Origin of the sequence: Rhodococcus sp. NPDC059234, from assembly GCF_042754225.1 — a bacterium.
In the GTDB taxonomy this organism is placed as follows: domain Bacteria; phylum Actinomycetota; class Actinomycetes; order Mycobacteriales; family Mycobacteriaceae; genus Rhodococcus_G.
Genome location: NZ_JBHZAH010000012.1, coordinates 1 through 57,194 on the forward strand (window position 1 = coordinate 1; position 57,194 = coordinate 57,194).

The window sequence follows — 57,194 nt, forward strand, 5'->3', positions numbered from 1 at the left end:
GCCACTGGCGGGGTGGGCGATTCCGGTCCCGGTGTGCGACCTAGAGCGGAACCGGCGCGCCGTAGGTCATCACGATGTCGCCGGCGTCGGTCTCGGCCCGGGCGTACGGCCGGATGGTCACCTGGCCGATCGCGCCGGACACGCTGCCGTGGATGCCCGCGATACGAAGCCTGGCCCCGGGCCCGTCGAAGGACTTGTCCTTGACGATGGGCACGTCGGTGATGCCTCCGGGCTGCAGGTCGAAGGTGAAGTTCTGCTGGGGGATGAAGTCGCCCAGCAGCTCTCCTCGGTTGTTCGCATTCAATGCCAGGGCGGGTGGGGTGCCGCCGCCCAGGCCGAGGAGGGCATTGTTGCTGTGTTCGAGCTCGAAGCCCAGGCCCGGGGTGTTGAGCTGGATGGTCGCGCCGGTGATGGCGATCGGGTAGCCCAGCTGGTATCCGAAGGAGAGTTTGGTGCCCTTCGCATCGGCCGCGTTGGGGCCGGTGATCTGGACCTCCGCGTAGCCGTTGTGGAAGAACTCGCGGCTCAGCGGCGAGCTGTCCAGCGGCGGTACCGCGTTGATCGAGGTGTCGCCCTGGGAGACCTCGACCCGGTCGCCGCTGAAGTCGACGAGGCTGTTGGCGTTGTCCACGCCCGCGGCGGCTGTTCCGGTGCCGAGCACCAGGCCGAGCACGGTAACCCCCGCCGCCGCGACTGCGCGCTTCGTGTTGACCTTGCGAATCCGACGATGCCTGCGAATCTCCGTCATGAAAATCCTCACTCGTTCGGTCGTTGTCCCGAGCGCGTTGTCGCGCCTGGTCACCAGCTCAACGGTGGACCCCCGATTCCATTCAGACGCTAGTCGATAGGTGCGACGTTCGCGCGCTATTCTGCGTTGCGTTCACGACCTGTTTCCGTTCGCGGATTCCCAGGCCCGGTCGTACCGGTTTCCCCCAGGTCGGCGGGGGTCCTTGCTGCGGTACACGACATACGGCCGACCGAGATATCCGACGGGTGCGCTGAATACGTGCACCAGGCGGGTGTACGGCCAGATCGCGAGCAACGCCAAAACGGCCAATCCGTGCAATTGGAAACTCCACGGCACCCCGACCATGAGATCCGGTTGCGGGCTCAGCGAGAAGAGGCTGCGGAACCACGGCGACACGGTGGACCGGTAGTCGTACTTGCCGAGGATCAGGTTCTCGCCCATGGTGTTGAACATCCCGCTGGCGATAACGACGACGAACAGTGCGTACATGACCTTGTCACTCGTGCTGCTCGCCTGGCGGACGGTGACCACCGTGATCCTCCGGTACAGCAGGATCGCCAGACCCACCACGGTCGCGATCCCCGCGGGCACGCCGAGACCGACCGCCATCAGGTGGTAGGAGTGGTCGGACAGGCCGACGGCCTCGGTCCACGCGGCCGGGATCAGCACGCCCCCGACGTGACCGGCGAGCACGGCCAGGATCCCGAAGTGGAACAGCGGGCTGCCCAGGCGCAGCAGCCGGCTCTCGTACATCTGCGAGGACCGCGTCGTCCAGCCGAACTGGTCCTTGCGGTAACGCCAGATGTGGCCCACCACGAAGGACGTCAGGGCGATGTACGGCAGCGTCAGCCAGAGCAGCGTGGTCACCGTCGTTCTCCGATCTCGGGGTAGTGATCGACGTGGGGGTGCAGGGCGGGATCGAGTGCGTAGGTGTCGAGGCCGACCGCCTCCTCCGGCGGTCCCTCGGCGGCGAGCTTCGCCACCTGCCGCCGATCGTCGGTGTCGAGGCCGGGCACGGTCGCGCAGACCGCGTCGAGCACCCCGGCGAAGGGGGACCCGCTGTCGTGCAGGGACAGTCGCAGCACCTCGACGACGGCGCGGTGCGTCACGAGCAGCCGGTATCCGCGCGCGGCGTCGGTGGTGGCGGCGAACTCGAGCACCACCGGCAGGTAGTCGGGCAGCTCGTGCTCGCCGAGTGCGACGCCGGCGTTTCGGTAGGCGTTCTTGAAGCGCAGCAACGCCATTCCGCGGTTGCGGGTGTCGCCGTAGGCGTAGTACGACAGGTGCAAGCTGCTGCGCCGCCGCAGGTCGAACGTCTCGACGTACAACGCGGACAGCTCGATCCGGGGCGTCGCCTGCATGAAAGCGATGCATCCGAGCAGGTGCTCGCTCGCCGGTCCCGACACCGTGGCGGCGGCGTCCCGGAGGTCGCGCAGCATGCCGAGCGTCTGTTCCGTCGGGTAGTCCAACAGCAGGGCGGCGATCCGCCACACCAGCCGCTGGTCCCGCTCGGACAGTGCGTCGGAGGTGCTGCGCAGCCTCCCCGTGGCCCGGCGGCGCAACCCGAGCGCGCCCATCAGGCGTCCTCGCGGCCGGCGGCGGTGCCGCCCACCCCGGTGGGGACGAGCCCCTCGGTGCTCCTGCCGTCCCAGTTGAGCAGGTTGATCCGCCCCGACTTGTTCTCCGGCGCCGCAGTCGAATTCGTGTCCTGCGCCTGTTCGGTCAGGTGGAACTTGTCGGCCATCACGTCGAAGGCCGTCATGCCTGGTCCGCCGTCCTCGTCGAGGCTGCAGCCGGTGGCGAGCGCGTCGAGACGGTGCGCGTCCGAGCCGGCTCCGGTGGGGATCACGTAGCGGTCCTCGTACTTGGCCAGCGCGAGCAACCGATACATCGCGGTCAGGTCCTGGGGTGACAGGCGCACCGCCTCGGCGACCTCCGGTCGGGTCGGCTCGCCCAGGTTCACCCGGCGCATGTGCGCGCGCATCGCCGCAAGCCGCTGCAGCGACGCCCGCACCGGACCGACCTCACCGGCGGTGAAGAGTGCCGCCAGGTATTCGATCGGGATCCGCAGCGCATCGATGGCGCCGAACAGGTTGTCCGCCTCCTCGCCGTCGTGACCGGTGTCCGAGAGCGCCTCGACCATCGGCGAGAGCGGCGGGATGTACCAGACCATCGGCATGGTGCGGTATTCCGGATGCAGCGGCAGCGCCACCTGGTAGTCGACGATCAGCTTGTAGACCGGTGAGTTCTGCGCCGCCTCGATGAACTCGGACGAGATGCCCGCCCGTTCGGCCTCGGCGACCACTCGCGGGTCGTGCGGGTTGAGGAACACCCCCAGCTGTGACGGGTACAGATCCTTGTCGTCGGTGACCGAGGCGGCATCGAGGACCGCGTCGGCGTCGTAGAGCATCACCCCGATGTACCGCAGTCGGCCGACGCAGGTCTCCGAGCAGATGGTCGGGATGCCCACCTCGATCCGCGGGTAGCAGAACGTGCACTTCTCGGCCTTGCCCGTCTTGTGGTTGAAGTAGATCTTCTTGTACGGGCAGCCGGTGACGCATTGCCGCCAGCCCCGGCACTTGTCCTGGTCGACGAGGACGATGCCGTCCTCGGAGCGCTTGTAGATCGCGCCGGACGGGCACGAGGCCGCGCACGCCGGGTTCAGGCAGTGCTCGCAGATCCGCGGCAGGTAGAACATGAACGTCTGCTCGAACTCGAGCTTGACCTTGTCGGACACCTTGGCCAGCATGGGGTCCCGCCCCACCTGCTCCGGTCCGCTACCCAGGTCGTCGTCCCAGTTCGCGCCCCAGGTGACCTTGGTGTCCTCGCCGGTGAGCAGCGACTTCGGCTTCGCCACCGGGACGGTGTCGATGGCCGGCGAGGCCAGCAGGTTGTCGTAGTCGTAGGTCCACGGCTCGTAGTAGTCCGACACGGTCGGCAGGTCCGGGTTCGCGAAAATGTTGAGCAGTCGCCTGATCCGAGAACCGCTCTTCAGGGTCAGCTTGCCGCGCTTGTTCAGCGTCCAGCCGCCCTTCCACTTCTCCTGGTCCTGGTACTGCCGCGGATATCCCTGTCCGGGGCGGGTTTCCACGTTGTTGAACCAGGCGTACTCGACACCGCCGCGGTTGGTCCATGCCTGCTTGCAGGTGACGCTGCAGGTGTGGCAGCCGATGCACTTGTCCAGGTTCATCACCATGGCCATCTGCGCCATAACTCTCATCAGTACGTCACTTCCTGGTCGCGGCGGCGAATCGTGGTGACCTCGTCGCGCTGATTGCCGGTCGGGCCGTGGTAGTTCATGGCGAAGGACTGCTGTGCGTAGCCGCCGATCAGGTGCGAGGGCTTGATCATCAGCCGGGTGAGGGCGTTGTGGATGCCGCCCCGCTTGCCGGTCCGCTCCGTCCTCGGCACCCCAACTGCCCGGTCCTGGGCGTGATACATGAACACCGTGCCCTCGGGCATCCGGTGGCTGACGATCGCGCGGGCCACCACGATGCCGTTGCGGTTGGTCGCCTCGATCCAGTCGTTGTCCGCCACACCGATCTTGGCGGCGTCCACGTCCGACATCCAGATGGACTGACCGCCGCGCGAGAGGGTGAGCATGTGCAGGTTGTCCTGGTAGGCCGAGTGGATCGACCACTTCGAGTGCGGGGTGAGGTACCGGACGGTGACGGCGGCGCCGACGCCGTTGCCGTGCGCCTCCCCGACCGCGGGCTCGCTGAACAGCGCGGTCATGTCCAGCGGCGGACGGTAGATCGGCAGTTGCTCACCGAGTTCCGACATCCAGTCGTGGTCGAGGTAGAAGTGCTGCCTTCCGGTGAGCGTGTGCCAGGGCTTGAGCCGTTCGGTGTTGATGGTGAAGGGCGAGTACCGCCTGCCGCCGGTCTCGCTGCCCGACCACTCCGGTGAGGTGATCACCGGGACCGGCCGGGCCTGGGTGTCCGCGAACCGGATTCGGGTGCCCTCGTTCTCGGCGGCCAGGTCCACGAGCTGCGTGCCGGTCCGCTCCTGCAGGTGCTCGAAGCCCTGGGTGGCGAGGCGGCCGTTGGTGGTGCCGGAGAGCGCGAGGATCGCCTCGCAGGCGTGCTTGTCCTTGGCCAGCGAGGGCCTGCCGGCCGCGACGCCGCTCGCGACGGTGCCGTTGACCCCGCGCAGGTACTCGACCTCCTCGGTCGGGTGGGTGGTCACACCCTTGGTGGTGAGCCCGAGTTCCTCGACCAGCGGGCCGAGAGCACCGAGCTTCTCCGCGATCGCCGAGTAGTCGCGCTCGACGACCACGAGCTTGGGCATCGTCTTGCCCGGGATCGGTTTGCACTCACCGCGCTTCCAGTCCAGCACCCGCCCGCCGGGCTGGGCGGTGGCATCCGCGGTGTCGTGGGTGAGCGGCATCGCGACGATGTCGCGCCGGGTGCCGAGGTGTTTCTCGGCCAGCCAGCTGAACCCGCGGGCGATGCGATGGAACGCCTCGAAGTCGGTCTTCGTCTCCCACGGCGGGGAGATGGCGGGTGAGAAGGCGTGCACGAACGGGTGCATGTCGGTGCTGGACAGGTCGTGCTTCTCGTACCAGGTGGCGGCGGGCAGCACGACGTCCGAAAACAAGGTGGTGCTCGTCATCCGGAAGTCCAGCGTGGTGAGCAGGTCGAGCTTGCCCGCCGGGGCCTCGTCCCGCCAGATCAGTTCCTCGGGCCGGATGCCCTCGGAGTCACGGGCGTTGAGATTCGAGTCGGCGCCCAGCAGGTGTTTGAGGAAGTACTCGTTGCCCTTGGCGGACGAGCCGAGCAGGTTCGACCGCCACACCGTCAGGCATCGTGGAAAGTTCTCCGGCGCGTCCGGATCCTCGACCGCGAACTGCAGGTGACCGGTCTCGAGGCCGTCGACGACGTGCGTGGCGGCGTCCTTGCCGAGCCGGTCGGCCTCGTCCGCCAGGTCCAGCGGATTGCGGTTGAACGTCGGGTAACTCGGCATCCAGCCGAGGCGGGTGGCGAGGGCGATGTTGTCCGCGGCTGTGCGGCCGGCGAACTTTCCGTCCGCGAGCGGCGAGGACATCACCTCCGCGGTGAACGGGTCGTAGCGCCACTGGTCGGTGGCCAGGTACCAGAAGATGGTGCCCTGCATCTGACGGGCGGGCCTGGACCAGTCGGAGCCGAAAGCCAGTGTGGCCCAGCCGGTCACCGGACGGCACTTCTCCTGGCCGACGTAGTGCGCCCAGCCGCCGCCGTTGACGCCCTGGCAGCCCGTGAGCATGGTGAGGGTCAGGAACGACCGGTAGATCTGGTCGGAGTGGAACCAGTGATTGGTGCCGGCGCCCATCAGGATCATCGAGCGGCCGCCGGAACGGTCGGCGTTGTCGGCGAACTCGCGGGCGACCCGGGCCGCGGCGGCCGCGGGCACGCCGGTGACGGCCTCCTGCCAGGCCGGGGTGTAGGGCTCGTCGGGGTCGTCGTATCCGGTCGGCCACGTGCCGGGCAGGTCGGGACGTCCGACACCGTACTGGGCGAGCATGAGGTCGAACACGGTGGTGACGGGCCGGCCGCCCACCGTGCGGGTGGGCACGCCGCGACGCAGCACGCCGGGCACGGAGGTGTCGTAACGAGGGAAGTCCACCGGCACGGCGTTCGCCGCCATGTCGGGGTCGTCGTACATGGTCAGCAGCGGATCGACGCCGTGCAGGTCGAGATTCCAGTTGCCCTTGCCGGACTCGGTGAAGCGATGCCCGAGGGAGCCGCCCGGTACCACGGTCTCGCCGGTGTCCGCGTTCAGGAGCACGGTCTTGTGCTCGGCGCCCTCGGTGGTGTCGCCGAGATCGGCTGCGGTGAGGAACTTTCCGGGCACGTACCCGTCGGCCCGCTCGTCGAGCGTGATCAGGTACGGGAGGTCGGTGTACTTCTTGACGTAGTCGGTGAACCGCTCGGTGTTCTTCTCGACGAAGAACTCCTGCAGGATCACGTGCCCCATCGCCATCGCGAGTGCGCCGTCGGTGCCCGGCCGCGCGGGCAGCCACTGGTCGGCGAACTTCGTGTTGTCGGCGTAGTCGGGGGAGACCACGACCACCTTCTGTCCGCGGTAGCGGGCCTCGGTCATGTAGTGCGCGTCCGGGGTTCGGGTGACCGGGACGTTCGAGCCCCACATGATCAGGTAGCCGGCGTCGAACCAGTCGGCGGATTCGGGCACGTCCGTCTGGTCGCCGAACACCTGCGGCGAGGCCTCGGGCAGGTCGGCGTACCAGTCGTAGAAGGACAGCATGGCGCCGCCGATCAGCGAGATGAACCGGGTGCCGACCGCGTGACTGACCATCGACATGGCCGGGATCGGCGAGAACCCGGCGACGCGGTCGGGGCCGTACCTCTTGATGGTGTGCACGTGGGCCGCGGCGACGATCTCGGCGGCCTCCCACCATTCGGCGCGGACGAATCCGCCCTTGCCGCGGGCGGACTTGTAGCGCCGGGACTTCTCCGGGTCGGACGCGACGTCCTCCCACGCGAGTACCGGATCCTTGAGTCGGTCCTTCGCCTCCCGGTACATCTCGAGCAGCACCCCGCGCACGTACGGGTAGCGGACCCGGGCCGGCGAGTAGGTGTACCAGGAGAACGAGGCCCCGCGCGGGCAGCCGCGTGGCTCGTACTCGGGCTTGTCGGGTCCGATCGACGGGTAGTCGGTCTGCTGCGCCTCCCAGGTGATGATCCCGTCCTTGACGTAGATCTTCCAGGAGCAGGAACCGGTGCAGTTCACGCCGTGGGTGGAGCGCACCACCTTGTCGTAGGACATCCGGTCCCGGTAGAAGTCGTCGGAGGTGCGCCCGCCGATCTGGTGCAGTGTGCGCAGATCGGTGGACGCCTCGCCGCGCTGGAAGTGCTTGCCGAAGCGCAGCAGCGCGTCGGCGTCCAGCTTGCCGGTGGTCTGGGACATGAAAGCCTCTCGAAGGGTGAAGTGCGACAGTGCAAGTGGTGGTGGGCCGTCAGATCCGGACGACCACCGCCCCGTCGTGCACGTCGGCCGGGTACACGCGGACCGGTGCGACGGACTCCGTGGTGCACGCCCCGGTGTCGAACCGGAAGGCGTACTGGTGCAGCGGGCAGGTCACGACGGTGCCGTCGATCTGGCCGTCGGCGAGGGGGCCTGCCCGGTGCGGGCACACCGCGTCCATCGCGCGCACCGTGCCGTCGGCCAGCAGGAACACCGCCACCTGCCTGCCGTCGACGACGTAGGTGCGGCCCTCGCCCGGTGTGAGATCGCCGATCGTGCCCACCGTCACCTGGCGGTCCGTCACCGCGGTCATCGGACCGGTACCTGCGGCAGCGGGAGCAGGGGCAGCGCCGGCGCGAACTGCGCCGGCGACCTCGGTGCACTGCGCTCCCGCCACGGGTCGCGGTACCCGGCGACCGCGGTCGCCATCCTCTCGTCCAGCCCGGCCACGATGCCCTCCTCGTCTCGAACCAACAACGCCTGCAGTCGTTCCAGGCCGACCCTCGGCACCCAGTCGTAGGTGCGCTCGAGCCATTTCGCGTCCTCGCGGTAGTGCTGGACGAACCGGCCCGCCAGCTCGACCACGGCGGCGGGCGAGTCGACGGTGGCGAGCAGGTCGCCCTTGCGGATGTGTGCGCCGGCGGCGCCGCCGACGTAGACGTCCCAGCGGCCGTCGCCGACCGCGACGACACCGAGGTCCTTGCACAGTGCCTCCGAGCAGTTGCGGGGGCAGCCGGCGACCGCGAGCTTGAGCTTCGCCGGGGTCTCGAGGCCCTGGAACCGTTCCTCGAGCGCGATCCCGAGGTTCGTCGAGTCGCCGAGTCCGTAACGGCAGAAGTCGCTGCCGACACAGGTCTTCACCGTCCGCATGCTCTTGCCGTAGGCGTACCCGGACGGCATGTCCAGATCGCCCCACACCTTTGGCAGGTCCTCCTTCCTGATGCCGAGCAGGTCGATGCGCTGGCCGCCGGTCACCTTCACCAGCGGCACCGCGTACTTGTCGGCGACGTCGGCGATGCGGCGTAACTGGTCCGGTGTGGTGACGCCGCCCTTCATCTGCGGGACCACCGAGAACGTGCCGTCGCGCTGGATGTTCGCGTGTACCCGGTCGTTGATGAACAGCGCGCCGCGCTCGTCCACCCAGTCCGGACCCCAGATCACCCGCAGCAGTGACGCCAGGGGCATCTTCGCGGTCGACTCCTCGCGGCCGCCCTCGGCGAGTTCGGCGAACACCCGAGACACCGCGCGCAGGTCCCGCTCTCGGATCGCGGCGATGAGCTCCGCCTTGGTCATCGGGATGCACGGCACGTACCAGTCGGCCGCGGGATCGGCGGCGAGGGCCCCGCCGGCCGCGCACGCAACGATGTCGGCGACGAGGCCTTTGCACGAGCCGCAGCCCTTGCCGGCGCGGGTCTTCGCGCAGACCTCGGTCAGCGTCTGTGCGCCGGAGTGCACGCACGCCACCAGGTCCGCCTTCGTGACGCCGTTGCAGTTGCAGACCTGGGTGTCGTCGGGCAGGTCCGCCGCCGACGCCGCCTCGGTGGCGCCCGCGAGGTCGAACAGCAGCGAGAGCCGGTCCTCCGGCAGTTCGACCTTCCCGTCGAACACCTGGGTCAGCAGGGCAGCCTTCCCGGTCTCGCCCATCAGCGTCGCGCCGACCAGCTTGCCGTCGCGGACCACAACGTTCTTGTAGACGCCCGTCCGCGAGTCGTAGAACTGGACGAACTCGTCGCCGTCGAGTTCGGGCCCCTTGACGCCCATCGCGGCGACGTCCAGGCCCGCCACCTTCAGCTTCGTCGTCGAGCTCGAACCCTGGTATGCCGCTGCGGGATTCGCTCCGGTGAGGTGCTCGGCGAGGACGACGGCCTGCTCCCACACCGGTGCGACGAGACCGTAGAGCTCGCCGCGGTGCTGGGCACACTCGCCGACCGCGTACACCGAACCCTCGTCCTCGCAGCGCATCTGGTCGTCGACGACGATGCCGCGTTCGACAACCAGCCCGCCGGCGCGAGCCAGCTCGGTGTTCGGCCGGATGCCCGCGGTGACCACCACCATGTCGGCGGGCAGGCTGCTGCCGTCGGTGAACCCGACCCCGGTCACCGCCCCGAACGGGTCGCGCAGCACGGCGGTGGTGCGCATCGCAGTGTGCACGCCCACGCCGAGCGCCTCGATCTTCGCGCGCAGCACCTCGCCGCCGCGCTCGTCGAGCTGCTGGTTCATCAGGTGACCGGGGGAGTGCACGACATCGACAGCCAGGCCCTGGGTGCGCAGCCCGTACGCGGCCTCGAGTCCGAGCAGCCCGCCGCCGATGACGACCGCGGTCACCCGGTCCCGGGACTGCGCGAGCTGCAGCATCCCGTTGGTGTCCGCGATGGTCCGGAAGCCGAACACCCCGCTCCCGAGCCGTCCGTCCGGTTCGCGCAGGCCGTCCATGTTCGGGAAGAAGGTGTTCGACCCGGTCGCGACGATCAGGATGTCGTACTCGACCACTCGGTCGCTCTCGCAGGTGACGGCCTTGGCGAAGCGGTCAAGGCGCACAGCCCGGTCGCCGGAGAACAGTGTGACGCCGTTCTCCCGGTACCAGCTCATCGGGTTGAGAACGATCTCGTCGCCGTCCGCGGCCGCCTCGCCGGCGAGCACGTGCGAGAGCATGATGCGGTTGTAGTTGCCGTACGGCTCGTCACCGATCATCGTGATGTCGAACTGGTCGCGGCCGCCGCGGGCGAGGATCTCCTCGACCGTCCGCGCCCCCGCCATGCCGTTGCCGATCACCAGCAGTCGCCGCTTCACCTCACCTGTGCTCGCCATGCGCCAAGGGTGCGGCGCCGCGGTGACGAGGTCGCTGCCGGGACGTTACGCCCGAATCAGGAAGTACTCACGCGTCGGCGGTCGTCGCTGTCAGGCTTCGTACACATGTGGAGTCGGCCCGCCGCCACGTTGACACCGAGCTGGCCGAGCGTCGACGGCGACCTGATGGTGGCGGACATCCTTCACGTGCTCGATGGTGATCCTCAATTTCTGATTCGGTTATTGCCGCTATTCGTGTTCGGGTTTCCTGAGATATCTATTTCGGATCTCGAATCGGATCCGTGCGAAGTTCATGTCCGATTAATCCGGGCATTTCGTTCGATATCGGTCAGGAAATGGCTCCCCATTTGACGTGGTCGGGTCGACGGGTTCAGCATGGGTAGTGCAGCACCTCGCTAGGTGAGGCGTCTGCACGGACACAGGCCGCTGACCCCGAACGTCGAAAGACGCCCCGGGTCAGGACAGCTCCTCCCGGATTAAGGGTTGAGCCCAAGCGGCTTCCGCGGCTGGAAGGGCGGCGGATACGCCGTGCAGTGCCGAAGCTCTGACGAGAGGGGTGCACACCCAGGCCTTGACGGGTTCGGGTGTCCTCCCGCGTGCAGTGACGACTAGGCACCCGCGCGTGCCACGGCTGTGAGGAGGTGAGGAACTCGGTGAGTCCCAGTGGCAATCAACATCTGGATCGACGGCCATTTCAGTTCCTGACCGGTCGCGGTCTCGATTCCGTCGGCATTCACTGACTGCCCACCCGGCGAAGCGACTCGGATCGTTTGCCTGGGGTGGCTCGTGGCGAGTGAGTGTTTTGTGGGAACTTGCCCCGCGGCCAATGAGAGAAGAATTCCGTGACGTTCCAACCATCTCGTTTTTCCGCACGTGGTCTGTCGGCGCGCCGTTTCAGCGCCCTCCCGTAGGTGTCGCGATCGCCGCCGCAGGACCGTCCTGCGTCAGCCCTCGCCACACCTTGGTCATTTCCACCTGCGAGACAGCCAGCGGTCAGCCCTGCCGGCCCAACAGGAATCTCGGTAAGAAAGTGAAATCCCATGAGCATCAACGTCCCCCGTCCTGGCTCGAATGATGCGGACGCCCCGGGTGTCGGCCGTCCAGTGATGCACCTGTCCGGGCTGCTGGGCCGCCCGATCATTGCGCGTGACGGTGACGAGGTCGGTCGAGTCGAGGATGTGATCGTCCGATTGAGCGGGCCCGAAAGCTATCCCGCCGTCACCGGTCTCGTCGCCGGGGTCGGCGGCCGTCGGGTGTTCGTCTCGACCGGCCAGATAGCGTCGCTCACTCAGCAGCGCGTCGACCTGTTGCAGAACAAGGTCGACCTGCGAGGGTTCGAGCGCCGTGACGGTGAGGTACTGCTGCGCGCCGATCTACTCGATCACCGGCTGATCGACGTTCCCGCCGCCGAGTTGATTCACGCCTACGACGTCGAACTCGAGGACACCGGATCGGGGTGGGTGCTCGCTCGCCTCGACACCCGCCGGCCTGCCCGGCTGTTCGGTCTACTCAAGTCACACGACGGGCACGCGAGCAGGGACTGGAAGGCCTTCGAGCCGCTGATCGGTCACAACCAGTCCATCGAGGTACGCCGAGTGGGCGGCCGGGTGAGCACACTCAAGCCGGCCCAGATCGCCGACCTACTCGAGGATGCCGACAAACGCGAGGGCGGCGAGATTCTCGATCGGGTCCACACCGACCCGGAACTCGAGGCCGACGTGTTCGAGGAACTCGACCCTGACAAGGCCAACAAACTGCTCGGCGACATGACTGACACGGAGGTCGCCGCGGTACTCGGCCGGATGCGCGCCGACGACGCCGCCGACGCGGTAGCCGAACTGCGGCAGTCCCGCCGTCGGCGAGTGCTGGATCTCATGCCTGCCGGCCAGCGAACCAAGGTCATCACGCTGATGGGCTTCAACCCGTCGAGTGCAGGTGGGCTGATGAGCGTCGACGTCGTGGAGTGTCCTGCCGGCACCACCGCCGCACAGGCGTTGGCCCGCATCGCGGCGGCCCGATCGTTGCAGCCGGAGGCCCTGCTCAAGATGCACGTGCTCGGCGAGTCCCGGGAGCTGATCGGGGTCGTCTCGGTTATCGCGCTGGTTCAGGCCGAGCCGCAGCTTCCGGTCGAGAAGCTGATGGACACCGATCCGGTGCGCGTGGCCCCGGACGCGGATCTGACGGACGTGGCGCTCCTGATGGCCGACTTCAATCTCGCGACCATCCCGGTCGTCGACGACTCGGACCGCGTACTGGGTGTGGTCACCGTCGACGACGTCCTCGAGGCCACCATCCCCGACGATTGGCGACGGCGAGAACCCGCACCGCGGCCCACTCGCGAACCGACCTACACCGCGACCGTCGAATCGACGACACGTGGGACGATGCCGCAGGCAGGTGATCGGCCATGACCGACAACGATCCCTCGTTCCGTGGCGCGGGCGCTCCTGTTGTCGCACCGATCGCGCCTTCGCCCGCTGCACCGGTGTCGGCTCGCGAACTGGTGGAATCCGCCGCTTCGTCCCAGCGGTCGGCCGCGCTCGACTCTGCTCACCTCGGCGACATCGAGGGCGCGCTCGGCAGCATCAGCATCACCGACACCGACAGCGCCCGCACACTCAAGACCCGGCTGCTGACACTGCTGGCAATCGTCGGGCCCGGCCTGATCGTGATGATCGGTGACAACGACGCGGGCGGGGTTGCCACCTACGCCCAGGCGGGACAGAACTACGGGTACTCGCTGCTGTGGGTACTGCTGTTGCTGATTCCGGTGTTGATCGTCAACCAGGAGATGGTCGTTCGCCTCGGTGCAGTGACCGGAGTCGGGCACGCCCGGTTGATCAACGAACGATTCGGCCGTGGTTGGGGCTGGTTCAGCGTGGGTGATCTGTTCGTGCTGAACTTCCTCACCATCGTCACCGAGTTCATCGGTATCTCGTTGGCCGCCAGCTATTTCGGCATATCCAAGTGGATCGTGGTGCCCTCGGCAGCGGTGGCTCTCGTCGCGATCATGGCGACCGGGAGTTTCCGGCGCTGGGAACGGGCGATGTTCGTGTTCATCGCCATCACGTTGTTGCAGATCCCGATGCTGCTGATGTCTCATCCGGACTGGGGTCGGGCGGCTCACGACTTCGTGGTGCCGGGCATTGCGGGCGGCATGAGCTCGGATGCAGTGTTGTTGATCATCGCGATCGTCGGCACCACCGTGGCTCCGTGGCAGCTGTTCTTCCAGCAGTCCAACATCATCGACAAGCGGATCACGCCGCGGTTCATCAGCTACGAGCGGGCCGACACGGTGCTCGGCGCGATCGTCGTCGTCGTCGGTGCTGCCGCGTTGATGATGACCGCCGACTTTGCCGCCCGCTCGACTGACAGCGTGGGGAACTTCATCGACGCCGGCGACATCGCTCGCCTCCTGGGGATGGACAGCGGCACACTGGGCACCATCTTCGCGATCGTTCTGCTCGACGCGTCGATCGTCGGCGCAGCCGCGGTCACCCTCTCCACAAGCTATGCCTTCGGCGACGTCTTCGGCCTCAAACACTCCCTGCACCGCGGCTTCAAGGACGCGAAGCAGTTCTACCTCTCCTACAGCGCAATGATCGTCGTCGCCGCAGCGATCGTGCTGATCCCCAATGCGCCACTCGGGCTCATCACCACCGCGGTGCAGGCACTCGCCGGACTGCTGCTGCCGAGCGCGAGCGTGTTCCTACTGCTGCTGTGCAACGACCGGGAAGTGCTCGGGCCGTGGGTGAACAAGCGTTGGCTCAACATCGTGGCCGGCCTGATCGTCGGAGTACTGCTCCTGCTGTCCGGGATCCTGATGGCGACCACGATGTTCCCCGACCTCGACGTGGTAACGGCCGGGGAGTACCTCGCAGTTGCGATCGTCGTCCTCGTCGTCGCTGCCGTCGGCGCCCTGCGGTGGCTCGAGCGCCGAAATCCCGCTGCTTCGCTGCCCCAGTCAACGCCGGGTGATGCGGACAAGATGCAGTGGCGGATGCCGCCGCTGGCACTGCTTCAGCCCGTCAAGTGGTCCGCGGGAACCAAACTGGGCATGCTGGCACTGCGGACCTACCTGGTTGTCGGCGCGATCCTGCTCGTGGTGAAGGCCGTCCAGCTCGGCGGCGGATAGGAGATCCCGATGACGGGCATCCGGTGGCGGCATAGGCCGGAATCGCCTCCACCGCAAGATCGACCCCGCCACCGCGCATCGCTCCTCGTGAAGTCGCACCGTGCAGCATGGGTCCGGTCGGTCGCAATTGGGTGCCGTGCGGCCGCCTACACGTCGATCCTCGAACCGATGATCACGGTCCGGTCACCTGGCAGACCGAAGAACTCGGCGGCATCGGCAGTGATGTGCGATGTCGCGATGAACAGACGTTTGCGCCACGGCGCCATCGTCGGCGCCGTCCCCTTCTTCAGTTCGATCTTCGACAGGAAGTAGGAGGCGTCGTCGATGGCGATCGGGCCCTCGGTCTGCGCGGGGTCGAGCAGGCGCAGCGCATCCGGCACGTTCGGCTTCTCCATGTACCCGAAGTGCGCGGTCACGTGGATGATCCCGTCCTCGGCATGGCCGAGATCGTCGACCTCGGTCCGCTCCTCGTCCGGCACCCGAGGGACCGGCAGCGTATCGATCGACATGATCACCACGTGGTCGTGCAGTACTCGGTTGTGTTCGACATTGGCCCGCATCGCCAGCGGCGCGGTCTGGTTGCCTCGGTTGAGGAACACCGCGGTGCCGGGGACCCGCAGCAGCGGCGGCCGGTGCTCGTCGAGCTGGTCGACGAACTCGCGCAGCGGCCCCTCCGCACGCTCCCGCGCGAGGGTGACGATGCCGCGCCCGCGCTGCCAGGTGAGCATCACGGTGAACGCCGCGACGCCGATCAGCAGCGGCAGCCACGCCCCGTGGACCAACTTGGTCAGGTTCGCCGCCAGGAACATCAGGTCAACCGTCAACAAGAACCCGGCGCCGATCAGCACCAGCCACAGCGGGGTGTGCCATCGGGTCCGGGCGATGTAGAAGAACAGCAGCGTGGTGATCGAGATCGTGGCCGTCACCGCCATGCCGAACGCGTACGCCAACGCCGCCGAGCTGCGGAAGGCGAACACCAGCGTGAGTACCGACACCATCAGGACCCAGTTGATCCAGGGCACGTAGATCTGACCGATCGTCGACTCCGAGGTGTGCGCCACCCGCAGTCTCGGCAGGTAGCCGAGCTGGGCGGCCTGCGACGCCACCGAGTAGGCGCCGGTGATCACGGCCTGGGAGGCGATCACCGTGGCCGCGGTGGCCAGCAGCACCATCGGTAGGCGCGCCCAATCGGGAGGGAGCAGGAAGAACGGACTGCTCACCTTGGTCTCGTCGCCGAGCACGAGCGCACCCTGCCCGAAGTAGCTGAGAACGCAGGCAGGCAGGACGAGCATCAGCCAGCCGCGGGTGATCACCCTTCGACCGAAGTGGCCCATGTCGGCGTAGAGCGCTTCGGCGCCGGTGACCGCCAGTACGACCGCGGCCAGCGCGAAGAAGGCAATCCCGAAGTGCCCGACCACGAAACTCACCGCGTAGGTCGGCGACAGTGCCCTCAGGATCTCCGGGTGCCGGGCGATTCCGGCCGCACCGCAGGCGCCGATCGAGACGAACCAGACGATCATCACCGGCCCGAAGAACCGCCCGACCACGGCCGTGCCCCGGCGTTGGACGACGAAGAGCAGCACGATGATCAACGCGGTGAGCGGGACGATGAAGTCTCCCATCCGCGGCTCGACGACCTTCACGCCTTCGACGGCGGAGAGCACCGAGATCGCGGGGGTGATCATGCTGTCGCCGAAGAACAGCGCGGCGCCGAAGATGCCGAGCCCGGACAGCACCGCGGCGACGCGACGGTGCCGTGCCCCGCCCAGCCGCCGCAGGAGCGTGATCAGTGCCATGATGCCGCCCTCGCCGTCGTTGTCGGCACGCATGACGAGCGAGACGTAGGTCAGGGTGACGATGATCATCACCGACCAGAAAACGAGGGACACGACGCCGTACACGTTGTCCGTGCTGATCGGAACGGGGTGCGGGTCGTCCGGGTTGAACACCGTCTGAATGGTGTAGATCGGGCTGGTGCCGATGTCGCCGAAGACGACGCCGAGCGCGCCGACCACGACGGCCGCACGAACCGCGTCGCGGCCGTCGACCGCTCCAGTTTGCGACGGAGTCTCGGGGTTGATGCGCACGGCGTGCTCCTCGCTCGCGGATCGCCTCCCATCCTGCCGCGTCTCGGCCCAGTTCGGCGGGAAACAGACCTACACGCCCTCGTGATCACGGTGTCGGCCGCGTCGTCCCGGGTAGGCGGGGGCTGCGTGTCGAGAATCGTCAGCAGCCGCGTCGGATGTGGCGCCTGACAGCGGCCGCCCACCAACCCAGCTCCACCGGCGCTGCCGTGTGCAACTCGATCCAGTTCGACGCAGGCATCTCAGTGGTGATCACCCAACTGCGACCGTGCATCGATGTTGTTCCCGCAGCACAACTTCGACCATCGGCTGGCGCCGTCCACGTCGACCACGCGCTCGTGTCGTGACCCGGTGGAAGCCGGCACCGTCAATCGTGGCACCCCGATCGAGCCCTTCGTCGCGTCGCGGTACGCCGGTCGGACCGGAATCGTCGAGCGTCTCGCGCGGCGTCGGGAAGGGGCACGCGCCTGACCATCGAGGCATACTCGAACCGGAGGCTCAGTGGCGCTCCGGATGGGAGAGGGATGGCACAGCCCGCAATTCTCAGCGTCGACGACGATCCGAGCGTCTCCCGCGCCATCGTCAGGGACCTGCGCCGACGGTACGGCGAGAAGTACCGGATCATCCGGGCGCAGTCCGGCGACGAGGCCCTGGCCGCGCTCAAGGAGATGAAGCTGCGCGGTGACCCCGTCGCTGTGCTCCTCGCCGACTACCGGATGCCGGCCATGAGCGGTATCGAGTTCCTCGAGCAGGGCATGGACCTGTACCCCGCCGCGAAGCGGGTGCTGCTCACCGCGTACGCCGACACCGACGCCGCGATCGACGCGATCAACGTCGTGGACCTCGACCACTACCTGCTCAAGCCGTGGGATCCGCCCGAGGAGAAGCTCTACCCGGTGGTCGACGCCCTGCTCGAGGCGTGGCTGACCTCCGACCGGAGGCCGGTGACGGAGACCAAGGTGGTCGGGCACCGGTGGTCGGCACGGTCCGCGGAAGTGCGCGAGTTCCTGGCCCGCAACCAGCTCCCGTACCGGTGGTACATGTCCGACGAACCGGAAGGGCAGCGGTTGCTCGAGGCCGCGGGCTCCGACGGCATGCGGCTGCCGGTGGTGATCACGTCCGACGGCACGCCGCTCGTCGAGCCGACCGATGCGGAACTGGCGGACCACGTCGGACTGGCCACCACCCCGTCGTCGGACTTCTACGACCTCGTCGTGATCGGCGGCGGCCCGGCAGGACTGGGCGCGGCGGTCTACGGCGCGTCGGAGGGCCTGCGCACCGTGCTGATCGAGCGCACCGCCACCGGCGGCCAGGCCGGGCAGAGTTCCCGAATCGAGAATTACCTGGGCTTTCCGGACGGATTGTCGGGGGCGCAGCTCGCCGACCGGGCCCGTCGGCAGGCGGCCAAGTTCGGCGCCGAGGTGATCACCACGCGTGACGTCGTCGCCCTGGAGGTGAACGGGTCCGCGCGGACCGTCCGGTTCGCCGACGGGGCGTCGCTGGACGCGCACACCGTGATCCTGGCGACCGGGGTGTCCTATCGGCAGTTGTCGGCACCCGGGTTGGACGAGTTCACCGGGCGCGGTGTGTATTACGGCTCCGCGGTGACGGAGGCCGCGCGGTGCAGTGGGCAGGACGTGTACATCGTCGGCGGGGCGAACTCGGCGGGCCAGGCGGCGGTCTACCTCGCCAGGGGCGCCCGCTCGGTGACCGTCGTGGTGCGCGCCCGTTCGCTGGACGACTCCATGTCGCACTACCTGATCCAGCAGATCCGGCAGGACCCGAGGATCTCGGTTCGGGCGTGCTCGGAGGTGGTGGGAGTCGAAGGCGACGACCATCTGGATCGGATCATCTTGCGCGACAACACCACTGGTCGAACCGAGACCGTCGACGCGCAGTGGCTCTTCCTGTTCATCGGGGCCGCGCCGCGCACCGACTGGCTCGACGGCGTCGTGGTGCGCGACGACCACGGGTACGTCGTCTCGGGCCCCGATCTCGTGGTCGACGGTAAACGGCCGCGGGGCTGGGAACTCGACCGCCTGCCGCAACACCTCGAGACCAGCGTGCCCGGGGTCTTCGCGGCCGGGGACGTGCGCTCCGACTCGGCGAAGCGGGTGGCGTCGGCGGTGGGAGAGGGAGCGATGGCCGTGATGCTCGTGCACCGATACCTGGCCAAGTCGTGAACGCCCGGCCCGTGTGCACGGTAGAGGAACTGCGGACGCTGTTCCTCTTCGAGAAGCTCGACGACGATCAGCTCGCGCAACTGTGCCGTGCGGGACGGGTCGAGGTGATCGAGCCGGGGCCGGTGTACCGCGAGGGGGACCAGGCGACCTGCTTCTACGTGCTCATCGAGGGGTCGGTGGTGCTCACCAAGCTCTCGGGTGGACGGGACGTGGAGATGGTTCGTACCTCCCACCGAGGCGCGTACGCCGGTGCGTGGAACGCGTACATGGGCGACCGTATCCCGCAGATCTACAACGGCTCGATGGCCGTGCCCGAGCGCTCCACCTTCTTCGTCCTGGACGCGAGCGACTTCGCCCGCTTCATGGCGGAATGGTTCCCGATGGCGCTGCACCTTCTCGAAGGGCTGTTCTTCGGTAATCAGAACTCCCGCGAGATCCTCGACCAGCGGGAACGGTTGCTCGCGCTCGGTTCCCTGTCCGCCGGGCTGACACACGAGCTGAACAATCCGGCCGCGGCGGCGGTCCGGGCGACGTCCTCCCTGCGGGACCGCGTCGCGGGGATGCGCCACAAGCTGGGGATGATCGCCTCGGGCACCTACGAACCCGCGACCCTCCAGGCGCTGATCGGGATCCAGGAGGAGGCCGTCGAGCTGATCGCGAAGGCGCCCACGCTGAGCCCGATGGAAGAAGCGGACCGGGAGGACGCACTCGGCGGGTGGCTCGAGGGCCACGGCATCGCGGACGGATGGAACCTCGCGCCGAACTTCGTGCAGGCCGGCCTCGACGTCGACTGGCTCGAGGGGGTCGCTGCCGCGGTCGAGCCACCGATCCTCGCCGGCGCCGTCGCCTGGCTCAACTACACCATCGAGACCGAGTTGCTGATGAACGAGATCTCGGACTCCACAGCCCGGATCACCGCGCTCGTCGGCGCCGCAAAGCAGTACTCCCAGTTGGACCGTGCGCCGTTCCAGGTCTCGGACGTGCACGAACTGCTCGACAGCACGCTGGTGATGCTGGCCGGCAAGATCGGCGGCGTCGAGGTCGTCAGGAACTACGACCGCGCCCTGCCCCGCGTGCCGGTGTATGCGGCCGAACTCAACCAGGTCTGGACCAACCTCATCGACAACGCGGTGGGCGCCATGGCCGGCGGCGGCACGCTCACCGTCCGCACCTACCGGGACGGCGACCGCCTGGCCGTGTCGATCGCAGACACGGGTACGGGCATTCCCGAGGAGATCCGCAGTCGCATCTTCGAGCCGTTCTTCACCACCAAGGCGGTCGGGGAGGGTACGGGGCTCGGACTCGACATCTCGTGGCGGATCGTCGACAAGCACCACGGCGACATCCGTGTGGAGTCGCAGCCGGGGCACACCGAGTTCGTCGTCCGCATCCCGTTGACCGTGCCGGAAGGAGACAACGATGCCTGAGATCGACGGAATCGATCCGGAGGTGGCGCCGAGCGGGCCGGGGTGCGCCGAGTGCGACTCGGCCGGGGGCTGGTGGGTGCACCTGCGCCGATGCGCGCAGTGCGGTCACATCGGGTGCTGCGACACCTCGCCCGCGCAGCACGCGAGCGCGCACGCGGCGGCGACCGGGCACCCGTTCATCCAGAGCTTCGAGCCCGGCGAGGACTGGTTCTTCGACTACCGGACCGAGCAGATGTACGAGGGTCCCGCCCTGGCTCCGCCGCGGCACCACCCGGTCGAGCAGCCGGTGCCGGGCCCCGCCGGCCGGGTGCCGTCCGACTGGCAGGACCACGTCCATTAGCGCCGACCGCCCCACCCCGGACCGAGCGGGCTCGCCGGGTGCGGCGGGTGCGGCGGGTGCGGTGCACTGGGATCCGGCGCAGTACTCACTGTTCGGGGCGGAGCGACGGCGGCCGTTCTTCGATCTGGTCGGTCAGGTCGGGGCCGTCAACCCTCGCCGGGTGGTCGACCTCGGCTGCGGGCCGGGCACGTTGACCGCGACGCTGGCCGAGCGGTGGCCCACCGCCGCGGTGCTCGGTGTCGACTCGTCGCGGGAAATGATCGCCGAGGCTGTCGGCCACGCCGGTGGCCGCGTCGAGTTCGCACTCGGCGACGCCGAGGACTTCTCGGCCGTGGGCGTCGACGTTCTGGTCGGCAACGCACTGCTGCAATGGGTGCCGACGCACCGCGAATTGCTGGTGAGGTGGGCGGGCGAGCTCGAGCCCGGCGGCTGGATCGCCTTCCAGGTGCCCGCGAACTTCGGCTCGCCCTCGCACCGGCTGATGCGCGAGGTCGCCGAGTCGCCGCGATGGCACGACCGGCTCGGCGGGGTGCTGCGCCACGACAGCACTGTGGCCGAACCGGCGGAGTACCTCGAGTTGCTGCTGGGCGCGGGACTGCGGGTCGCGGCGTGGCGGACCGAGTATCAGCAGCTGCTGCCGGGGCCGGATCCCGTCCTCGAGTGGGTTCGCGGCACCGGACTGCGGCCGGTCCTCGATCGGCTGTCCGCCGCCGAGGCGGCGGACTTCGAGGCCGAGTACGGCGCCCTCCTGCGGCGGGCCTATCCACGCGGTGCGTTCGGGACCGTCTTCCCGTTCCTCCGCACCTTCGTGGTGGCGGAGAAGCCGGGGGAGTGAGGCGTCCGACGGCAGCCCATTCCCTGCGGCTGTCAGGTTGGTTTCGGCTCTGCGCGAACGGCGGTATCGGCCACCTCGCCGGATGGGTTGATCAGTGCATGAGCGAGGATTTGGGGCCTCTGGACGCGTTCTCCGAAGCCGTGATCCGGGTCGCGGAGCGCGTGCTCCCGAGCGTCGTCAGCGTGCAGGTCCAGACCCGACGGGGAACAGGGGGCGGCAGCGGGTCGGTGCTCACCCCTGACGGCTTCATCCTGACCAGTGCCCACGTCGTCGACGGCGCGAAGCGGGTCGACGTGACCTTCTCCGACGGCGGCGAGGTGGTCGCGGACGTCACCGGCCGGGACACCCTGTCGGATCTTGCGGTGTTGAGGGCCAGGGGTGACGTGCCGCCGGCGCTGGCCCGAGGCGACGCGGCCCAGCTGCAGGTCGGTCAGCTGGTCGTTGCAGTCGGCAGTCCGCTCGGCCTCGCAGGCAGCGTCACCGCCGGTGTCGTCTCCGCGCTGGGTCGGTCGCTGCCGACCCGGTCCGGCCGGGTCATCGACGAGGTCATCCAGACCGATGCGGCCCTGAACCCCGGCAACAGTGGCGGCGCTCTCGCCGACAGCGCCGGTCGCCTGGTCGGTGTGAACACTGCCGTCGCCGGTGTCGGCGTCGGTCTGGCGGTCCCGATCAACGCGACAACCGAACGGATCATCGCCTCGCTGATGCGTACCGGACGCGTACGTCGCGGGTGGCTCGGGATCGCCGGGACGCAGGTTCCCCTGCGGCCGGAACTCGCCGCCAAGCTGGGCCGCAAGCGCGGCGTCCAGGTGGCGCAGGTCGTGCCCGGAAGTGCCGCCGCGACGGCTGGACTTCGCGCCGGGGACATCCTCGTCGCGATCGGCGGAGACCCCGTCGCCACCGCAACCGACATCCAAGCCCTCATGGTCGAGGGCACGATAGGCAGGCGTATCGAGGTCACCGTGTGGCGCAACGGGGCCCTGGTCGACGCCGTTGCCGTTCCACGGGAACTCACCGACGAGGCGTAGCCGAAGTAGTGGGACGGGTGACGGCAGCGGTGGCCGGACGTGTCGGTTGGCGGTGCCGTTCAGGTGACGGTGAGGACGACCTTGCCGAATGTTCTTCCCCCGTACAGCAGTTCGTGTGCTTCGGCGGCCAACGGCATGGGCAGCGCGGTGTCGATGACGGGCGCGATCACCCCGCGCGCGATGAGGGGCCATATGTGCTTGCGGACCGCCGCGACGACGGCGGCCTTCTGGTCGGGCGGGCGGGACCGAAGTGAGGTCATCGCGATGCTGGCGCGCTTGTTGAACAGCAGGCCGAGATCGACCTCGGTGGGTCCGAGGGTTCCGCCGATGACGACGAGATGTCCGTCGTGTCCGAGACATTCGATGTTCTCGTGCAGATACGGCCCGCCTACGACGTCGAGGATGGCGTCGACGCCACGGCCACCGGTGACGCCGAGCGTCCGCGCGACGAAGTCGTCGGTGCGGTAGTCGACGGCCACGTCGGCGCCGAGCCGCAGGACCGGATCGAGCTTGGCGTGGCCGCCGACCGTGGTGATCACGTGGGCTCCGGAGGCCTTGGCCCATTGGACGGCCATGGTCCCGACACCGCTGCCGCCGCCGTGCACGAGGACCCACTGTCCCGAGCGCAGGTGGGCCTTCAGCGTCAGGTTCGCGTACGCGGTGCACGCTGCGTCGGGCAGCGCCGCGGCCTCGGAAAAGTCGAGGCGGTCCGGGACTGGAAGCAGCTGTCGTGCGGGCGCCACGGCCAGTTCCGCGTACCCACCGCCGCCGAGCAGCGCGCACACCCGGTCGCCTTTCGACCAGCCGGTCACTCGCTCACCGACCCGCCGGATCGTGCCCGCGCATTCGAGGCCGAGGACATGGGGCCCGCCACCGTGGACCGGGTAGTGGCCTTCGCGTTCGAGAAGGTCGATGTTGGTGATCCCGGCGGCTCGGACATCGATCACGACGTCGGTCGGCGAGGGCTCCGCGAGGGTCAGCTCCCGCCACGTCAGCACCCCGGGAGGCCCCGGCTCGTCGAAGGCGATTCCCCGCATGTATCCACTGTCGACCAATCCGACTCGGAGGTCGAGGGGCAGTCTGCGTGGAATCGCTCTCCAGGTCTGTCACTTGCTCGGCGACCTCGTTCGCGTCGAATCCGACGACACGGACGGCGGTCCCGACGCGTCACCGAGAGTCAGACACCGCGGCCATCCGTCACAGCTGTGTCAGCGCCGTCGATGGCGACCTGTGGCGCCTCGAGTTCGCGGGTCGGCAAGCTCGGGAACTTCAGTGTTCGCATTCGTGATGGCAGCGCCGACCGCGGCGTCAGGTGTACCGGTGCGGCTCAGCTCAGCTTCCGCTTTGCGCTCGACGAGTAGCGGGACGAAGTCGCGAACGCGGCGGCCGGCGAAGTGAGCGTGTGCCGCGGCGACGATTGCGCGGACTGTTGGCGTCGGTACCTCGGGGTGTTTGCGCGCGAGACGTTCGATCACGAACTCGATGTGACGCTGTTCGTCGTCCGAGGGCATAGGGCAGTGTGGAACGAGGCCGATCCTGCGTCAATTAGTCGACCGTCCAGTTCCAGATGGGGAGCGCCGTGGTGCCGTGTCCCGTCCACGGGCGGCTGGCCCGGGCGCCCGCTCCCGCTGTTCCCCACCTTCGCGGGAGCGGAGATGGGGAACAGCGACGCGGACGGATTCACGCACCGTACTCAGCTGGTCGCGCGACGGATCCATGGCGGCCCGCCACATGCTGCGGGGTCGGGGGAGTCGTGCGAGGTCAGACGGTCTGGGTGGAGGATCCGGTGATCCACTGGACGGATTGGACGATGGCGTCGAGCAGGCTGGTGGTGGGCGTCTTCACCACGAAGTGCAGGGCGTCGAGCGACATGGGTTCTCCTAGATGGTGACTGGGGGTCCGTAGGCGGCGAAGGAATCGTCGGTTTCCTTGGTCGAGGCGGTCCACTGCGAGTACGTGCGCAGTGACACCGGCCCCGCGGCGCCGTTGAGCTGGAGGTGGATGTTGTCGAGGTTGACGTTGCCGTTGCCGCTGGTCATCGTCTTCTTGTCCAGCGAGATGGCCACGATCTGGCCCGGGCGGATCGGTACGACCCAGTTGCCCTCGAGCGGGGTCTGCACCGACATGGTCAGCGTCGGCAGGCCGCCGACCGGGATACCGAGCGCCTGCTGGGGCGTGATGCCGATCTTGCCGCCGAGGGACACGCCGTTGGAGACATCGAGCAGGTAGCCGACCTCGACGCCGACGTCGAGGGTGCCGGCGGTGATCGGGGCGCCGCCCGCGGAAGTGACGGCGGTGTTACCGCCGAAGAAGACGTCCTTGTCGAAGGGGGTGCCGTTGAGCGGGATCACGTCGTTGAGCCATTGGCCGGACTGCACGATCTTCAGGTTCGTGCCGAGAACGGTGGTCTTGGCGGCCGAGTTGTCGGCGATGTGGATCACCTCGGCATCGGCGGTGCCCGTGCCGAGGCCGAATGTGACGGCGACCAGGGTGAGGAGCGTTGCGGTTCGGGTCCGGGAAATAGTCCGGCGCAGTGGAGGTTTCGTGTCCAGGGCCATGTCGTGCCTCTCGTGAGGACGGTTACGGTGCGCGTGTGCGCATCGGAGTCGAACGTCGGGAGGTGGATCGATCCGGGCCTTCGGTAGGTCCAGAGACAGCGTCGGCGCCGTCGGGTAACAGCCGCCGAACCGAGAGTGTCGGGCAGGCGACGGTTGTCAACACAGTCCATCCGGGGTCGGTATGAAAACGGATGTGGGACAGACTGTTTGGTTTGTGACATGCCGGTGGCGGAAACCGGTACCCAGCCGGGAGTCGACGGTGACGGTTCGGTCGCCGGGCGCCGAAGCGCTCGCCGGCGCCCCAGGTCGTCTGTGGTTCACCTCACACTGCTTCCTGACTATATTAAGGCATAGTCAGGGTGTGGGCGGTGTTACGTCCTTCGAAGGCCTGATCCAGATGGGAGCATCCGATGCAGATCGAAGGAAGCGTGGCCCTGGTCACCGGCGCCAACGGCGGCCTGGGGCGAGAGTTCGTGCGGCAGTTCCTCGAGCGCGGCGCGAGGAAGGTGTACGCCGCCGCCCGCAGGGACCTGGACTGGTCCGACGGCCGCGTCGTTCCGCTCCGCCTCGATGTGACCGACTCGGATTCGATCGGCGCGGCGGCCGAGTCGGCGGCGGACGTGACGGTGCTCGTCAACAACGCGGGCGTGATCGGCGCCGGGTCGTTGTTGTTCGCGCCGATCACGGAGATCCGGGACACGTTCGAGACAAACGTGTTCGGCCCGTTGCAGGTCGCTCGTGCGCTCGCGCCGACGCTGGCCGCAGCAGGTGGTGGCGCGATCGTGAACGTGCACTCGGTGCTGAGCTGGCTGGCAGTCCCCGGCGCGTACAGCCCGTCCAAGGCGGCGCTGTGGGGACTGACCAACGCGTTACGGCTCGAGCTCGCCGGCCAGGGGACGCACGTGCTCGGAGCCCACCTGGGCTACGCCGACACGCCGATGACAACCGGCCTCGACGTCCCGAAATCGGATCCACGCGACATCGTCGAGCGCATCCTCGACGCCCTGGACGCGGGCGCCGACGAGGCCCTCACCGACGAAGTGACACGGCGAGTGCGTTCGAACCTGTCCACCCACACCACCGGTGCGATCAGGGCCAACTGAAAGGGAGAACTGTCATGAACTCAGCAGTCATCGTGGATGCCGTTCGCACCCCACTCGCCAAGGGCAAGCCCGGCGGTGCGTATGCCGAGATCCATCCGGTGGATCTGCACGCGGCGTCGCTACGGGCGGTCGTCGACCGCACCGGTATCGACGCCGCTCGGATCGACGACGTCATCAGCGGCGCCGTGGGCCAGATCGGCGAGCAGTCCGGCAACACCGCACGGTGGGCGCTCCTGGCCGCCGGGTACCCGGAGACGGTGCCCGGCGTGACCGTGGACCGGCAATGCGGAAGCAGTCAGCAGGCGCTGCACTTCGCCGCCCAGGGTGTGATCGCGGGGGCGTACGACGTCGCGGTCGCGTCGGGCGTCGAGTCGATGAGCCGGATCCCGATCGGCAGCCAGACCGTCGGAAAGGACTTCCGCGGCTCGCAGGTCAAGGCCCGGTACGGCGATGCTCTGGTGCCGCAGGGAATCAGTGCCGAACTCATCGCGCGCAAGTGGAACCTCACGCGCACCCAACTCGACGAGTACTCCGCGATGTCGCACGAACGCGCCGCGCACGCCTGGAAGGACGGCCTGCTCGACAGTCAACTCACCTACGTGAACGACCTGCGAACAGACGAGACGATCCGGCCCGGCACGACGACCGACGTGCTCGCTGGGCTTCGCCCCGCGTTCTACAGCGACGAGTGGGCGGCGCGCTACCCGGACCTCGACTGGAAGGTGACCGCGGGCAACAGCTCACCGGTCAACGACGGCTCCGCCGCGGTGCTCGTCACGAGCGAGCAGGCGGCGGCCCGGCTGGGGTTGCGGCCGCGGGCCCGCGTGCACTCGTTCGCCGTGGCCGGGGACGACCCGATCCTGATGCTGACCGGAATCATCCCGGCAACCCGCAAGGTGCTCGATCGCGCCGGGCTCACCCTTGCCGACATCGACGCGTTCGAGGTGAACGAGGCCTTCGCCTCGGTGGTGCTCGCCTGGCAGGCCGAGACCGGCGCCGACCTGAGCAAGGTCAACATCAACGGCGGCGCCATCTCCATCGGCCACCCGCTCGGGGCCTCCGGCGCCCGGCTCACCACCAGCCTGGTCAACGTGCTCGACCAGGTCGACGGCCGGTACGGCCTGCAGGTGATGTGCGAGGCGGGCGGACTGGCAAACGCCACCATCGTCGAGAGGCTCTGAATCACTTTCTCCCCCAACCCGAGGCGGGCGTGCAGCATGCGGGGAGCCCGTCGCGTAGACGGTGTCCGGGACGGTGGTCGCCGCTTGCCGAGGCGCGGTATGCGGTCGGCTGTTCGTGGGGGAGGTTCTCGATCAGGTGCCGGAACCGGTTTGTCTCGGCCTGCACCCCGTTCGGCGTTCAGGTCGTCGGCGCCGACCGGACCGACCGGGTCTGCCTAGGCGGTAACCAGACTGTTTCGGGTGAGTGGAGTCCCGAAGTATCCAACGTCGGGGTCGACGACAACGGTCTTGGCCTCGCCTTGTCGGGCCAGGGCGTCACGGGCCATCTGCTCGAACGAGATCTTCTCCGGCCCCCCGATGTTCTCGATGCCACCCAGTGGTTCGCCTTCTGCCACAGCGGCGACGTTGGCCGCGAGTTCGTCCACGGCGATGGGCTGGATCAGCGCGTCCGGTACGTGCACTTCGTCGCCGACAGTCATCGACGCCGTGATCCTGTCGGTGAACTCGGCGAACTGGGTGGAGCGCACGATCGAGTAGGGAATCTCGGCCTCCTCGATGAGCTTCTCCTGCGCGACCTTCGCCCTCAGGTATCCACTCAGGGGTAGCTGGTCCGCACCGACGATCGACACCGCGACGTAGTGCCCAACGCCCGCCGCCGCCGCGGCGGCCTCCAAGTTGGTGGTCGACGTCGTGAAGAACTCCATCACCGGACCGTCCTCGAACGATGGCGAGTTGGACACGTCAACGACGACGTCGGCACCGGCCAGAGCCTCGGCGAGGCCTTCCCCGGTCAGCGTGTTGACGCCGGTATTGGGCGACGCTGCCACCGCTACGTCGCCGTGGTCCCTCAGTTTGTCAACCACTTTCGACCCCAGCATCCCGGTGCCACCGATCACGACGATCTTCATGGCCTTCCTTCCAGAGTCTCTGCCGGCGCGTAGACGGCCAGGCCCGTCGCAACGGACGACCCGCATGCGCGCCCCGGATTTGCATGGTGATCCGCAATGTTGGCGCAGAACAAGACTAAGCCGTCCGTGGTGGTTTTCACAGCGGGAGGACCGTACCGGAGGATTCACGGGCAGCTCGCCGAGGCGTTCGTCGCCGCTCACATCGACTTCGACCGCGACCGAGACTACTGAACAACTCCGAGCAACTCGAAGTTACTGGCCCACAGCCTTTCTGAAGACGAGGAGTTTGGACGTGGCGTGCTGTCGGACATCGCCGAACTGGTTGATCGTGTCTTGTTCGGCGGTGACGATGCCGCGGTTCGGATCACGGCCGGAGACCTTGATGTCGGTGATGGTCACAACGACGTGCAACAGGTCGCCGGGTCGGGTGGGCGACGGCCACGTCAGATCGACGCCGGCCCCGATGATTCCGTTCGCGAAGGGCAGCCCGCTGGTGACGAGCAGGCGCATCGTGACGGCGGCGGTGTGCCATCCACTGGCGGCCAGTGCGCCGAAGAATGTCGACGCAGCCGTCTCTTCGCCCAGATGAAACGGTTGCGGATCGAACTGTCGGGCGAAGGCGATGATGTCCGCGGCAGTCATTTCCTGGGTATCGGTGCGGTAGGTGGTGCCGACCACGAGGTCGTCGAGCCACAGACGCGCCGTCACAGTGCTTCCGATCGCATGTGCCGATAGTGCCATCCTCGGTGTTCGGTCGGCGGCAAACCACCGAGGACGGCGACGGTCAGTGGATTTCGCCGGGCGATCCACGTCACCCCACAGCGTCGGCCAGACCCAGCCCCGCAACTCGCGCCGGGCCGGTCCGCGGGGCGTTGGCGGACCGGGCGTGTGCGATGAACCGCCCGTGTTCGGTGTCCGGGAACCGGTCGAGCGCAGCGCGCACCTCGGGTGCGGGCAGGTTGGCGCCGAACAACTCGGCCCCGGGCTCGAGGCGAACCCCTTCCGCGAGTGGGCCGGCGACGACCGGATCGAAACCGAGGTCGTCGACGATGCCGGCGACGACGGCGAGGTCCGCGGGACTGTCGCCGGCGATCGCGATGGCTTTGCGGCCGGGAGATCCGGGTGCCCGGGCCTCGTCCTCCAGGTCGTGATAGCCGATGTGGTTCAACGCCTTCACCACACGCGATCCGGCCAGGTACGCCTGGACGGTCTCGCTCGAGGACGACTCCGGGTCGGTGAGGTCGTCGCGGTCGCCGTCGATCTCCCACCAGTAGTTCATCGCGTCGACGACGATCTTGCCGTCGAGTTCCGCGACGGGGAGGGAGCGGAATTTGCCGAGCGGCAGCGCCAGGACGACCACGTCGGCGTCGGCCGCGGCGTCGGCGGCGGTCGTCGCGGTGGCGCCGGGGGTCAGGACCTCGACGGTCAGTGCGATGGCGGCCGGGTCGCCGGAGCCCGCGATGAGCACGCGGTATCCGGCGGCCAGTGCGAGCCGGGCGACAACGGTGCCGAGCTTGCCGGCGCCGAGGATGCCGAGGGTGCGTGATGTGGTGACGGCGTGCATGGCAGCTCCGTTCTCGGATGAGTCGGCGGGTGTGGTGTCAGCCGGCGAGGATGTCGCGGACCAGGGGGATCACCTTGCGGCCGTAGAGGTCCACGGCCCGCAGCCGGTCGCCGGTTGTCAGGGCACCGACGGTGTAGACGAGGTCGAATCGGGCCACGTCGAGGTCCGTGATGGTGCGGGCGATCCGTGGTGCGACGGTCTCGGGTGAGCCGACGTACATCGATCCGTGCTCGATCTCGGCGTCGAACTCCTCGCGACGGATCGGGGGCCAGCCGCGCAGGGCGCCGATCCGGTCGCGCATCGTCCGGTAGTGCGGCCAGAACAGCTCCCGGGCCTGCTCGTCGGTGTCGGCGAGGAAGCCGGGGGAGTGCATCCCCACCGGGTGCGCCATGGTGCCGAACTCGGCGGCGGCGCGGCGGTAGAGCTCGACGTGACCGGCGAACCGCTGTGGGGCTCCGCCGATGATCGCGAGCATGAGCGGCAGTCCGTGGCGGGCGGTGCGGATGATCGACTGCGGGGACCCGCCCACGCCGACCCACGTGGTCAGCCGGCCGGAGTCGGTCTTGGGGAAGACGTCGGCGTCGTCGAGCGGGGCGCGGAACTCGCCGCTCCACGTGATCGGCTTCTCGTCGAGGAGCTTGACGAACAGGTCCAGTTTCTCCTCGAAGAGCCGGTCGTAGTCGCGCAGGTCGTATCCGAAGAGCGGGAACGACTCGGTGAAGGAGCCGCGACCGAGGATCACCTCGGCTCGTCCGTTCGAGAGTCCGTCGACGGTGGCGAAACGCTGGAAGACTCGGACGGGGTCGTCGGAGCTGAGCACGGTGACGCCGGAGCCGAGCCGGATGCGGGAGGTGCGGGTGGCGATCCCGGCGAGCACGGTCTCCGGTGAGGAGATCGCGTACTCGGGTCGGTGGTGCTCGCCGACGGTGAAGACGTCGACGCCGAGTTCGTCGGCGAGGACCGCCTCGTCGACGACGGCACGAAGCGCCGTGCCGAAGGACTCGGGCCGGCCCGACTTGTCGGCGGGGAGGTCACCGAAGGTGTCGAGGCCGAATTCGATCGTGGACATGGTTGTCTCCCTGCGAGGGTCAGGCCGCGGTGTCCGCGGCGAGGAGTTGGCGTACTCGAGGTGCGACCTCGGTGCCGAAGAGTTCGATGGTGCGGGCGCGGGCGTTGCGCGGAAGGTGCATGATGTCGTACTCGAGGTCGAATCGACTCAGTCGCAAGTCTCGTGCCGTCGCGGCGATCTTGTGGGCGACCGTCTCGGGTGAGCCGATGTAGAGGGCGCCCGTATGAAGTTCGGCCTCGTAGCGGTCCCTGGTGGGTGCGTAGAAGCCGCTTTCGGCGGCGACGCTCTCGACGAGCGGCTGTCGGTACCGCCACCAGATCTCGCTGGCCTCCTCGTCGGTATCGGCGACGAGGCCGAGGGAGTGCTGACCGATTCTCTTCACTCTCCGTTGTGCTTCCGGGAGGGTCAGTTGATCGAGAACAGCGGGCCGGTGAGGGTCAGCCCGAGATCGCCGGTGTGGGCGAAGAACGCGAACAGCATCAGTGCCGCGCCGGCCAGCGCGATGTCCTTGTTGAACTGGATCATCTCCATCTGCCGGGCCCGCGGATCGGTCTCGGCCCAGAAGTTGTGCATCAGTGCCGCCGTCGGCACCAGGAACGCGACCAGCAGTAGCGAGCCGAGATCGGCCCACACGCCGAGCAGCACGCTCAGCCCGCCGACGACGAGGATCGCCCCCGACGCCAGGACCGACAGCTGCGGAACCGGCAGCCCCTTGGCGCCCGCGTACTGCGCCATCGCCTTCGACTGCGTCAGGTGGCCTGTCGCGGAGGACAGGAACAGGGCGGAGAAGAGAATGCGGCCGATCAGGATGACGATGTCCATTGTTTCCTCCAGTGAGCGGTATGGGGCGGGGAAGTGTGAGGGCGGCTGGCGATACACCGCGTGGCCGCCGCCTTCGGCTGCGGCCTGTGACCTCATGACTTCAACAATGAAGTGAAAGTTACTCCGCATGACTTCAAGATGCAAGTGATTCTGGGTTCCGTTGACTTCAATCGTGAAGCTATGATGTGTCCATGGATGTCACTGAGGAGCCCCGTTGGCTCGACGATGAGGAGAACGACGCCTGGATCGCGCTCGAGAGCGTGTTGATGCGGCTGCCGTCTGCGCTGGACGCACAGTTGCAGCGTGATTCCGGGATCAGCCATTTCGAGTATCAGGTGCTGTCGGGGTTGTCTATGGTCGACGACCGGACGCTGCGGATGAGTGACCTGGCCGCGTTTGCGGGCGGCTCGCTCTCGCGCCTGTCTCAGGTGGTCGGCCGGCTCGAGAAGCGCGGCTGGGTCGGCCGTTGCCCGGACCCGAGCGACGGCCGCTTCACGATCGCGACGCTGACGGAGGAGGGCTGGGATGTGGTGGTCGCTGCGGCACCCGGCCATGTCGAGGCGGTGCGCCGCTATGTGTTCGACAACCTGACCCGCGCGCAGGTCCGGCAGCTCTCCACCGTGGGCCGCCGGATCGTGCACGCGGTAGACCCGCAGCATCCCGCGCTGGTCGGATTGCCGAAGGCGAACACCTGGGCATGAGCAGGTCCGGCTGTCGGAGACAGCGCACCTGGCGTCGGGCTTTCGCACTGACTGACCGAAGCCCTTGTCGTGAACGAAGAAAGGTGCCCTGAAATGCACGAATAGGGGAGCATTCAGGGCCAAGCCCGTACCAGTTCGAGGAGCATCTTTCAGATGAACAAGTCTGGGAACGTCCACCGCGGTGTTCTCGACGACTCGACTGACTGTTGAGAGAGAACACCCTTCGACGTGGAGACATCGAAGCCGAAACAACGATCCTGAACTACTCCACAGGGCGTAGCGGACGTGTCATGACCGAACCCGTGAAGGACGCCAGTAGAGCCAGAGGTGGTCGAGTACGCCCGCTGTGATCGAGGCGGATGTAGCGCGTGCCTGCGCGAATGATGTGCTCGCCGCGTTGACCGCTCTGGATCTGGTGCGGACGGGCGGAATCTTGTTCGAGCTGACGGGGACCGTGCTTTCCTGCGCCGGGGAGCGGGCGGACGCTGCGGCTCCGACACGGCCGGACGGAACGGTGGTGTGGGAGCAGTTGCTCAGTCAGGCGTGTGAGGGGGCCCGACTCACTCCCACGTTCCTGACGTTTCTGGCGATCGCGTTCCTGCTGTCGGCGGTAGCCGTGGCGACGGCCTCGCCGATGACCCTGGTCGGCGCGATGGTGGTTGGGCCCGAATTCCGGCCGCTGTCAGCACCTTCGGTGGGTCTGGTCCGCCGGGACATCGGGCTCGTGCGGAATTCGGCACGTACCCTGGCCATCTCGTTTCCGGCGGCGATGGTGGTCACCGCGCTGGCCACAGTGCTGTGGACTCGCCTCGGCTGGATCGGGGTCGGTGATGTCGAGAACGCTCGCGCCTTCGATTTCATCTACGAGGTGGGGCCATTCTCGCTGGTGGTGGCGCTGCTGGCGGGGGCGGCAGGCATGTTGGCGCTGGTCACCTACTCCTCCACGGTCCTGGTGGGTGTGTTCATTTCGGGGACGACGGTGCCAGCCGCCGGTTTGGCCGTCGTCGCGGTCTTTGCGGGAAAGTGGAATGTGGTGCTGAGCTCGCTTGCACAACTCGGCGTCAATCTGATCGGCATTGTGCTCGCCGGGGTGGCTGTGCTGCTGTTGTTGCTGCTGCGGGACGGTCGCCAGGGCGGGTCGGTCATGCGCCGGGAGCCCCGTTCCGGACCGTCTCGGAGGCGCGGAGTTCCCCCGGCCACCGCGGGGCCGCGCAGCCCGACGTTGCGGCCAGATCGTCCCATCCCGGGCGAGCGGGAGTGCCAGGACTAGCCGCACGCTTGCCCGCTGACTGCGGAGGGAGTGGTTCCTCGTCGGGCCCGGCGCCTACTCTTCAGGCGGAGAAGTCTCCTGAGCATCCGGCCGCCTGTCATTGGTCCCCAGTTCCACCGACACGAACGGTCAGTGGAGAGCGAGGCCTGTCACAGTGGCGCAAGTGTGGCCGGGCGATGGAACGGCACTCCCGCCTACGGGCTGACAGACGGGGTGGTCCGTGCCAACTCCTCGGCAGCGTGCCGCTCGACCAAGAGGGGTATGAAGTCCCGGATTCGGCCGCCCGCGAAGCCTCCGTATGCACGATTCACTGCGTCGGTCACCGCGGCGGGGGTCATCTCCGGATGCTTGATCGCAAGGCGATCGACCACGAGCTTGATCTGACGTTGCTCTTCGTCGGGTGACATTCCGGCAGTGTTCTCGCAGAGTGCGAATCTCGTCAAGGTCGGGTTGGACACTGCGCATGATCAGCGGAGTGAGCATCCCGGCGGGACCGGTCGATCTCCGCAATCAGCCGTTGCGCGGGTTGACGGCGGACTACTGTCGGGACAGGACCACTCCTCATCTCGAGTCGAGTCGACGCCGGTCCTGGTTCCGCGGTGATGGCCGCCGCATCCGCTGTGGCCGGATGGATTCGCACTCGCCCGGGAGGGTGGCGATGGACCTGCACCTCGATGGGAAAACGGCGGTGGTGACCGGCGCGAGCAGGGGAATCGGGCTTGCGATCACCAGCGCTCTGGTCGATGCCGGCGCGCACGTGGTCGCCGGGGCACGCAGCCGGACGGCGCAACTGGAAGAGCTCGAATCCCGCGGACAGGTCACGTTCGTTTCCGTGGACCTGGCGACCGCGGACGGGCCGATTGCGCTCGTCGCGGCCGCTGAACAACGGGGCGGCATCGACATTCTCGTCAACAACGCGGGCGCGGTGACCCCTCGGCCCGGTGGCTTCGTCTCGGTCACCGACGAGGACTGGGACGCCTCGTGGTCGCTCGGGGTGATGGCGACGGTCCGAGCGACCCGCGCCGCCATTCCTGCGATGGTCCGGGCCGGTAGTGGGTCGATCGTGACGATCGGCTCGGTCAACGCGTTCTATCCGGACCCCGGCATACCCGATTACTGTGCGGTCAAGGCGGCGGTCACCAATATCACCAAAGCGCTGTCGAAAGAACTCGGCCCCAAAGGTATTCGCGCGAACTCGATCAGCCCGGGCCCCGTCATGACGGATCTGTGGGTCGGTCGGGGTGGTGTCGCCGAGGTGGTCGGAAGGGCGAGCGGCGTCAGTCCGCAGGAAGTCGCGGACAGCGCCGTCGCCGGCACCGCGACGGGACGGTTCACCACGTCCGACGAGGTCGCCGACCTGGTCGTGTTCCTGGCGTCCGACCGGGCGGCGAACATCACCGGTTCCGACGTGAGAATCGACGGCGGATTCATCACCACTGTGTAGCCCATGTCCCTGTGCCAACCAACGGGAGCTCGGCACGTCCATCACCGCAACGAGAAAGTCAACGAGATCGAATCGGCCGACAGCCAGGGAAGGACACGTCATGAGAATCATCCGGTTCGCCAGGGCCGCCGTTGTCGTGCTGGCACTGGCCACCGTTGCGGCGATGGTGACGGCCGGCCCGGCGGTCGCGAGACCGTTGCCGACGGTCGTGCTGGTCCACGGCGCGTTCGCCGACGCCACGAGTTGGGACGGCGTCGCTGCCGACCTGCGGGTGCGGGGCTACCCGGTGGTGGTGCCGGACAATCCGTTGCGCGGTCCGTCCTACGACGCCGCTGCCGTCGAGAAGACGCTCGCCGGAATCTCCGGGCCCGTCTCGTGGTCGGGGACGCCGAGTTGGTACCTGGTCTCCGCGAACGACACCGTGATTCCGCCTGCCGCGCAACGGTTCATGGCCGGTCGGATCGGGGCCCACACCAGCGAGGTCCAGGCCTCGCACGTGGCGCTGGTCTCGCAGCCCGGGGTGGTGGCCGACGTCATCGCGGCGGCAGCCGGATGACCCGTCACGACAGACCAGGGTCGAACCCTGGTGCGACCGGCCCGCCGCGAGACGAGGGTTCTTACCGAAGCAGCGATCCCGCTGTGGAACGAAGGAGAGTCATGAACGCCAAGAAGGTGGACCTCGAGCTCGAGGCCCTGACGATCCCGGTCTCCGACGTCGACAAGTCCAAGAGGTTCTACGAGGACCTGGGGTGGCGTCTGGACGCCGACTTCGGCGCGGACGACGGGAGCTTCCGGATCGTGCAGTTCACGCCGCCGGGTTCGCCCGCGTCGATCCAGTTCGGCACCAACGTCAACTCGCAGACACCGGGTACCGCCGAAGGAATCTACCTGGTGGTTTCCGACGTGGAGGCCGCGCACGACGCACTCGTCGCACTGGGCGGTGAGGTCAGTGACGTGTTCCACCCGGGCGTCCCCGGAGCGCAGTTCGGCCACCTGGGCACGGACGGACAGCTGCGCGGGCCGGCCGACGCCCGTGCCAGCTACGGCTCGTTCGCCACGTTCCGTGACCCGGACGGCAACCGGTACCTACTCCAGGAGGTCACCGACCGGTTCGCCGGACGCGTCGAGGCGACCGCGACCGAGTACCCGTCGGTGACGGACCTGACCGGTGCGCTCGTCCGGGCGTCCATCGCCCACGGCGAGCACGAGGCCCGCAACGGCGGCGCGTACGACGAGAAATGGCCGGAGTGGTACGCGGGGTACATGGTCGCCGAGGCTCACGGTGAGCCGCTTCCCGAGTGATCGAACCAGGCCCGTCGCGCACGGCGAGGTCGGCATCCACGTCCGGGGCGTCCTGCCACGTGAAATGGCCGGCGTCGGTGCCGGCGTCCTGCTGGGCGCCCACGCCGTTCGCCGACGTCACCGGCCGACCGACGAGTCGAAGCCCATCGGCGAATGATCGGTCCTGGACCGACGGGCGCTCTCGTGCAGCTTCTCCTCAGGAATGGGGGGTCAGCACGAACATTCCTTTCGCGCGTCGCAGCTCGATCTGCTCGTGTGCGTGTCCAGCGTCGTCGAAGCCGATCACCGAGTCGATGATCGGGGTGATGGCGCCGTTGGCTGCCAGTTCGAGGACCGCCGATCGCACGGAGGTAACCCTCGCGAGCCAGGCGGGGCCGCTGCAACCGGTCAGCGAGAGCCCTCGGGCGAGCAGGTCCGAGGACGTGACGGCGGCGGGCGCGCCGCTGAGCATGCCGTAGTAGAGCATTCGCCCGCTCAGGGGCGTCATCGCGTCGAGGACGGCGAGCGAGCTGCCACCGCCGACCGACTCGAATGCGATGTCGATGGTGTCACCCCGCAACGCCTCGGGCAGGCGGTCGGCCCAGTCCGGTTCGGTGTGGTCGATGACGATGTCTGCCCCGAAACCGCGGGCGCGTTCCCGGTTCTCGGGGCTGCCGGCGGTCGCGATGATCCTGCCGGCGCCCCGCGAGCGGGCAAGCTGGGTCAGGTAGCCGCCGACGCCGGTGCCCGCGGCTTCGATCAGGACCGTGTCGTCACCGGACAGGCGTGCCGTCTCGAGGAGTGAAAGCGCGACGGATCCGCCCATGACAACCGCGGCGGCATCGACCGAGGAGAGCCCGCCGGGGATCGAGACGGCGGATTCCGCGGGCGCGCACACCGACTCGGCGTGAGCCCCGATCCCCATGCCCGTGACCACCACGTGGGTGCCGACGAGCGCGCGGTCGACGTCGGGGCCGACCTCGGTGACGACGCCCGCCGACTGCGTACCGAATACCGCAGGGAGCCCGGTCGGCAAGGGAAAGACACCCGATCTGATCTGCGTCTCGACGAACAGCACCGGGGTGGCCTCGGTGCGAACGAGCAGCTCCCCGTGTGCCGGTGACGGCACGGGGACCTCTCGCGTGACGAGGACGTCGGGGCCGCCGGTAGCCGTCATCACGATTGCTCTCATATGATCTCCCCTAATCTGACCGTCGGTCCGGTTACTGGTGGGCTCGACGATATGGACCGCCGGTCAAGTTGTCAACGGAGGTGTGGTGTCGTCCGAGATCCAGAGATCAGAGCGAGCGGATGCGGCGCGGAACCGGCGCGCGATCCTCGACGCGGCAGCACGGCTGCTGGCCGAGCGAGGCCCGGGCGATGTGTCGATGGAGCAGATCGCGGCGGCCGCCGGCGTCGGCAAGGGGACTCTGTTCCACCGGTTCGGCAGCCGCGCCGGCCTGATGCGCGCACTGGTTCTCGAGCGAGCCGAGGACCTGCGCCGGGCCGTGGTCAGCGGCGCCCCACCGCTGGGCCCGGGCGCCCCGGCAGGTGATCGACTGCTGGCCTACTTCGACGCCATGACCGACCTCGTCGTCGCCAACATAGGTCTGGTGGTGGCCTACGACACCGCCACCGAGGATCCGCACACCGACGAGATTCACGCTTTCTGGTACCGGCACATCGCGGAACTGCTGGCGGAGGCCCGCCCGGACGTCGATGCCGACATGCTCGCCCGACTGCTGCTCGGCACTCTGGGCGGCGAGCTCGTGCTGCATCTCATCCAATCGGGGCAGACCGCCCGGCTGAAGGCTGGCATCCACCAACTCGTCGAGTCCGTTCTGCGCAACTGATGTTCGTCGTTCCCGCCACGGTCACATGGTGAGCACCATGCGGTAGCGCGCGAGCCCCTGCTCCGTCGCGGCGTACGCGTCCGCGGCGGCGGAGAGGGGGCGCTCCTCGATGAGTGCGCGCACTCCCGAAACGACGGCGAACTGCATCGTCTCTTCGACGTCGCGGGCGGTGCCGGCGGGGTGGCCGGTCACGCTGATCCCGGGCAGGATCAACTGCATCGGACTGATCGGCAGCGGGTCGGGGGTGGCGCCGATGACGACGAGTTCGCCCTGCGGGAGCAGTCCGCCGACCGTGGCGGCCATCGCGTTCGAGTTCGCGGCGGTGGCGAGGACCACCGAGACGCCGCCGAGCTTGCGGAGGGATTCGCCGACGTCCCCGTCGGACGAGTCGATGTAGTGCTGGGCGCCCAGCTCGAGGGCGTCGTCGCGCTTGCCCGTGCCGCGGGCGATGGCGATCGTGTCGAAGCCCATGGCCCGCGCGAACTGCAGGCCGAGGTGCCCGAGCCCGCCGACTCCCAGGACCGCGACCCGGTCACCGGGAAGCGCTCGGGTCTTGCGGAGCGCGTCGAAGGTGGTGACCCCGGCGCAGCTCAACGGCGCGGCCTCGGCGAAGGACAGTTCGCGAGGTATCCGGGCGAGCGCGTTCGCCGGGGCGGTCACGGATTCGGCGTACCCGCCGGGATAGTGCCAGCTCGGTACCTGCAGTTTCTCGCAGTGGATGAAACAGCCTCGGCGGCAGGGGACGCACTCGTTGCAGTGGCCGCCGAACCATCCGACGGCGACACGGTCGCCGATGTTGAAGCTGTCGACGTCGGCGCCGAGTTCGGCGATGGTCCCGGCGATCTCGTGGCCTGGTGTCAGCGGCCAGGACATGCCCGGGAATCCGCCGTTGACGAATCCGTGGTCGGTGCCGCAGATTCCGCATGCGGCGACCTGGATTCGGACGTGATCGGGTCCAGGTGAGGTGGTTTCGACGTCGACGAGGGTCAACTTCTCCCCGGCCGACTGGACGTGCACTGCTCGATGTGTCGACATCTGCATCCTCGCTGTCCGTGTCGCACGGTGATGGGATCCAGCGCTTTTGCGTGCGCCCCGGCCCGGGTCGGTCGCCGACGTGGTCCGGCGATGTCAGGGCGTCCGGGCCCACGGTCCAGTCAAGACCTTCAGCGGAGCCCCTGGCAAGACCCGGGCCGGGGGCGGAGCCCCTCGCAAGACCCGGGCCGGCTCCGTGTCGGCGTCGGAAGCGCCCGATACCGAGGTGTCGACGTGAACGGAGAATAGAGTCTGGAGGGTGGACCGAGCATCGACCTCGCCCCAGTCCGGTCGTCCGGCACGGCAGGGTCCACGCCGGAGGCCACGACTGCGGCCGGCCGCGCCGCGCTGAGCGGGAGGTGACCGCATGTCGGAGGTGTTGGTACCGGAGAGCGGACGCGACGGTACGGATCTCGAACGAATACTCCTCGAACACGCCTATCGCGGTGTGCATTTGCAGCTCGCCCTGCGCGGGGTAATCGTGCTGTTCCTCGGGTTGACACTCTTCGTCGTCCCGCCGGCGAACGGCTTCGGGGTGTGCGCGGCAATCCTGACGTGCTACGCGATCTGGGCGAGTGCGGTGGCGCTGTGGGCACGGCGCGGTGGCAGGGGGCCGGTGACCACGATCTGGCTCGCCCTGTTCGTCGACCTCGCCGTGATCGCCGGCCTCGCCTTGCTGACCGGCGTTGAAGCACAACAGAGTTGGACCGCGAACATCCTGACCAACGGGTTGTTCGTCATTCCCCTGCTGGCGTGCACGCAGCTCCGCCCGCTGGTCTGTGTCGGCGTGGTGGTGCCGACGGTGGGCGCGTTCCTCGCCGCGAGCTGGGCAACCATGGCCTCGAACGAGGAACCGTGGTCCTCCGTCCTGCTCAGCACGATGGCGCTCGCATGTCTGGGTGCCGGCGCCGTGGTTCTCAGTCGCATCCAACGCTCGAGGGTGCTGACCATCGGCCGCCTCGTCAGCGATCGCACCGCGCTACTGGCCGAGTTGGTGAGCCTCGAACAACGTGAACGGCGCGCGATGTCCGAGCAGCTCCACGACGGAGCGCTGCAGTACATCCTGGCGGCCAAGATGGACCTCGACGACCTGACCGGCGCTGATCCCGGAGCCCTCGAACGCATCACGCACGCACTCGGCGAGAGCTCCACCCTGCTGCGTGCCACCGTGTCGGAACTGCATCCGACGGTGCTCGATCACATCGGGCTCGCCCGCGCGCTCGGCGACCTCGCTCGATCCGCGCGGTCCCGAGGGGGGTTCACGGTGGACCTCGAGACCTCTCGGTGGGCAGACGACCTCCGCACTCCCGTCGACGACGTGTTGTTCAGTGCGGCACGGGAACTGCTCAGCAACGTCGTCAAGCACGCTCACGCGCGCACCGTGCGCATCGAGCTCGCCGACACGGATCGGGGCGCGGTGCTCGAGGTGGCCGACGACGGGGACGGAATCTCCGCCGACGCGATCGACCGCAGCCGCCGCCTCGGCCATATCGGGCTGACCTCGCACGAGCTGCGCGTCGTCGCCGCCGGAGGGAGCTTCACCGTCAGTCCCGGACCTCGCGCGGGAACGGTGGCGCGGATAGAGATTCCCCTCGAGGACGCCGAATCCGTGCCGGGTCTGTCCGCGGCGCGGCGCAGCGGAGCGGGGTGAGCCTCAATCGGCGGGTCGGTGTGCCGAGCGGGGCATGAGCAGCGGCGCGGCGATCGCGAGCATCGCGGTCGGCAGCACGAATGCCGCGACCGGGCTGGCCGCGTACAGCGGGGTCAATGCCAGCGGAGCCAGGGCCGACCCGGTGAATCGCAGCGCCTGCACCACCGAGACCGCGCCGCCCCGGTTCGCGCCCTCCGAGGTGAGGATCGCCGAGTTGACGCCGACGAGCACGAACTGGCCGGCCACTCCCGCGAGCGCCCAGCTGACCGCGACCGCCCCGACCGATCCGAGCAGCCCGGTCGCGGCCACCATCACCGCACCGCCGATCGCCCCGGTGATGACGGCGGCGCGGGCCCCGAACCGGTCGATCGCCGCGCCGACCGGGCGGGCCGCCAGCATCCCGGCCAGACCGAACACGGTCAGCAGCAGGCCGCGATGCGCGGAATCGAGCCCGAGGGTGTCCTCGGCCCGGAACGCGACCAGGAAGTTCAGCCCGCCGAGCGCACCCCAGCCGAGCAACGCGACCAGGCCCACCCGGAGCACCGTCGGTTGCAGGGCGTCCCGCAGCCGCGGCGGAGCGCCGGGGGTCGCGGGCGCGTCGGCGGGAGGCAGGCCGATCGCGCCGAGCCCGAGAGCCACCACCGCGATCACCGCGAACGCGATCCGCCAGTTCACCTCCGCCGCGAGCCCGCCGACCAGCGGTGCGGTGGTCTGTCCGGCCGCCTGCAGCGCCCCGAACAGGCCGAGCGCCCGGCCGAGGCGGGCCTGCGGGGTGACCGCGGCGAGCGCCGCGAGCAGCAGCGGTGTGGTGAACGAGTTCGCGCAGCCCTGCAGCACCCGGCTCGCCTGGAACACCGCGAACGTGGGCGCGACGACGGCCAACAGGGCGGCCGCCGCGTACACGCCGTACGCGACCCGCACGGTCCGCAGCCCGCCCCAACGGGCGCCGTACGTCCCGGAGACGAGCATGAGGGCGGCGAACGGCAGCAGGTAGGCGGTCAGCGACGACGCCGCCTGCGAGGTGCTCACCCCCAGGGACGCGCCCAGTTCGGGGAACATCGACGCGACGACGCCGCCACCGAACGGGCCGAGGAAACCGCCCGCGTACAGCGCACCGCGCTGCAGCCGTCCGCGCGTGCCGTACGAGCTCACAGACCGCCGAAGCTGCCGGGACCGCGCCGGCGCAGGTAGCGCTCGAACTCTGCGGCGATCGCGTCTCCGTCGATCTTGGAGATCACCTCGGAGATGTCGACCTCCGCGTCACCGCGCTCCTCGAGCGACCGGACGTACTCGGCGATCTCCTCGTCCTCGACGGTCATCTCCGTCACCGACTGCTCCCAGTCCTCCGCCTGCGACGGCAACTCGCCGAGCGGGACCTCCACGTCGAGAACGTCCTCGACCCGCTGCAGCAGCGCGACGGTGGCCTTCGGGTTCGGCGGCTGCGAGACGTAGTGCGGGACCGCGGCCCAGAAGGAGATGGCGGGCACCCCCGCCTTGACGCACTCGTCCTGCAGCACGCCGGTGATGCCGGTCGGGCCCTCGTAGCGGGTCTGCTCGAGGTTGAACCGTTCCGCCGATTCCGTGCTGTAAGCGGTGCCGGTGACCGGAACCGGCCGGGTGTGCGGGGTGTCGGCGAGCAGCGCGCCGAGGATGACCACGGTGGTCACCCCGAGGTCCTCGATGATCTCGAGCAGGTCGTCGCAGAAGCTGCGCCAGCGCATGTTCGGCTCGATCCCGCGCAGCAGCAGCACGTCGCGTTCGCTGCCGGGCGGTGAGCACACCGAGATCCGGGTCGCGGGCCACTGGATCTCACGGGTGACCCCGTCGACCTGCCGGACCTGCGGGCGGTTGACCTGGTAGTCGTAGTAGTCCTCGGAGTCCAGCTCGGCGAGCGGGCGTGCGTCCCAGGTCAACTCCAGGTGTTCGACGGCGCCGCTGGCGGCGTCGCCGGCGTCGTTCCACCCCTCGAACGCGGCAACCAGGATGGGGTTGCGCAGCGTGGGGACGTCGCCGTCGGGCGGGAGCAGGGGTTCGGTTGGACTCACCTGCCTAGCCTACGACCAGGGTGCTTCGCGTCGCCCACTACTCTGGACGGCATGTCTGCCCCATTCCACTCCGCCCTGCTGGATGCGCTCTCACAGCGCGTTGTGATCGGCGACGGTGCCATGGGAACCATGTTGCAGGCCGCGGATCTCACTCTCGACGACTTCCTCGGCCTCGAAGGCTGCAACGAGATCCTCAACGAAACCCGCCCCGACGTGCTGCGCGAGATCCACGCCGCGTACTTCGAGGCCGGTGCCGACGCCGTCGAGACCAACACCTTCGGCTGCAACCTGCCGAACCTCGCCGACTACGACATCGCCCACCGGATCCGTGACCTGTCCGAGCGTGGAACCCGCATCGCCCGCGACGTCGCCGACGAGATGGGACCCGGTCGCGACGGCATGGCCCGCTTCGTCCTCGGGTCGATGGGCCCCGGCACGAAGCTGCCGACCCTCGGCCACGCGCCGTTCGCGGTGCTGCGCGACGCCTACACCGAGTCGGCGCTCGGCATGATCGACGGCGGCGCGGACGCGATCCTCGTCGAGACGTGCCAGGACCTGCTCCAGGTCAAGGCGGCGATCATCGGCAGCCAGCACGCGATGGACCAGCTCGGCCGGCGCATCCCGATCATCACCCACGTCACCGTGGAGACCACCGGCACCATGCTGCTCGGCAGTGAGATCGGCGCCGCGCTGACCGCGCTCGAGCCGCTCGGCATCGACATGATCGGCCTCAACTGCGCCACCGGTCCGGACGAGATGAGCGAGCACCTGCGCCACCTCTCCAAGCACTCGCGGCTGCCGGTGTCCGTGATGCCCAACGCGGGACTCCCGGTGCTCGGCGTCAACGGCGCCGAGTACCCGCTCACCGCAGCGGAGCTCGCGGTCGCGCTCAGCGGTTTCGTCACCGAGTTCGGACTGGCGATGGTCGGTGGCTGCTGCGGCACCACCCCCGAGCACATCACCCGCGTCGCCGAGGCCGTGCGGTTGGTCGAGCAGGGCCTGCGCACTCCCGCGCCCGAACCGGGCACCTCGTCGCTGTACTCGGCGGTCCCCTTCGAGCAGGACGCCAGCATCCTGATGATCGGGGAGCGCACCAACTCCAACGGCTCGAAGGCCTTCCGCGAGGCCATGATTGCCGAGGACTACCAGAAGTGCATCGACATCGCGAAGGACCAGACCCGCGACGGCGCGCACATGCTCGACCTCAACGTCGACTACGTCGGTCGTGACGGTGCGGTCGACATGGCCGCGCTCGCAAGCCGATTCGCGACCGCCTCCACCCTGCCGGTGATGCTGGACTCCACCGAGCCCGACGTGCTGCGCGCCGGTCTCGAGCACCTCGGCGGCCGCTGCGCGGTGAACTCGGTCAACTACGAGGACGGTGACGGCCCGGACTCCCGGTTCCAGCGGATCATGCGACTGGTCAAGGAGCACGGCGCCGCCGTGGTCGCGCTGACCATCGACGAGGAGGGTCAGGCCCGCACCGCCGAGCACAAGGTGCGGATCGCCGAGCGGCTGCTCGAGGACATCACCACCAACTGGGGGCTCGACGAGTCCGACGTCATCATCGACGCGCTGACCTTCCCCATCTCCACCGGTCAGGAGGAGGTGCGCCGCGACGGCATCGAGACCATCGAGGCGATACGGGAGCTCAAGCGGCTGCACCCGCGCGTGCACTTCACCCTCGGCATCTCGAACATCTCCTTCGGCCTCAACGCGGCCGCGCGCCAGGTGCTCAACTCGGTGTTCCTGCACGAGTGCACCGAGGCCGGCCTCGACACGGCGATCGTGCACGCGTCGAAGATCCTGCCGATGGCCCGGATCCCCGAGGAACAGCGGCTGGTCGCACTCGACCTGGTCTACGACCGCCGCAGCGAGGGCTACGACCCGCTGCAGAAGTTGATGGAACTGTTCGAGGGCGTCTCCGCGGCCTCGGCGCGCGAAACCCGCGCCCAGGAACTCGCCGGCCTGCCGCTGTTCGACCGGCTCGAGCGGCGGATCGTCGACGGCGAACGCGACGGCCTCGAGGCGGATCTGGACGAGGCGATGACGCAGCGGCCGCCGCTGGCGATCATCAACGAGACGCTGCTGGCGGGCATGAAGACGGTCGGCGAACTCTTCGGCTCGGGCCAGATGCAGCTCCCGTTCGTGCTGCAGTCCGCCGAGGTGATGAAGGCGGCGGTGGCCTACCTCGAGCCGCACATGGAGGCCACCGACGAGGACGGCAAGGGCCGCATCGTCATCGCGACGGTCAAGGGCGACGTCCACGACATCGGCAAGAACCTCGTCGACATCATCCTGAGCAACAACGGCTACGAGGTGGTCAACCTCGGCATCAAGCAGCCGATCGCGACCATCCTCGACGCGGCCGTCGACAAGAAGGCCGACGTGATCGGCATGTCCGGCCTGCTGGTGAAGTCGACCGTGGTGATGAAGGAGAACCTGCTCGAGCTCAACGCCAAGGGCGTGGCCGAGCAGTTCCCCGTCCTCCTCGGCGGCGCCGCGCTGACCCGGTCGTACGTGGAGAACGACCTGGCCGACGTGTACGACGGCGAGGTCAGCTACGCGCGCGACGCGTTCGAGGGCCTGCACCTGATGGACTCGATCATGGCGGTCAAGCGCGGCGGCGGCCCCGACCCGGACAGCCCGGAGGCGCTGGCCGCAAAGGAGAAGGCGGCCGAACGCAAGGCCCGCCACGAACGCTCCAAGCGAATCGCGGAGGCGCGCAAGGCCGCCGAGGTGCCCGTCGTGGTGCCGGAACGGTCCGACGTGGCCGCCGACATCGCGGTTCCGACGCCGCCGTTCTGGGGCACCCGGATCGTCAAGGGCATTGCCCTCGCCGACTACTCGGGCCTGCTCGACGAGCGCGCGCTGTTCCTCGGCCAGTGGGGACTGCGCGGTCAGCGCGCCGGCGACGGTCCGACCTACGAGGAGCTGGTGGAGACCGAGGGCAAGCCGCGGCTGCGGCACTGGCTGGACCGGCTCGCCTCCGAGGGGATCCTCGCGCACGCGGCGGTGGTCTACGGCTACTTCCCGGCCGTCTCCGAGGGCGACGACGTCGTCGTGCTCACCGAGCCGACACCGGATGCGCCCGAACGGATGCGGTTCAGCTACCCGCGCCAGCAGCGCGACCGGTTCCTGTGCATCGCCGACTTCGTGCGCTCGCGCGCGGACGCCCGGCGGACCGGGCAGGTGGACGTGCTGCCGTTCCAGCTGGTGACCATGGGGCAGCCAATCGCGGACTTCGCCAACGAGCTGTTCGCGGCCAACAACTACCGCGACTACCTCGAGGTGCACGGCATCGGCGTGCAGCTGACCGAGGCACTCGCGGAGTTCTGGCACCGGCGGGTGCGCGAGGAGCTCACCCTGCCGGGCGGACACGCGCTCGCGGAGCAGGATCCCGCGGACGTGGAGGAGTACTTCAAGCTCGGATACCGAGGTGCGCGTTACTCGTTCGGCTACGGCGCCTGTCCGGAGCTCGAGGACCGCGCCAAGATGGTGACCCTGCTCGAGCCCGAGCGGATCGGGGTCAAACTGTCGGAGGAACTGCAGCTGCACCCGGAGCAGTCGACCGATGCGTTCGTGCTGCACCATCCCGAGGCCAAGTACTTCAATGTGTGATCTCACGCTGGGCGGGGCCGGCCGATGACCGACCTCAAGGCGGTCCTGTTCGACATGGACGGGACCCTGCTCGACTCCGAGAAGCTCTGGGACGTCGCCATGCACGAGCTGGCGGCCGAACTGGGCGGGGTGATGACGCCGCAGACGCGGCACGCGATCATCGGTGCGTCCGGTCCGGACGCGCTCGCGACGATCTTCTCGGCACTCGAGCTCGACCCCAACGAGCGGGCGCTCGCGGACGCGACCGCCTGGATGAACGCGCGGGTGACCGAGCTGTTCGCGCTCGGCATCCCGTGGCGTCCGGGCGCGCAGGCCCTGCTCGCGGCGGTCCGTGACAGTGGTCTGCGGACCGCGCTGGTCACCAACACCGAGCGGGAGCTGGCCGAGCAGGCTCTGAACACGCTGGGGCGAGAGCACTTCCACGTCACAGTGTGCGGCGACGAGGTTCCCCGCGGGAAGCCGCGGCCGGACCCCTACCTGCGCGCGGCCGAACTGCTCGGCATCGCACCGGAGCACTGTCTCGCCGTCGAGGACTCGCCGACCGGTGCGGCAGCCGCCGAGGCCGCAGGCGCGGTGGTCCTCGTCGTGCCGTGCGAAGTGCCCGTGCCGACCGGACCGCGTCGGGTGCACCGGGAGTCGTTGGACGGACTGGGCGAGGACGACCTGATGTCGGTGTGGCGGTCGGTGCAACCGTAGGTGCCGCGGTGGTCGTGGCAGGATCACTGCCATGACACGACGGTGGCGCGCCCGGCTGGTCCGGGCGGCCGCCGTCGCGACCGTCACGGCCGCGACCGTGAGCGGGTGCTCGGCCGGAGCGGGCCTGTCCGGGCCGGGTGGCCCGGACACCCTGACCGTGGCACTCACCGCCAAACCGGACAACCTCGACTTCACCCGCACCGCGGGCGCGGCGATCCCGCAGGCGTTGCTGGACAACGTCTACGAGGGGCTGGTGCGGCTCGACGACACCGGCTCGATCGTCCCGCTGCTGGCCTCCTCGTGGACGGTCAGCGCCGACCGCACCGTCTACGACTTCACGCTGCGCGAGAACGCCACGTTCAGCAACGGCGCGCCCTTCACCTCCGACGACGTGAAGTTCAGCATCGAGCGGGTCAAATCCGACTGGACCGCGAACTCGCCCGCCGCGATGGCCGTGGTGGACCGGGTGGAGACCCCGGCATCGAACCTGGCACGGGTGGTGCTGCATCGGCCGAGCAACGAGTGGCTGTTCGCGATGACCGGACCGGTGGGGGCCGTGTTCACCCCGAGCGGCGTCGGCCAGCTCGCGACCACGGCGGTCGGCACCGGACCGTTCACCGTGGCGCGCTGGAACCCCGGATCGGAACTGCAACTGTCGGCGAACCCGCGGTACTGGGGACAGGCGCCGGCGATGAAGAACGTTCGGCTGCGGTACTTCTCGGATGCGACCGCTCAGGCGAACGCGTTGCGGAGCGGCGGGGTCGACGTGATCTTCGGACTCGGTGCGCCGCAGTTGCTCGGGCAGTTCGCGACGGACCCCCAGTTCCGTGTCACCCAGGGCACCACCAACGGAGAGGTCACCCTGTCGATGAACGGGGCGGTGGCCCCGTTCGACGACATCCGGGTCCGGCGCGCCGTGATGTACGCGGTGGACCGGAAGGCGGTGCGGGACACCGCCTATGCCGGTTACGGAGAACTCGTCGGGTCGATGGTTCCGCCGACCGACCCCTGGTTCGAGGACCTCACCGGTGTCTACCCCTTCGACCCGGAGCGGGCGCGGGCGCTGCTCGCCGAGGCCGGAAACCCGCACCCGGCGGTCCGTTTCGACGTACCCAACCTCCCGTACGCGACCGCGGCCGCGCAGGTGGTCAGCTCGCAACTGCAGCAGGTGGGTTTCGCGGTGCGCACCAATCCGGTCGAGTTCCCGGCGGTCTGGCTCGACTCGGTGTTCACTCGGCACGACTACCAGATGTCGGTGATCCAGCACTCCGAACCGCACGACATCGCGACGTTCGGGAACCCGAAGTTCTACTGGGGCTACGACAACCCGACGGTGACCCGGTTGCTCGCCGAGGCCGACACTGCCGACGAGGCCGGATACGTCGCCGCGATGCGCGAGGTGGCGAGGACCGTGACCGACGACGCCGCCGCGGACTGGTTGTTCCTGTTCCCGCTGCTGGTGGTGGCGGACGCGGATCTGAGCGGACTGCCGCGCAACGCGACCTCGCTGGCGATGGACCTGTCCCGGGTACGGCGGGGGTAGCGGCCGTGGCGTTGGCGCTCGCACGTCGCCTCGGGATCTTCGTGCTCACCGCGCTCGTCGCGTCGGTGCTGGTGTTCGCGCTCCTGTCGGTGCTGCCCGGCGACCCGGCACGGATCGCGCTCGGCGTGCAGGCCTCGGCCGAGGAGGTCGCCCGCGAGCGCACGGCGATGGGCCTCGACGCGCCGCTGTACCAGCGCTACGGAAGCTGGGTGTGGGGAATGCTGCACGGCGACATGGGAACCTCGTACCTCACCCGCCAGTCGGTGGGACCGGAGATCGCAGACCGGCTGCAGGTGACGGCCTGGGTGGTCGCGGCCGGGATGGTCGTCGCCCTGGTCGTGGCCCTGCCGCTCGGTGTGGCCGCCGCGGTCCGTGCCCGCAGGCCGGACGGGCTGGTGATCGGTGGAATCAGCCAGGTGGGCATCGCGATTCCCGCGTTCCTGTCCGGGGTGCTGCTCTCGACCGTGTTCGCGGTCGAGCTGGGCTGGCTGCCGTCGAGCGGCTGGCAAGCGCCGATCGAGGGCGTCGGCGGCTTCCTGTCCTACCTGGTGCTGCCCGCGCTCGCCCTGGGGCTGGTGCAGGGGTCGGTGCTGACGCGATACGTGCGCTCGGCGGTGCTCGACGAACTGGGCGAGGACTACCTGCGCACCGCGCGGGCCAAGGGACTGACCGGGACGCAGGCGCTGCTGCGGCACGGACTGCGCAATGCCGCCATCCCGGTGGTGACGGTCGTGGGGGTGCAGTTGACGACGTTGCTGATCGGTGCGGTGGTGATCGAACGGGTCTTCGTGATCCCGGGACTCGGCAGCCTGCTGCTGGACAAGGTCGGTCAACGGGACATGGCCGCGGTGCAGTCGATCGTGATGGTGCTCGTGCTGGCGGTGCTGGTGCTGAACCTGGTGGTGGACCTGGTGTCGACGGCGATCGACCCCCGCTTGCGGAGCGCGCCGTGACAACGACCGAGGGAGGTGTGCGGTGAGGCGTCTGCCCAGGACGTTGGTGCTCGGCGGGCTGCTGGTCGGGCTCGTGGCCGTCGCTGCGCTGGTCTCGCTGCTGTGGACGCCCTACGACCCGACGGTCGTCGACTCGGCGTCGCGGCTGCTGCCGCCGAGCGCGGAGCACTGGCTCGGCACCGACGACTTCGGGCGCGACATCCTCAGCTCCCTGCTCGTGGGCGCGCGCACCACGCTGCTGGTCGGGGTGGTCGCGGTGGCCGTTGCCGCCGTGATCGGCATACCGGTCGGGGTGAGCGCCGGCATGCGACCCGGCCCTGCCGACGAGGTGCTGATGCGGGGCAACGACGTGCTGCTCGCGTTCCCGGCGCTGTTGCTGGCCATCGTCTTCGCCGCGGTGTGGGGTGGCTCCACGCTCACCGCGATGACCGCGCTCGGCATCGGCGCCGCACCGGGATTCGCCCGGGTCGCCCGGGCGGGCACCCGCCAGGTGATGTCCCAGGACTACGTGCTCGCCGCGCGCGCCTGCGGCCGGCGTCCGTCGCGGATCGCGATTCGCCATGTGCTGCCCAACATTTCGAGCGAGCTCATCGTGCAGGCCTCGGTCACCTTCGCGATCGCGGTCCTGGCCGAGGCGGCGCTGTCCTACCTGGGGTTCGGTACGCCGCCGCCGACGCCCTCCTGGGGCCGGATGCTGCAGGAGTCGCAGCCGTACCTCTACCTGCAGCCGATGGTGATGCTGTGGCCGGGGCTGGCGATCGCGCTGACCGTGCTCGGTTTCAACCTGCTCGGCGACGGGCTCCGCGACCGCCTCGACCCGAAGGCGGTGCGGTCGTGAGGGGACGGTCACTGGTCGAGGTCGCCGACCTGCGAGTGCACGCCGGGGAGCGCACCCTGCTGGACGGGATCAGCTTCGGGCTCGACGCGGGCGAGCGGCTGGGGCTGATCGGCGAGTCCGGGTCGGGGAAGTCACTGACGGCGCTGAGCCTGATGGGGCTGCTGCCCGAGCCGCTGCGCGCGAGCGGCAGGATTGCACTCGACGGCGTCCGGGGAAATCTCGTGGATCTGGGGGAGCGGGAGTGGTCACGGCTGCGCGGCGACGACCTGGCGATGGTGTTCCAGGAGCCGATGACCGCGCTGAACCCGCTGATGAAGGTCGGCAACCAGGTCGCCGAGGTCATCGCCCTGCACGACCCGGGCGTCGGGCGCCGGGAACGGCGGACCGCGGTCCTGGACCTCCTGGCCTCGGTGAACCTGCCGGACCCACCCCGGATCGCCCGCTCGTACCCGCACGAGCTCTCCGGCGGTCAACGGCAGCGGGTCCTGATCGCGATCGCGATGGCGAACCGGCCGCGGGTGCTGATCTGCGACGAGCCGTCGACGGCACTGGACGTCACCACCGCCGCGCAGATCCTCGAGCTGATCGACACCACCGTCCGCGAACACGACACCGCGCTACTGATGATCACCCACGACCTGGCGGTGGTCTCGCAGCTGTGCGAGCGGGTGCTGGTGATGCGCTCCGGGGCGATCGTCGAGTCGGGGCCGATCGGGGAGGTGTTCGGGGATCCGCGGGATCCGTACACCCGATCGTTGCTCGACGCCTCGCGGCTCGATCCCGGCACGTCGGCCGCGGGCGCACACCAGAGCGCCGGCGCCCCGGTGTTCAACGAGCACCCCGACCCCCTCGTCTCGGTGCGCGGACTCGGCCGAACGTATCGGGGGTCGCGATCGTCCTTGCTCCGACCGGCCGAACCCGTGCACGCTCTGGCGGAGGCGTCCTTCGACATCGGCACCGGCCAGCGGTTCGGGGTGGTCGGGGAGTCGGGTTCCGGGAAGTCGACCCTCATCCGACTTCTGTGCGCCCTCGACACCCCGACCGAGGGTTCGATACGCGTCGGCGGGCGGGAGATCGTCGGCGCCCGCGAACGGGACCTGCGGCAGTTCCGGCGTGACGTGTCGATCGTGTTCCAGGACCCGATGGGGTCGCTGGACCCGCGGATGACGGTCGGCGACATCGTGGCCGAGCCGCTCTCGCAGCCGTCGGACAGGTCGGATCGGGTGGCGCAGATGCTGGTCGCCGTCGGTCTAGAGCCGGACATGGCGGGGCGGTACCCGCACCAGTTCTCGGGCGGTCAGCGCCAGCGCATCTCGATCGCGCGTGCGCTGATCACCGCGCCGAAGATCCTGGTCGCCGACGAACCGGTCAGCGCGCTGGACGTCTCGGTGCGCGCCCAGGTGCTCGACCTGCTCGCCGGGCTGGTCGCCGACTACCAGCTGACGCTGCTGCTGGTCTCCCACGACCTCGCCGTCGTCCGGCACGTCTGCGAGGTGGTCGCGGTGATGCACCGCGGCCGCATCGTCGAGTGCGGGCCCACCGAGGAGGTGTACGAGCGCCCCCGCGACCCCTACACCGCGCGGCTGATCGACAGCGCGCCGAAACTCGCCGTGCCCGACGCCTGAGTGCGGGCGTCGCGGCGTCGCGGCGCTGTGAAACAATGGGCACCCGTGAAGACCTTCGATTCGCTGTTCGCCGAGCTGACCGACCGTGCCGCCACCCGCCCCGAGGGCTCCGGCACCGTGGCCGCATTGGATGCAGGCGTCCACGCCCAGGGCAAGAAGGTGATCGAGGAAGCCGGCGAGGTGTGGATCGCCGCCGAGTACCAGAGCGACGAGCAGCTGTCCGAGGAGATCTCGCAGCTGCTGTACTGGGTGCAGGTCCTGATGGTCGGGCGTGGGCTGAAGCTCGAGGACGTCTACCGACATCTGTGAGCCCCGCTCGCACTCCCGGTAGACCCCATTCGACCTTCCCGAAAGGAAGCAGCATGCTGCGCGTCGCAGTACCCAACAAGGGCTCCCTCTCCGAGTCCGCCGCCGAGATCCTCAGCGAGGCCGGCTACCGCCGCCGCACCGACTCGCGCGACCTGACCGTCCTCGACCCCTCGAACCAGGTGGAGTTCTTCTTCCTGCGTCCCAAGGACATCGCCATCTACGTCGGTTCCGGTGAGCTCGACCTCGGCATCACCGGCCGCGACCTCGCGCTCGACTCGGCAGCGCCGGTCACCGAGCGCCTGTCACTCGGCTTCGGTCGCTCGAGCTTCCGGTATGCCGCCCCCGCCGGGAAGCAGTGGACGCCGGAGGATCTCGCCGGCCTGCGCATCGCCACCTCGTACCCGAACCTGGTCCGAAACGACTTGGCGCGCAGGGGCATCGAGGCCACCGTCATCCGGCTCGACGGCGCGGTGGAGATCTCCATCCAGCTCGGTGTCGCCGACGCCATCGCGGACGTGGTCGGTTCCGGTCGCACCCTGCGCCAGCACAACCTGGTCGCGTTCGGCGATTCCCTGTGCGACTCCGAGGGCGTACTCATCCAGCGTGAGGGCTCCGACGGCGCCGACCGCGCGCGCAATCAGCTCATCGCCCGCGTCGAGGGCGTGGTGCGGGCCCAGCAGTACGTGATGCTCGACTACGACTGCCCGCGCTCGCGGCTCGACGAGGCGATGGCGATCACCCCGGGACTCGAGTCCCCGACCATCGCGCCGCTGGCCGACGAGAACTGGGTCGCGATCCGCTCGATGGTCCCGCGCAAGGTGAGCAACGACGTGATGGACCAGCTCGCGGAGATCGGCGCCAAGGCGATCCTGGCCACCGACATCCGGACCTGCCGGGCGTTCTGAGACGACAGCGCAACGGCCCCGACCACGGTATGTGGTCGGGGCCGTTCGTTTGTGTTCGAGGCGCTACGACGAGGTCAGCTCAATGCAGCCGGCCCTCGTGCCGCTCACGGTCGAACGTCGGCACGGGCCCTCCGCCGAGCAGCGTGCGTGCCAACGCGGGGTCGGCAAGGTGCAGTCGTCCGATCGCGACGAGGTCGAACTCCTGGGCGTCGAGCCGGCGAAGCAGCCCGTCGAGATCGGCGGGCTCGGGCGTTCCGGCGTCGCGCAGCGACTTGCTCAGGCCCACGCTGCCGACCGCCATGCTCGTGGCCCCGGTCAGCTTCTTCGCCCAGCCGGCCAACGTCAGGTCGCTGCCCTCGAACGCGGGCAGGTCGAAACGCCGGATGCTGGCGTCGAGCACGTCCACGCCCGCCTCGACGAGGGCGCCGAGGACCACCGACAGCTCGTCCGGGGTGTCCGCGATCCGGGCGCCGTAGTCCTGCTGCTTGTGCTGCGAGAACCGGTAGAAGATCGGCAGATCCGGGCCGATCTCGCGTCGGACGGCCCGCACCACCTCGACCGGAAAGTGGGTCCGTCGCCGCAGGTCGCCGCCCCAGTGATCGGTGCGCCGGTTGGTCGACTCCCACAGGAACGCATCGAGCAGGTAGCCGTGGCCCGCGTGAATCGCGATCCCGTCGAAGCCGACGTCGACGGCATTGCGCGCCGAGCGTACGTACGCGGCGATGACGTCTTCGATGTCGCGCTCAGTCATCGCCCGGGTGGGAACGCTCGCCCGCTCGACGTAGCTGTCCGGATAGACGGTGCGCCCGACCCGGCCCCAGAGCCCGGACGGGCGCATCGGCGTCGTCGCCGGATCCACCGCGCCCATCGCGCCCCACAGCGGGCCGACGTGCCACAGCTGCGGGACGATCCGCCCGCCTGCCTCGTGCACCCCGTCGACCACCTGGCGCCACCCCCCGAGCGCCGTTTCGCCGTGCAGCCGTGGCACGTTCGAACTGTCGACCGCGGTGGGGTGATCGATCGCCACCCCCTCGGTGATCACCAGACCGGTGCCGCCGTCGGCGCGCCGGCGGTAGTAGGCGGCGACGTCCGGGCCGGGTACGCCTCCCGGAGAATGCTCCCGCGTCATGGGGGACATGACGATTCGGTTGGGCAGCGCCAGCGAGCGAACCTGGAGCGGGGCGAAGAGCGGGTTCACAGCGCCTGCAGGTAGTCGAAGAAGCCCGCGGTCACGTCCTCGCGGAGGCGGGTGAGCTTGCGGTAGCTGATCAGCCAGCGGCCGTTCACCTTTCGGTACTCCTCGTGATAGTGCCCATAGCCGTGCAGATGCTCCTCGTGGTCGCCGTTGGTCCACCACAGCTTGTCCTCCATCGCCCAGATCCCGCGGGCGGTGGTGTCGGAGGTGAGCTCGATCTCCGGGGTGTGACCGTGATGCACGGTCGTCACCACGGTGTCCCCGCCCAGCAAGGTGCTGATCGCGCGGGTCAGATTCTCCTTGCCCACGACGCGGTTCGAGCTGCCCTCGGACTGTGGTTGCTTGTCGTCCGGCAGGCCGCCCCACGTCTCCGAGACCACGTCGTCGGTGTGCAGGGTCGGGTAGACCTCCCACCGCTTGGTGTCCATGCACCGGAGCCGAGCGGCGAAGGTGCGCTTGATCTCCTCGATGGCCAGGAGTTGCTCGGGACCGGTCAGTGTGAGCTCGGATGTCATGGCCTCACGCTGCCAACGGGCCGGACACAGAGCAATTCTCCGTTCCGATGAGCGGACTGATGCCAGGTCAGGCGGTCTGTCGGGGTGCCGAGGCCAGGTCGAGGTACTGCCCGATCGCGGCGGCCGCCATCCGGACGGGCGCGGCGTGTCGGTGGTCGAACTTCAGCCGATTCGCCGGACCGCTGACCGACAGGCCGAGCTCGGCGCCGTCGAGGGATCCGACCCGCACCCCGATGCACTCGAACCCGGCGGCGCAGGTCCCGTACGCAACACCCGACCGGTGTGTGCCGCCGGACGCGGGGCGGTCGCCGGCGACGGCGGTGGCGGACCCGCGGACCGCGGCGAGCAGCGCCTTGCCGATCGTCGACGACTGCGCGGGAATCCGGTCTCCGATTCGGGTGTGCAGGTCGGGCGCCGCCCCGCCGCCGACCTTGTCGAGGTAGAGCACGTGGGTGCCGTCGAGAACGCCCAGGTGTACGACATGGCCTGTGACGGAATGCAACTCGCGCAGCAGCGGCGGCACCACCCGATCGAACCGGTTCTGGTACAGCGACAGCGCGCCGATCTCGGCGAGCTTGTCGCCGAGTCCGTACTCGACGCCACGACGCCTGAGCCAGCCCATCCGGACGAGATGTTCGAGCATTCGATAGGTGCTCGTCCGTGGTATGCCGGTGCAGCGGGAGACGTCGGTGAGGCTGAGGCGAGGCGCGCTCCGGAAGCTGTCGAGCACCAGGGACAGGCGATCGAGCGTGGACGCGGGCAGACCGCGCTCCGAGGCTTCTCCGTTCCGCAATGCCGTCCCTCCTCACGTGTCGCGCTCCCGGCGCGGTCAGCGCCGCGGACCGGCGAGGTCAGCACAATCGCGATCGCCTGGCGATGCCAGAGGTCCTCCCGGTGAGCGGGATCGGCCCGCCGACCGGCCAGGCGTGCCGAAGACGGGTGGTGGGCCCGCGGGGGCGGTCGCCCGAATCGTGTGTGACGCGTTCTCGCGGCCGTGACCTGCGCCGATTCCGCTGAACGGACAGGCGGGTTGGTGCAATGTGCGCGCCGTTGACAGCCTCTCCATGCGACGTGACCGCGATCACGTCGGCGCCGGCCCTCTCGGTGCCGTGCGCTTCCGAACCAGGCGAACCGGACCGGGCCCACACCTGCGCCTGGTCCACGACCAAAGGAGACACAGTGACCGCTGTGAACATCGACGGAGCCGACGAGGTCCGCACCATCGACCAGGGCGCTGTGCCCGATCGCTTCGCGCGTGGCTGGCACTGCCTGGGCCTCGTCGACGGGTTCCGCGACGGCAACCCGCACTCCGTCGAGGCGTTCGGCACCAAGCTGGTGGTGTTCGCGGACAGCAACGGCGAGATCAAGATCTTGGACGCGTACTGCCGACACATGGGCGGGGATTTGAGTCAGGGGACCGTCAAGGGCGACTCGATCGCGTGCCCGTTCCACGACTGGCGTTGGGGCGGCAACGGCAAGTGCACCGGCATTCCCTACGCGCGTCGGGTGCCGCCGTTGGCCCGTACCCGCGGCTGGACGACCATGGAGCGCGACGAGCTGCTGTTCGTCTGGCACGACCCGGAGGGCAACCCGCCCCCGCCGGAGGTCGCCATCCCCGCGATGCGGACCCCCGACGCCGAGTGGACCGACTGGGAGTGGAAGTCGATCGTCATCGACACCAACTGCCGGGAGATCATCGACAACGTCGTGGACATGGCGCACTTCTTCTACGTGCACTACTCGTTCCCGACCTACTTCAAGAACGTCTTCGAGGGGCACGTCGCCGTCCAGGAACAGGCAGGCGTTGGTCGCGAGGACATCACCGAGTGGACCGATCCCGACGTCCCGAAGCTGGTCGGCCATGGCTCCGTCGCGGCGTACCACGGGCCGTCGTTCATGATCGACGACCTCGTCTACCACTACGACACCTACGACGTCGAGTCCGTCCTGATCAACTGCCA

The 57,194-nt window shown here is 68.8% G+C and carries 51 protein-coding genes and 1 riboswitch (1 of these 52 running past the window's edge); of the genes, 26 read left to right on the top strand and 25 right to left on the bottom strand.

The window, feature by feature from the left end; genetic code table 11:
- Nucleotides 1–40: 40 nt before the first annotated feature.
- The 7 genes from ACFXGJ_RS04420 to nirB form a co-directional block, all read right to left on the bottom strand.
- Entirely contained in the window at nt 41–748 is a 708-nt protein-coding gene (locus tag ACFXGJ_RS04420) for an MspA family porin (protein WP_378616875.1), read from the bottom strand.
- 132 nt (nt 749–880) lie between these two features.
- Complete coding sequence (gene narI, locus ACFXGJ_RS04425) at nt 881–1,615, bottom strand: respiratory nitrate reductase subunit gamma (protein WP_378616877.1); 735 nt, start codon at nt 1,613–1,615, stop codon at nt 881–883.
- Nucleotides 1,612–2,325, bottom strand: a complete 714-nt coding sequence (narJ, locus tag ACFXGJ_RS04430) for a nitrate reductase molybdenum cofactor assembly chaperone (RefSeq protein WP_378616879.1) — start codon at nt 2,323–2,325, stop codon at nt 1,612–1,614. Before narJ ends, narI begins: the two co-directional genes overlap by 4 nt.
- Nucleotides 2,325–3,968, bottom strand: a complete 1,644-nt coding sequence (gene narH / locus ACFXGJ_RS04435) for a nitrate reductase subunit beta (RefSeq protein WP_378616881.1) — start codon at nt 3,966–3,968, stop codon at nt 2,325–2,327. Before narH ends, narJ begins: the two co-directional genes overlap by 1 nt.
- Complete coding sequence (locus tag ACFXGJ_RS04440) at nt 3,968–7,654, bottom strand: nitrate reductase subunit alpha (RefSeq protein WP_378616883.1); 3,687 nt, start codon at nt 7,652–7,654, stop codon at nt 3,968–3,970. Before ACFXGJ_RS04440 ends, narH begins: the two co-directional genes overlap by 1 nt.
- A 49-nt stretch (nt 7,655–7,703) precedes the next feature.
- Complete coding sequence (locus ACFXGJ_RS04445; protein WP_378616885.1) at nt 7,704–8,024, bottom strand: Rieske (2Fe-2S) protein; 321 nt, start codon at nt 8,022–8,024, stop codon at nt 7,704–7,706.
- A complete protein-coding gene (gene nirB / locus ACFXGJ_RS04450) occupies nt 8,021–10,519 on the bottom strand; it encodes a nitrite reductase large subunit NirB (protein WP_378616887.1) in 2,499 nt (832 codons plus the stop codon). Before nirB ends, ACFXGJ_RS04445 begins: the two co-directional genes overlap by 4 nt.
- Before the next feature lie 384 nt (nt 10,520–10,903).
- Nucleotides 10,904–11,082, top strand: a riboswitch (M-box (ykoK) riboswitch).
- A gap of 543 nt (nt 11,083–11,625) precedes the next feature.
- On the opposite strand from nirB, the gene ACFXGJ_RS04455 reads away from it, so the two are divergent.
- Nucleotides 11,626–12,930 (top strand): magnesium transporter MgtE N-terminal domain-containing protein, encoded by a 1,305-nt coding sequence (locus ACFXGJ_RS04455; RefSeq protein ID WP_378616981.1) that lies wholly within the window; start codon nt 11,626–11,628, stop codon nt 12,928–12,930.
- The gene (locus ACFXGJ_RS04460; RefSeq protein ID WP_378616889.1) at nt 12,927–14,654 is read left to right on the top strand and encodes an Nramp family divalent metal transporter; all 1,728 of its coding nucleotides are present in this window, start codon (nt 12,927–12,929) and stop codon (nt 14,652–14,654) included. The genes ACFXGJ_RS04455 and ACFXGJ_RS04460 overlap by 4 nt, the downstream gene beginning before the upstream one ends.
- A gap of 146 nt (nt 14,655–14,800) precedes the next feature.
- Here ACFXGJ_RS04460 and ACFXGJ_RS04465 read toward each other — a convergent pair whose 3' ends face one another.
- Complete coding sequence (locus tag ACFXGJ_RS04465; protein WP_378616891.1) at nt 14,801–16,741, bottom strand: potassium transporter Kup; 1,941 nt, start codon at nt 16,739–16,741, stop codon at nt 14,801–14,803.
- A 273-nt stretch (nt 16,742–17,014) separates the two neighbouring features.
- Between ACFXGJ_RS04465 and ACFXGJ_RS04470 the strand changes: the two genes are divergently transcribed.
- From ACFXGJ_RS04470 to ACFXGJ_RS04495, 6 genes are all read left to right on the top strand, one after another.
- Nucleotides 17,015–17,209, top strand: a complete 195-nt coding sequence (locus tag ACFXGJ_RS04470) for a hypothetical protein (protein WP_378616893.1) — start codon at nt 17,015–17,017, stop codon at nt 17,207–17,209.
- Between the two features lie 53 nt (nt 17,210–17,262).
- Nucleotides 17,263–18,921 (top strand): FAD-dependent oxidoreductase, encoded by a 1,659-nt coding sequence (locus tag ACFXGJ_RS04475; protein ID WP_378616895.1) that lies wholly within the window; start codon nt 17,263–17,265, stop codon nt 18,919–18,921.
- A complete protein-coding gene (locus tag ACFXGJ_RS04480) occupies nt 18,918–20,348 on the top strand; it encodes an ATP-binding protein (RefSeq protein ID WP_378616897.1) in 1,431 nt (476 codons plus the stop codon). Before ACFXGJ_RS04475 ends, ACFXGJ_RS04480 begins: the two co-directional genes overlap by 4 nt.
- Nucleotides 20,341–20,688, top strand: a complete 348-nt coding sequence (locus tag ACFXGJ_RS04485) for a UBP-type zinc finger domain-containing protein (RefSeq protein WP_378616899.1) — start codon at nt 20,341–20,343, stop codon at nt 20,686–20,688. Before ACFXGJ_RS04480 ends, ACFXGJ_RS04485 begins: the two co-directional genes overlap by 8 nt.
- 61 nt (nt 20,689–20,749) lie before the next feature.
- Nucleotides 20,750–21,523, top strand: coding sequence for a methyltransferase domain-containing protein (locus ACFXGJ_RS04490; RefSeq protein WP_378616901.1), 774 nt, complete (start codon nt 20,750–20,752; stop codon nt 21,521–21,523).
- Nucleotides 21,524–21,621: 98 nt separating this feature from the next.
- Entirely contained in the window at nt 21,622–22,551 is a 930-nt protein-coding gene (locus tag ACFXGJ_RS04495; protein WP_378616903.1) for a S1C family serine protease, read from the top strand.
- A gap of 59 nt (nt 22,552–22,610) precedes the next feature.
- Here ACFXGJ_RS04495 and ACFXGJ_RS04500 read toward each other — a convergent pair whose 3' ends face one another.
- The 3 genes from ACFXGJ_RS04500 to ACFXGJ_RS04510 all read right to left on the bottom strand — a co-directional run bounded on the left by ACFXGJ_RS04500 (nt 22,611) and on the right by ACFXGJ_RS04510 (nt 25,109).
- A complete protein-coding gene (locus tag ACFXGJ_RS04500; RefSeq protein WP_378616905.1) occupies nt 22,611–23,588 on the bottom strand; it encodes an NAD(P)H-quinone oxidoreductase in 978 nt (325 codons plus the stop codon).
- A gap of 171 nt (nt 23,589–23,759) precedes the next feature.
- Nucleotides 23,760–24,062, bottom strand: a complete 303-nt coding sequence (locus ACFXGJ_RS04505; RefSeq protein ID WP_378616907.1) for a three-helix bundle dimerization domain-containing protein — start codon at nt 24,060–24,062, stop codon at nt 23,760–23,762.
- A 369-nt stretch (nt 24,063–24,431) separates the two neighbouring features.
- Nucleotides 24,432–25,109: an MspA family porin gene (locus ACFXGJ_RS04510; RefSeq protein WP_378616909.1), complete on the bottom strand. Its 678-nt coding sequence runs from the start codon at nt 25,107–25,109 to the stop codon at nt 24,432–24,434.
- Between the two features lie 410 nt (nt 25,110–25,519).
- Between ACFXGJ_RS04510 and ACFXGJ_RS04515 the strand changes: the two genes are divergently transcribed.
- On the top strand, nt 25,520–26,212 hold the full coding sequence (locus tag ACFXGJ_RS04515) for an SDR family oxidoreductase (protein ID WP_378616911.1): 693 nt from the start codon (nt 25,520–25,522) through the stop codon (nt 26,210–26,212).
- A 14-nt stretch (nt 26,213–26,226) separates the two neighbouring features.
- Nucleotides 26,227–27,393 carry a thiolase family protein gene (locus tag ACFXGJ_RS04520; protein WP_378616913.1) on the top strand — a complete coding sequence of 389 codons (1,167 nt, stop codon included), beginning with the start codon at nt 26,227–26,229 and terminating at the stop codon, nt 27,391–27,393.
- A 215-nt stretch (nt 27,394–27,608) separates the two neighbouring features.
- On the opposite strand, the gene ACFXGJ_RS04525 is transcribed toward ACFXGJ_RS04520, so the two are convergent.
- The 6 genes from ACFXGJ_RS04525 to ACFXGJ_RS04550 form a co-directional block, all read right to left on the bottom strand.
- Nucleotides 27,609–28,301: an SDR family oxidoreductase gene (locus ACFXGJ_RS04525; RefSeq protein WP_378616983.1), complete on the bottom strand. Its 693-nt coding sequence runs from the start codon at nt 28,299–28,301 to the stop codon at nt 27,609–27,611.
- Between the two features lie 252 nt (nt 28,302–28,553).
- Nucleotides 28,554–29,009 carry a MaoC family dehydratase gene (locus ACFXGJ_RS04530; RefSeq protein ID WP_378616915.1) on the bottom strand — a complete coding sequence of 152 codons (456 nt, stop codon included), beginning with the start codon at nt 29,007–29,009 and terminating at the stop codon, nt 28,554–28,556.
- Nucleotides 29,010–29,112: 103 nt separating this feature from the next.
- Complete coding sequence (locus ACFXGJ_RS04535) at nt 29,113–29,865, bottom strand: NADPH-dependent F420 reductase (RefSeq protein WP_378616917.1); 753 nt, start codon at nt 29,863–29,865, stop codon at nt 29,113–29,115.
- A 37-nt stretch (nt 29,866–29,902) separates the two neighbouring features.
- The gene (locus ACFXGJ_RS04540) at nt 29,903–30,934 is read right to left on the bottom strand and encodes an LLM class flavin-dependent oxidoreductase (protein ID WP_378616919.1); all 1,032 of its coding nucleotides are present in this window, start codon (nt 30,932–30,934) and stop codon (nt 29,903–29,905) included.
- Between the two features lie 19 nt (nt 30,935–30,953).
- The gene (locus ACFXGJ_RS04545) at nt 30,954–31,316 is read right to left on the bottom strand and encodes a hypothetical protein (RefSeq protein ID WP_378616921.1); all 363 of its coding nucleotides are present in this window, start codon (nt 31,314–31,316) and stop codon (nt 30,954–30,956) included.
- 23 nt (nt 31,317–31,339) lie between these two features.
- Nucleotides 31,340–31,756, bottom strand: coding sequence for a DoxX family protein (locus ACFXGJ_RS04550; protein WP_378616923.1), 417 nt, complete (start codon nt 31,754–31,756; stop codon nt 31,340–31,342).
- A gap of 191 nt (nt 31,757–31,947) precedes the next feature.
- Here ACFXGJ_RS04550 and ACFXGJ_RS04555 point away from each other — a divergent pair, with 191 nt between their 5' ends.
- Entirely contained in the window at nt 31,948–32,457 is a 510-nt protein-coding gene (locus ACFXGJ_RS04555) for a MarR family winged helix-turn-helix transcriptional regulator (protein ID WP_378616985.1), read from the top strand.
- Between the two features lie 346 nt (nt 32,458–32,803).
- On the top strand, nt 32,804–33,727 hold the full coding sequence (locus ACFXGJ_RS04560; RefSeq protein WP_378616925.1) for a DUF389 domain-containing protein: 924 nt from the start codon (nt 32,804–32,806) through the stop codon (nt 33,725–33,727).
- A 194-nt stretch (nt 33,728–33,921) separates the two neighbouring features.
- Here ACFXGJ_RS04560 and ACFXGJ_RS04565 read toward each other — a convergent pair whose 3' ends face one another.
- Nucleotides 33,922–34,134, bottom strand: coding sequence for a three-helix bundle dimerization domain-containing protein (locus tag ACFXGJ_RS04565; RefSeq protein ID WP_378616927.1), 213 nt, complete (start codon nt 34,132–34,134; stop codon nt 33,922–33,924).
- A gap of 251 nt (nt 34,135–34,385) precedes the next feature.
- Here ACFXGJ_RS04565 and ACFXGJ_RS04570 point away from each other — a divergent pair, with 251 nt between their 5' ends.
- The 3 genes from ACFXGJ_RS04570 to ACFXGJ_RS04580 all read left to right on the top strand — a co-directional run bounded on the left by ACFXGJ_RS04570 (nt 34,386) and on the right by ACFXGJ_RS04580 (nt 36,473).
- Nucleotides 34,386–35,171: an SDR family NAD(P)-dependent oxidoreductase gene (locus tag ACFXGJ_RS04570; protein ID WP_378616929.1), complete on the top strand. Its 786-nt coding sequence runs from the start codon at nt 34,386–34,388 to the stop codon at nt 35,169–35,171.
- A gap of 100 nt (nt 35,172–35,271) precedes the next feature.
- Complete coding sequence (locus tag ACFXGJ_RS04575; protein ID WP_378616931.1) at nt 35,272–35,727, top strand: hypothetical protein; 456 nt, start codon at nt 35,272–35,274, stop codon at nt 35,725–35,727.
- A 101-nt stretch (nt 35,728–35,828) separates the two neighbouring features.
- On the top strand, nt 35,829–36,473 hold the full coding sequence (locus ACFXGJ_RS04580) for a VOC family protein (RefSeq protein ID WP_378616933.1): 645 nt from the start codon (nt 35,829–35,831) through the stop codon (nt 36,471–36,473).
- 196 nt (nt 36,474–36,669) lie between these two features.
- Here the strand turns inward: ACFXGJ_RS04580 and ACFXGJ_RS04585 are convergent, their stop codons facing one another.
- A complete protein-coding gene (locus ACFXGJ_RS04585) occupies nt 36,670–37,644 on the bottom strand; it encodes a zinc-binding alcohol dehydrogenase family protein (protein ID WP_378616935.1) in 975 nt (324 codons plus the stop codon).
- An 85-nt stretch (nt 37,645–37,729) separates the two neighbouring features.
- Here ACFXGJ_RS04585 and ACFXGJ_RS04590 point away from each other — a divergent pair, with 85 nt between their 5' ends.
- On the top strand, nt 37,730–38,305 hold the full coding sequence (locus tag ACFXGJ_RS04590; protein ID WP_378616937.1) for a TetR/AcrR family transcriptional regulator: 576 nt from the start codon (nt 37,730–37,732) through the stop codon (nt 38,303–38,305).
- A 21-nt stretch (nt 38,306–38,326) separates the two neighbouring features.
- Here the strand turns inward: ACFXGJ_RS04590 and ACFXGJ_RS04595 are convergent, their stop codons facing one another.
- Entirely contained in the window at nt 38,327–39,340 is a 1,014-nt protein-coding gene (locus tag ACFXGJ_RS04595; RefSeq protein ID WP_378616939.1) for an alcohol dehydrogenase catalytic domain-containing protein, read from the bottom strand.
- A gap of 364 nt (nt 39,341–39,704) precedes the next feature.
- On the opposite strand from ACFXGJ_RS04595, the gene ACFXGJ_RS04600 reads away from it, so the two are divergent.
- Nucleotides 39,705–40,988: a sensor histidine kinase gene (locus ACFXGJ_RS04600; protein ID WP_378616941.1), complete on the top strand. Its 1,284-nt coding sequence runs from the start codon at nt 39,705–39,707 to the stop codon at nt 40,986–40,988.
- Nucleotides 40,989–40,991: 3 nt separating this feature from the next.
- Here the strand turns inward: ACFXGJ_RS04600 and ACFXGJ_RS04605 are convergent, their stop codons facing one another.
- Together ACFXGJ_RS04605 and ACFXGJ_RS04610 are read right to left on the bottom strand one after the other, a co-directional pair.
- Nucleotides 40,992–42,140: an MFS transporter gene (locus tag ACFXGJ_RS04605; protein WP_378616943.1), complete on the bottom strand. Its 1,149-nt coding sequence runs from the start codon at nt 42,138–42,140 to the stop codon at nt 40,992–40,994.
- Nucleotides 42,137–43,033, bottom strand: a complete 897-nt coding sequence (locus ACFXGJ_RS04610; RefSeq protein WP_378425357.1) for a PAC2 family protein — start codon at nt 43,031–43,033, stop codon at nt 42,137–42,139. Before ACFXGJ_RS04610 ends, ACFXGJ_RS04605 begins: the two co-directional genes overlap by 4 nt.
- Before the next feature lie 51 nt (nt 43,034–43,084).
- Between ACFXGJ_RS04610 and metH the strand changes: the two genes are divergently transcribed.
- The 8 genes from metH to hisG are packed head-to-tail and all read left to right on the top strand — an operon-like array spanning nt 43,085 to nt 53,523.
- Entirely contained in the window at nt 43,085–46,654 is a 3,570-nt protein-coding gene (gene metH / locus ACFXGJ_RS04615; RefSeq protein ID WP_378616945.1) for a methionine synthase, read from the top strand.
- Between the two features lie 24 nt (nt 46,655–46,678).
- On the top strand, nt 46,679–47,350 hold the full coding sequence (locus tag ACFXGJ_RS04620; protein WP_378616947.1) for an HAD family hydrolase: 672 nt from the start codon (nt 46,679–46,681) through the stop codon (nt 47,348–47,350).
- A gap of 31 nt (nt 47,351–47,381) precedes the next feature.
- Nucleotides 47,382–48,893: an ABC transporter substrate-binding protein gene (locus tag ACFXGJ_RS04625; RefSeq protein WP_378616949.1), complete on the top strand. Its 1,512-nt coding sequence runs from the start codon at nt 47,382–47,384 to the stop codon at nt 48,891–48,893.
- Nucleotides 48,894–48,898: 5 nt separating this feature from the next.
- The gene (locus tag ACFXGJ_RS04630) at nt 48,899–49,846 is read left to right on the top strand and encodes an ABC transporter permease (RefSeq protein ID WP_378616951.1); all 948 of its coding nucleotides are present in this window, start codon (nt 48,899–48,901) and stop codon (nt 49,844–49,846) included.
- A 22-nt stretch (nt 49,847–49,868) separates the two neighbouring features.
- Nucleotides 49,869–50,684, top strand: coding sequence for an ABC transporter permease (locus tag ACFXGJ_RS04635; RefSeq protein ID WP_378616953.1), 816 nt, complete (start codon nt 49,869–49,871; stop codon nt 50,682–50,684).
- Nucleotides 50,681–52,309, top strand: coding sequence for a dipeptide ABC transporter ATP-binding protein (locus ACFXGJ_RS04640; RefSeq protein ID WP_378616955.1), 1,629 nt, complete (start codon nt 50,681–50,683; stop codon nt 52,307–52,309). Before ACFXGJ_RS04635 ends, ACFXGJ_RS04640 begins: the two co-directional genes overlap by 4 nt.
- Nucleotides 52,310–52,354: 45 nt before the next feature.
- Nucleotides 52,355–52,618, top strand: coding sequence for a phosphoribosyl-ATP diphosphatase (locus tag ACFXGJ_RS04645; RefSeq protein WP_378425345.1), 264 nt, complete (start codon nt 52,355–52,357; stop codon nt 52,616–52,618).
- Nucleotides 52,619–52,671: 53 nt separating this feature from the next.
- The gene (gene hisG / locus ACFXGJ_RS04650) at nt 52,672–53,523 is read left to right on the top strand and encodes an ATP phosphoribosyltransferase (RefSeq protein WP_378616957.1); all 852 of its coding nucleotides are present in this window, start codon (nt 52,672–52,674) and stop codon (nt 53,521–53,523) included.
- A gap of 79 nt (nt 53,524–53,602) precedes the next feature.
- Here hisG and ACFXGJ_RS04655 read toward each other — a convergent pair whose 3' ends face one another.
- The 3 genes from ACFXGJ_RS04655 to ACFXGJ_RS04665 form a co-directional block, all read right to left on the bottom strand.
- A complete protein-coding gene (locus ACFXGJ_RS04655) occupies nt 53,603–54,721 on the bottom strand; it encodes an NADH:flavin oxidoreductase (protein WP_378616959.1) in 1,119 nt (372 codons plus the stop codon).
- The gene (locus ACFXGJ_RS04660) at nt 54,718–55,233 is read right to left on the bottom strand and encodes a nuclear transport factor 2 family protein (protein ID WP_378616961.1); all 516 of its coding nucleotides are present in this window, start codon (nt 55,231–55,233) and stop codon (nt 54,718–54,720) included. Before ACFXGJ_RS04660 ends, ACFXGJ_RS04655 begins: the two co-directional genes overlap by 4 nt.
- 67 nt (nt 55,234–55,300) lie before the next feature.
- Nucleotides 55,301–56,026: an IclR family transcriptional regulator gene (locus tag ACFXGJ_RS04665; protein WP_378616963.1), complete on the bottom strand. Its 726-nt coding sequence runs from the start codon at nt 56,024–56,026 to the stop codon at nt 55,301–55,303.
- A 395-nt stretch (nt 56,027–56,421) separates the two neighbouring features.
- On the opposite strand from ACFXGJ_RS04665, the gene ACFXGJ_RS04670 reads away from it, so the two are divergent.
- Nucleotides 56,422–57,194: the 5' portion of a Rieske 2Fe-2S domain-containing protein gene (locus tag ACFXGJ_RS04670; protein ID WP_378616987.1), read on the top strand. The gene runs 373 nt beyond the window's last position; the window shows 773 of its 1,146 coding nt (coding positions 1–773); its start codon is at nt 56,422–56,424; its stop codon lies beyond the right edge, outside the window.

Coding starts and splice junctions, on each gene's coding strand:
- metH (WP_378616945.1), top strand. CDS start 43,085: ATGTCTGCCCCATTCCACTCCGCCCTGCTGGATGCGCTCTCACAGCGC.
- ACFXGJ_RS04535 (WP_378616917.1), bottom strand. CDS start 29,865: ATGCACGCCGTCACCACATCACGCACCCTCGGCATCCTCGGCGCCGGC.
- ACFXGJ_RS04580 (WP_378616933.1), top strand. CDS start 35,829: ATGAACGCCAAGAAGGTGGACCTCGAGCTCGAGGCCCTGACGATCCCG.
- ACFXGJ_RS04540 (WP_378616919.1), bottom strand. CDS start 30,934: ATGTCCACGATCGAATTCGGCCTCGACACCTTCGGTGACCTCCCCGCC.
- ACFXGJ_RS04515 (WP_378616911.1), top strand. CDS start 25,520: ATGCAGATCGAAGGAAGCGTGGCCCTGGTCACCGGCGCCAACGGCGGC.
- ACFXGJ_RS04620 (WP_378616947.1), top strand. CDS start 46,679: ATGACCGACCTCAAGGCGGTCCTGTTCGACATGGACGGGACCCTGCTC.
- ACFXGJ_RS04510 (WP_378616909.1), bottom strand. CDS start 25,109: ATGGCCCTGGACACGAAACCTCCACTGCGCCGGACTATTTCCCGGACC.
- narH (WP_378616881.1), bottom strand. CDS start 3,968: ATGAGAGTTATGGCGCAGATGGCCATGGTGATGAACCTGGACAAGTGC.
- ACFXGJ_RS04455 (WP_378616981.1), top strand. CDS start 11,626: ATGCACCTGTCCGGGCTGCTGGGCCGCCCGATCATTGCGCGTGACGGT.
- hisG (WP_378616957.1), top strand. CDS start 52,672: ATGCTGCGCGTCGCAGTACCCAACAAGGGCTCCCTCTCCGAGTCCGCC.
- ACFXGJ_RS04660 (WP_378616961.1), bottom strand. CDS start 55,233: ATGACATCCGAGCTCACACTGACCGGTCCCGAGCAACTCCTGGCCATC.
- ACFXGJ_RS04595 (WP_378616939.1), bottom strand. CDS start 39,340: ATGTCGACACATCGAGCAGTGCACGTCCAGTCGGCCGGGGAGAAGTTG.
- ACFXGJ_RS04445 (WP_378616885.1), bottom strand. CDS start 8,024: ATGACCGCGGTGACGGACCGCCAGGTGACGGTGGGCACGATCGGCGAT.
- ACFXGJ_RS04500 (WP_378616905.1), bottom strand. CDS start 23,588: ATGCGGGGAATCGCCTTCGACGAGCCGGGGCCTCCCGGGGTGCTGACG.
- ACFXGJ_RS04600 (WP_378616941.1), top strand. CDS start 39,705: ATGTCGGAGGTGTTGGTACCGGAGAGCGGACGCGACGGTACGGATCTC.
- ACFXGJ_RS04460 (WP_378616889.1), top strand. CDS start 12,927: ATGACCGACAACGATCCCTCGTTCCGTGGCGCGGGCGCTCCTGTTGTC.
- ACFXGJ_RS04520 (WP_378616913.1), top strand. CDS start 26,227: ATGAACTCAGCAGTCATCGTGGATGCCGTTCGCACCCCACTCGCCAAG.
- ACFXGJ_RS04625 (WP_378616949.1), top strand. CDS start 47,382: ATGACACGACGGTGGCGCGCCCGGCTGGTCCGGGCGGCCGCCGTCGCG.
- ACFXGJ_RS04495 (WP_378616903.1), top strand. CDS start 21,622: ATGAGCGAGGATTTGGGGCCTCTGGACGCGTTCTCCGAAGCCGTGATC.
- ACFXGJ_RS04565 (WP_378616927.1), bottom strand. CDS start 34,134: ATGTCACCCGACGAAGAGCAACGTCAGATCAAGCTCGTGGTCGATCGC.
- ACFXGJ_RS04470 (WP_378616893.1), top strand. CDS start 17,015: ATGTTGTTCCCGCAGCACAACTTCGACCATCGGCTGGCGCCGTCCACG.
- ACFXGJ_RS04475 (WP_378616895.1), top strand. CDS start 17,263: ATGGCACAGCCCGCAATTCTCAGCGTCGACGACGATCCGAGCGTCTCC.
- ACFXGJ_RS04505 (WP_378616907.1), bottom strand. CDS start 24,062: ATGCCCTCGGACGACGAACAGCGTCACATCGAGTTCGTGATCGAACGT.
- ACFXGJ_RS04575 (WP_378616931.1), top strand. CDS start 35,272: ATGAGAATCATCCGGTTCGCCAGGGCCGCCGTTGTCGTGCTGGCACTG.
- ACFXGJ_RS04440 (WP_378616883.1), bottom strand. CDS start 7,654: ATGTCCCAGACCACCGGCAAGCTGGACGCCGACGCGCTGCTGCGCTTC.
- ACFXGJ_RS04420 (WP_378616875.1), bottom strand. CDS start 748: ATGACGGAGATTCGCAGGCATCGTCGGATTCGCAAGGTCAACACGAAG.
- nirB (WP_378616887.1), bottom strand. CDS start 10,519: ATGGCGAGCACAGGTGAGGTGAAGCGGCGACTGCTGGTGATCGGCAAC.
- ACFXGJ_RS04550 (WP_378616923.1), bottom strand. CDS start 31,756: ATGGACATCGTCATCCTGATCGGCCGCATTCTCTTCTCCGCCCTGTTC.
- ACFXGJ_RS04570 (WP_378616929.1), top strand. CDS start 34,386: ATGGACCTGCACCTCGATGGGAAAACGGCGGTGGTGACCGGCGCGAGC.
- ACFXGJ_RS04485 (WP_378616899.1), top strand. CDS start 20,341: ATGCCTGAGATCGACGGAATCGATCCGGAGGTGGCGCCGAGCGGGCCG.
- ACFXGJ_RS04585 (WP_378616935.1), bottom strand. CDS start 37,644: ATGAGAGCAATCGTGATGACGGCTACCGGCGGCCCCGACGTCCTCGTC.
- narJ (WP_378616879.1), bottom strand. CDS start 2,325: ATGGGCGCGCTCGGGTTGCGCCGCCGGGCCACGGGGAGGCTGCGCAGC.
- ACFXGJ_RS04525 (WP_378616983.1), bottom strand. CDS start 28,301: ATGAAGATCGTCGTGATCGGTGGCACCGGGATGCTGGGGTCGAAAGTG.
- ACFXGJ_RS04555 (WP_378616985.1), top strand. CDS start 31,948: ATGGATGTCACTGAGGAGCCCCGTTGGCTCGACGATGAGGAGAACGAC.